Genomic DNA, 57671 nt, shown 5'->3' with positions numbered 1-57671 from the left:
GTCGGCACTGCACGACCAGATCGATCCCGAGCACACCGTCTTCGGTGCCGGGTCGAACCTCACTGCGCCCACCCCGCAGACGCTCACCGCACTCGCGGTCTTCCGCTGCCCGGCCGATCCGGGTTCTCCGGCCAACGCCAACTACGACGGCCACGCCACGGCCAGTTACCGAGGGATCGGGTGGGGCCGTCCTCAAACTGCACCCGGGCCGAAGGGACTCATGATTACGAACATCAACAACCCGAACGGGGTTCTGTACCGGAACAGCCGGACCCGGATCGCGGATGTAGCCGACGGGCTGTCGGGCACTCTGTTCGTCGCCGAGGTGTGCCTGGATCAAAGCCGGGACAAGTGGGGCGGGATCTGGGCCGGTGCGAACCGAAAGGACCAGGACGGGTTGTGGATCAGTGGGTGCTACTGGGCAATCGATGAGGGACCGTTGCGGCTCAACGGCCCGGACAAGTGGGGGTTCTGTAGCCCACATTCGGGCGGGGTCGAGGTGCTCTTGGGCGACGGCTCGGCCCGGCTGATCCGGGATGCCGTCGATCCCCGAGTTCCCGCTGATATGGCCAGCCGTGCTGGTGGTGAAGTGGCGATCGGAGAATGAGCATGGCCCGTCCACAGCACGCGGTTCGTGCGGACGTCACAGTTTCTTCAGAAGGGCCGCGACCTTCTCGTAAAAGATCTGCTCCCACTCGGGAGCGAGCCGGCAATCGCTGTCTTCCTGGGCACCACCGCGGTTCCGGAGCTGCTGGGCCGTGGGGGTGTAGTAGATGTACCCGTTCGTGTACCCGGCCACGAACGTCGATTTGTGCGGCGAAGTCTTCTTCACGTTCAGCCCAATCTCGACAGTTAGCTCGCCGGGGAACGTCACGAGTACGAAGTCGCCGATACGCAGACCCGCGAGTTCGGCTTCGAGCGGCCTGCGCCCGGCCGCCAAGTTCGCAGCCTGGTGCTTCTGAAGGAGCGCGAGGTTGGCTTGCACGCGCGTGATCTGCTCCATCGTTTCGATATTGCTGAGGTACGCACGCAGGTTCTTCCGGTTCGCGTCATCGAGCTTGAGCAGATCGGAGCGCCCCTGGGCCTGCTCGGTGAGGTAGAGGTGCGACGAGTACGACGGGAACTCTTTCGACAGGTTGTACTTCCCCGCCAATTCAAGGAACGTCTTGAAGTTCAGGCTCGTCCCCTGGAGCGACTTCACGAGGCGCGATTGTTCCGCAATCAGAGCCTCGATCCGCTCGGCGTGATCCGCGCGTGGGAGTCCGATCGTCTCGTTGAACACTTTTAAAGGTGCACCCGCGCTGCACTTGATCTTCCGAACCGCTTGAAGCGTACTGAGGCCGAGCATGTTGCCCAACGGCTCGGCGTGGCGCGGATTGTGTACGTCCTTGTACCGCACGGGGTTAATGTCCCCGCCGCACCCCTGGACGAACAGCGCAACCGCCCCGGCACTCAGATTGTCCTCGATCACCTTCGACGCGAACCCGGCAATGTCTGCGGTGTTCCCGTCGCCCAGCACGCCCATAATCGGGTGGCACGCGAAGGTGTACACCACCGCGAGCGTCTGTCCGTCTTTCTTGTCTAAACGCAAGACGCCGATTTGCGGATCGATGGGGCCGACGCCCGCGACTTCCTCATCGGGGGGAAGTGCATAGGCGTGGCGAACGTCGACCTCGCGGCCGTTCTTCAGTTTGAGGCGGCGGTTCTCGGAGACGCGGGACTCGTGCCCGACTCCGACACCGGCGCTCACCGGCACCATGTTCTCAGTCGCGGCTTTCACGGCCTCGAACGTTTTCTCGGCGACATCAGCGCACACGATGCCGTGGCAGTGGCTCGCGTTGATCGTAACGTTTTCGGGCGCAATCTTCAGTTCTTTCTGGGCCCGCCCGCGCACTTTGCCGAGGTAGTCGTTGCCGATGTGACCGATCTCGCCGATGGCGACGGCATCGACCGCGATGAGTACCGCGGTCGTCGCACCGTTCTTGAGAACCAGCGCTTTCACGAACAACGGATCGTTGAGCGGGAGGACGGTCTTGTTGGTGATCTCGACTTTTGCGACCCCGGCCAGAAGTTCTCCGGGTTGGGCCGGTTCCGGTCGCGCGGAAGGGGATGTATTGGGGGCCGGAGCGTTCGCCAGCGGCTTCAGTTCCCCGCACCCGAGCAAACCGAGAGCGCAGCCCAGGAGCAGAACCGGACGCACCATAACCGCCCCCATAATTGATAGCCCCACGTGAGTCGATGTGATCGACGCCCGATCCGAGCTTCTGTTCGTTAGTTTAATCCTTCAGCGGAAATTCGCTCGCACGCAAGATCGTTTCTTGAACGATCAAATCGTGCTCGGGAGAGAAATCGGCTCCCTTCTCGCCACGAATGATGCGAGCCATATCTGCGGCGTCGCCGACGTACCGCGTGTATTTCGGGAACGTGATGTCCTGCGTGCCCTTCTTGTACTCTCCGCGGGCCTTCGAGAGCGAAACGCGCGCGGCCGGGTTATCGAGCGGTTGAATGTGGAACGTGCCCTCGGTCCCGCACACCACGAGGTGCCGCCGGTCCCCGCCCTCGATCTCGATCGCACTCGATTTCACGCTCGCGGTCGCACGCGGGTAGCTCAGTACCGCGAGCGTGTTGTCCAGGAACATGTCGTCGAGCGCCGAAGAGTGGAGCGGGAATGCCGTGACGCCCTTCGGCTTCCCCAACACACCGATCACCAGATCGAGAACGTGGCACCCCAACTCGAACATGATCCCGCCGCGGTACTCGGCCAGCCGCTTCCGCTCCGGCGCCGCGACCACCTTACTCATCACGGTGTGAACCTCGAACACCTCACCGAGCCACCCCTTCTTGAGGAACTCGCGGAGCAGCACCACGGCCGGGTTGTAGCGGTACATGTAGCCCATTTGCACCAGCAGTTTCTTTTTCTCCGCCGCGGCGAGAATGCGCCGAAATTGCGGAAGCGATTCACCAGCGGGCTTGTCGATGTGGACGTGCAGCCCGGCGGACACACATGCCTCGGCGTTGTCGAGGAGGTCGCGCACGCGGGTCTCCACGAGTACAGCCTGAAGCCCCGGGGTCGCGAGGAGTTGCTCGCGCGTGAGCCACTTGACGTCGCGATACGTCGGCGAGTTCTCGGCCTGTTTGCGGAGTTCCGTATCCGGTTCGACGACGCCAACCACCTCGTAATCGGGCGAGGCCCGGTACACGGATAGTTTGCTGGCGTGCGCGTGCCCCACGCCGATCTGTCCGATCTTGATCCGCGGCGCGGCGGGCTTCGGATCGCCCGCGCGCGAATACGCCGATTCACCGAGAGTGATAGCGGCACCGAACTGTGCGAGCGCGTGGCGGCGCGTGGGTGTTGGCATGGACGTCTCACGTTACGCGGCACAGCGGGCGGGCCAGAAGCCCCTCACACAGCGCTTCGCGGGCAACAGGTGAACAAATTGTGGCGGGCTTGGTGGAAGGCCGATGCCGCCGTATTCGACCCGATTTGCGAGGCGAGTGCAACCGTTTACTCAGCACACAGCAGAGGTGAGCAACCTCACTCGAATTTGAGGTAACCCGAGTGGGGCTGAAAGCAACGCGGCGTTAGATGTGCCTGTTTGGTCGAGGATAAGAGCGCGCTACTATCCCATCTGACGGAATCATCAGCCGGGTCGATTACTTGTCGACCGACTTCATCATCGCTTCCGTGTACCGCTCGCCAACAATATCGCTCCTGGGCACCGCGGCTTCGATTTCCGCCACGTCAGCCGGCGTGAGCTTGATCTCCGCGGCCGCCGCGTTCTCTTCCAGGTACTTCCGCCGCTTCGTACCGGGGATCGGGACCACGTCCTCTCCCTTTGCCAGCACCCACGCCAGAGCGAGCTGACCGGCCGTCGCGCCCTTCTTGTCGGCAATGGCCCTCAGCCGGTCCACGAGCACGAGGTTCTTGTCGAACGCCCCGTCCGCGAATCGCGGGTACACGGTGGCACGCGAGTCGGTGCTGGCCAGTTCCTCGCGCTTGATGGTACCGGTGAAGAACCCGCGCCCGAGCGGGCTAAACGGTACGAACCCGATCCCGAGTTCCCGGAGCGTTGGCAGGATTTCCGCTTCGACGTCGCGGGTCCACAGCGAATACTCGGACTGCAGCGCGGTGATCGGGTGGACCTTGTGCGCCCGGCGGATCGTCCGCGGGGACGCCTCGGACAGTCCGAGATACCGGACCTTCCCGGCCTTTACTAATTCGGCCATTGCCCCGACCGTGTCCTCAATGGGCGTGTTCGGGTCCACCCGGTGCTGGTAGTACAGGTCGATGTGGTCCACGCCCAGGCGCTTGAGAGACGCATCGCAGGCTTGCCGAACGTATTCCGGCTTCCCGTTAATGCTCCACGACTTCGGGTTATCCCTCGCGCGAACGTTGGCGAACTTGGTGGCAAGGAACACTTCGTTTCGACGAGACCTGATGGCCTTCCCGACCAGTTCCTCGTTGTCACCGAACCCGTAGGTGTCGGCCGTGTCGAGGAACGTGACGCCGAGGTCGAGCGCCCGCAGGAGGGTAGCAACGGATTCGATGTCGTCCCGCTGGCCGTAGAACTCGCTCATCCCCATGCAGCCGAGCCCCATACGGGAAACGACCGCGCCCTGTGACCCGAGCTTGACCTTGTTCATGGGTGCGTCCTGGTGACGTGGGGGTGACACCAGGAGTATCCCCGTTGACGAGCGGTTCTTACAGGCAGTTGTGGCCGTGCAATCGATCAAACCGCCCGGGGACCAATTCCTCTCGGGGCGGCTTGATCGCACATCACGCTACGCCGTTCTTCTTGAACCACGCCTGCAGACGCTTCCACCCGTCCTCGGCCGGCTCCTTCCGGTAGCTCGGGCGGTAGTCGGCGTAGAATGCGTGCGGGGCTTCCGGGTAGAGGACGATCTCGCTCGGCTTGTCCGCCTTCTTCAGCGCCTCCCGCATCGCCTCGACGTCCTTGACCGGGATGCCCGTGTCCTTCTCCCCGTACAGCCCGAGCACCGGGGCCTTGAGGTCGCCCGCCAGGTCGATCGGGTACTTCGGCTGTAGTTCGGTCGACTTTCCGGCCCCGGACAAGCGCCCGTACCACGCGACCCCGGCCTTGAGATCCTTGTTGTGGGCCGCGTACAGCCACGTGATCCGCCCGCCCCAACAGAACCCGGTGATGCCCAGCTTCGCCGTGTCCCCGTTACCCGTCTTCTTGGCCCACGCGACCGCCGCGTCCAGGTCACTCATCACCTGACTATCCGGAACCTTCGAGACCACCTTGCTGAAGATCTCCTGAATGTCCGTGAGCTTCGACACATCGCCTTGGCGCGCGTACAGTTCGGGGGCGATGGCCAGGTACCCGAGTTTGGCGAGTCGGCGGCACACGTCCTTGATGTGCTCGTGAACCCCGAAGATCTCCTGCACCACCAGCACGACCGGGAACGGCCCGCCCTTCTCCGGCGCGGCCCGGTACGCCGGGATGTCGCCGTCCTTGACCGGGATCTTCACTTCCCCGGCGGTGAGCCCCTTGGTGTCAGTAGCGATCGTGTCGGCGGCAACAGGTTGAGTCGAAAGGGCGAACCCGGCGGCGAGTGTCGTCATCGCGAACTCGCGGCGGCTGATCGGCAATTCATCGCGCATAATGCAGCTCCTCGGCTGGCGGGGCGAGAAAGAAATTCTCTACGAACGAGTGCCGGAGGCAAGTGAAACCTGTGAGTACGGGTTCCGACCTTACCAATCACTAATACACGCGCGATCGCGTCATCTTTTACTTTGCGACCCGCCCCGTTGGAAACGGCTTGAAAACGCCGGGAACCGAACAAAATCCCATCAGGACGCGGGCGCGCTGTGTTTGCGACAGCGATCGGGTGGGCCGATTGGGAAGCATCTCCCAAACTCGGTTGAACGAGGTGCTGCCCGTGGTGGTGTGCGGAGCGCGCGATAGTTACCCAGCCGCGTCGACGTGTACGGATTGAGGCATTTACCCACCAAGGAGCCGGAGCACCCGCGTTTCGTCGGCCGAAAGGTGCCCGCGGGCACGTGTTGAGGGGAAACCGCTCTCGGTGAACTCTTCCAATACCCGCGGGTGAACGTAACTCTTGCGGCACACCGCGGGCGTGTTCCCCAACTCGCGCGCCACCTCGCGCACCACGCTGCACACCGCGCGTTCGGCCTCGGTCTTCGTTTCGGGTTTCGACAGCGCGGCCAACTTCGTCGCGGCCTTTACCGTACCGGCCCAGGTGCGAAAATCTTTGGCGGTAAACTCCGCGCCCGCGGCCCGGCGGATGTACGCATTCACGTCCGCCGAACCGATGGGCCGGGAATCGGAGCCGATGCGGTACTGGAACAGATCCTGACCGGGCAGGTCGCGGCACTGCCGAACCAGGCGCGCGAGTCTCGCGTCAGAAACGATGCGATCGTGCCGGACGCCACTCTTCCCGCGAAACCGGATTCGTACCGCACCGCGAGTAAACGTGACATGGCGGTCGAGCAGCGTACTGAGGCCGAACGATTGGTTCGCCCGCACGTACTCGGCGTTTCCGACGCGCAGGTGCGTTCGGTCGAGCAGCTTCACCACCACCGCGAGCACCTTGTCGCGCGAGAGCCCGCGGCGCCGGAGGTCGCACTCGACGCGCGTGCGGATGCGCGACAGCGCGCGCCCGAACGCGAGCAGGCGTGCGTACTTCGTCCTGTCCCGCTTCGCACGGAACGCCGGATGGTACCGATACTGTTTGCGCCCGCGGGCGTCGAACCCGATCGCCTGGAGGTGCCCGTTCGCGTCCGGGCAGATGAGCACGTTCGCCCACGCGGGCGGGATCGCAAGTGCCCTAATGCGTGCGAGTGTGACGACACACCGCACCACCAAACCGTCCGCATCGCGGTACCGGAACCCGCGCCCCGCGCGCTCGCGCTTGAGAGCCGGCTTGGTGTCGCACCAGAGGTGCAAGCGGGCTTTGGTGGGAAACACAAAGGACGGGCTCGTACTCTTCTTTCGCGCCGGTGTGCGGGTCGTGGTACCAGACATCTCGGATTACCCTCCGAGACGCACAACTGCAACGCGCGTGCCGGTTCATGCACCTGTCCACGTCGGGCACGAACGACCGATCGTGGCAACTACGAGGCGGTGAGTCCCTTCACGATCTTCTCCGCCTCGTCCTTGGTGAACTGACCGGAGATTTGTGCCTTGTCCGTGAGGGGCGCACGCAGAACGGGCGCGCACACCACTTTCCCGTCAATCACCACGGCGACCGGCTTCCCTTTGTGCTCGCCCGAGAGGGTTGCGATTTTCTTCGCGCCGTCCTTGGTGAATGTGACCTCAATCAGCACCTTCTTGTTGTCGTCCTCGAACACGCGGGCCGAGGCGATGTCCTTGTTGGTCGCGTCGGCCTCTTTGTGCAGATAGACCTTGGTCCGCGTGCCCTCCACTTTGGCCTCGACCAGCCCCTCCGCGTTCTTCGTCTCGGCGCGCCGGAACTCGACCTTCACTTTCTCGTCGGCCCGATCCGCGAGGACCGGAGCCCCGAACCCGAAAGATGACACCGCGAGCACGCTCGCCTGCAACAGCGCGATCATCACTCGTCCCCCACCGTGTGCGGGTCGTCCGCGTTCCCCGTGAACCCGGACTACTCGCAACAGACGACGGACGAACCGTTCCTCGCCGTGTGCCGCGTTATTCTTCGACGCGGTACGCGAGCGCGTGCGGCGCGCCGTTCTTGAGTGCGGTGAGCGCCCAGTCCTCGTTCGCGTGCATGAGGCAATCGAGGATCGCCCGCCCGCGGACCTCCTGGAGCCGGTGCCGGAACAGCTCCAGTGCCGTTTCCGTTTTGGGACTGACCGCGAGGAGCGCTCTTCCCGCCTCCTCGAATTGCGCCGGTCCCAGTTCCCGTACTTCGGCGTCGGTGAGCGCGAGGTAATCGCGACATAGCTTCTCGGTCGCGGCGCCGGGGCACTTTGCCAGTGCGGGAAACACAACCATTTTCACGCGGAAGTCGGTCCACGCCCGCGGGTTCTTCCAGCGCGGGTCAATTACCGGCTCAAGTGCCGGGTCGTCGCGCCAAAGAACGAACCGCGCCAGATCGACCGCGTTCGGCGCGCGAAGCAGGATGAGCGTGCGGAGCGACATGGCCCCGTCGAAGCCGTGAAACATCCAGTCCGGGTGTAGGCTCCGCTTGCGAACTCGCTCTTCGAGAACAGAGAGGGCCTCCTTCGATGACGCACCAACCGCGAGTAACCCTTCCGCTGCCCGAGCACGAGCGCGGATGTGTGCGCCGGAGATCATGCGACCCGCGAACGTTTCCGCCGGGGTGTTCCAGTCATCGGCCGCCCGGAGAGCGGCGAGTAGATCGCCTTCGGCCGGTGATTTCGAGTCTGTGCGCGGTTCAGTCTTGCGTGGCGCCACTGGCTCCTTTGAGAGTTTGCCGAGCTTACGACCGAGTGCGACTGCGACGCCACGCGGGTCGTCTACGATCACGTGATCTCCGGGTTTCTTCAGTACAGCCCCGATCGCGTCCGGTAACACTTCCCCGCGATCAAGGTAGAGCCCCGCCTTGTACCGTTGCGATTTGAATCGCGGGTCTTTGAGGATCACCCCGCCGGTGTCGCTGTTCGCGAACGCGACGTGGTCCCACATATCCATCTTCGTGAGCAGTTCGGCGATCGCGGTATCGAGCCCGGTGCGTTTGATATCGAGGTGCATCAGTCCCGCGTGGGTGCGGTGCAACGCGAACACTTCCGCGAGCGTGGGGATGCGGCACTGCGCACCGAATTTCCCCGGGGCGCGGAAGCGGAACCGCTGGAGTTCGGCCCAGGTGTAATCGCTCACGTCGCCGTAGGCTTCGAGGTGCCGGTCGAGCATGTCGTCGTGGAAGACGACGAGCACTCCGTCGCTCGTCATCCGAATATCGATCTCGCTGCCGTCGCCGCCGAGTTCAAAGGTGGCGCGGAACGCTTCGAGCGTGTTCTCCATCGCGTGCTCGGACGCCCCGCGGTGGCAGATGATCCCCGGCCCTTTCCGGCGCTCCCCGACGCGCTCGTGCCGCTTCCGGGCCGCGTCTGCCGACTCCACGGGAATTGGGACTTCGGCACGAAGGGAGTCACACAGCAGGAACGAACACAGCAGACAAACCGCGATCCGGGAGAGGGAACGGTTCATTGGTGTACCTTCGAGTGGGCGCCACGCGCGGTTCCGGCGCTGCGCCTGTTTCGCGATGAGTGCGTCTTTCGCCGTGCGGGTCAGCTTCTTGATCGCGAGTTCCCGGTGGGGCGCGTCGCCGTGCGTTTTCACCGTTGTGCGGTACGCCACCGCGACCGGCAGGCGCGCCCGCGTGTATTTGGACGCGGTCCCCGCATTGTGTTGACCGAGCCGGCGCGCCAAATCGGTGGTAATGCCGGTGTACAGCGTACCGTCCGCGCACCGCAGGATGTAGACCACCCAGCGCGGTTTCTTCGCTTGCGGCACGCTTGGCTCCGTGGGAACGGTGATTGCGAACGCTCTCGGTAGGAGTGTATCTTCGGCTCGCCCTCGCAGTCGTCTTAAAGCGTTTGCGGCGAGAGCCTTATGCGTCGCGCTCGGAATTTACGAACCCGGCGGGGCGAAGCCGTTTTGACCGGTCCCGTTCGCGGGCGGGCCGCGCTCACGCGACGCAAAGCCGGACGCAGGCGAGCAATCCGCCCTGGGTGGTGAGTTCGCCGACAGTGAAGAATTCGAGATGAAGGCGGGCCTTACTGTGGTAAACGGTAACAGCGCGTCGTCCAATGACGGACGCGCGCTCAACGATCCGCGATCCGCAGGCTTGCGCCCGGCGGCACCGGGCTCACGTGCCCCCTACTCTTCGACGCGCTCGTAGGTGTCCTTGTGCCCCTTCGAGTCTTTGGTGACCAACTCGTCGTCGTCCAGTTCCACGACGGTGAGCGTCTCCTTGTGTTCCTTGTCACCGCCCACCATCGTCATCACCAGTTTGTCCCCGGTCAGTTTGTAGGTGCCCTTGATTTGGACCTCCTTCTCGCCCTTCCCCGTGACGGTGACGGTCAACTTGCCGTCCTTGGCGAAGTCGATCACGACCTTGGCTCCCAGCTCCTTGTTTTCCGTAGACCACTTACCGACCAGCTTCTTGGAGTCAATCTTGTCGTCAGCGGACAAGCCGCCACACGTCACCAGCGCCACCACGACACTGCTCAACACGGCTCGCATGCGTTGCTCCCGTTTGTGCTCACGAACTGGTCAACTTGAGTCTCACTTGAGAGACCTTGGCACGCGATCGAGCGAACTGCAAGTGGATGCACATTAAAAGCTTATCGTGAGCGCAGTGGAGAACGGCCGCGCCCGACGGGCGGCGCATCGCACTCGGCCCCGTGGCCCGAAAATCAGAATTCGGCGAACCCGTTGTGACCGCCCGAACCGACCCGGTCCAGTTCGCGTGGGCGCCCGCTCTTCTGTGCCCGGGCCAACGCGGAGCGGGGTTTGGTGCGCGCCACTTTCTGGGCGGAACCCCCGCTCTCACTGAGTGTGAACCGGGCGACGAGGTCGCGGAGTTGGGCCGCCTGGTCCGTGAGGGTTTGGGCCGTCGCGGACATTTCTTCGGTCTGCGAAGCGTTGCGCTGGGTCACGGAGTCCATTTGCGAGACGGCCTTGTTGACCTGCTCGATGCCCACCGACTGCTCCTTACCCGCGGCCGCGATCTCGGTGATGATGTCCGTCACGCGCTTCACACTGGTCACGATCTCGCCGAGGGTCGAGCCGGATTGGTTCACCAGTTCGGTGCCCGCGTCCACCTTCTTCACCGAGTCCTCGATCAGTGACTTAATTTCCTTCGCGGACGTGGCCGAACGTTGAGCCAGGTTGCGAACTTCTGAGGCGACAACCGCGAACCCGCGTCCCTGTTCCCCGGCTCGAGCCGCTTCGACGGCGGCGTTGAGCGCGAGCAAGTTGGTCTGGAACGCGATCTCATCGATCGTCGTGATGATGTCCGCGATCTTCCTCGACGACTGATTGATCGCGCTCATCGCCTCGACCGCGTTACCCACCACCTGGCCCCCGCGCTCCGCGGTGTCCTTCGAGTTGCTCGCGAGCTGGCGGGCTTGCTGGGCGCTGTCGGAGTTCTGGCGCACGGTGGCGGTGATCTCTTCGAGGGTGCTCGCGGTTTCTTCGAGGCTCGAGGCCTGCTCCTGTGCGCCGGTGGAGATCTCTTCGCTGACCGCGGACAGTTGACTCGAGGCGTCGGCGAGTTGCTCGGACACCTCGCGCACGCCCTCCAGCGCCGTCCGGACCGACACGATCGCCTTGTTCAGCGAACCGGCCATCTGCCCGACCGAGTCGGTGCCCAGATCGGGCACGCTCTGGGTGAAGTCGCCCGCGGCCAGCGCGTTGACCGTGGCCACCACGGTGTTCATCTTCTGCTGCAACTCGATGGCCTGGACCCGCTCGTGCTCGGCCTGGGCACGGGTGGCCGCGGCCTCGCGCTCGGTGCGCTCGCGCTTTTCGGTGGCCTCGCGCTCGGCGCGCTGGCGGTCCTTCTCGACTTGCTGGCGCTCGGCTTCTTTGGCGGCCACCAGTGCGGTGATTGCCGCGTTCAGTGCGACGGCCATACGACCGACCTCGTCTTGCGAGTCCGCGTCGGCGCGCTTGGTGAGATCGCCCTTCGCCACACCTTCAAGGACCACGACGGTGCGCCCGAGGGGACCGGTGATCGATCGCGCGATCGTCACCCCGACGAGCATACTCAGGACCACCGTCGCCCCGGTCCCGCCCGCGAGGGTCATCTGGGCCGCGGCCGCGGCCGCGTTCCCGTCCTCGTTGACGTCCTTCGCCACGGCCGTAACGGTCTTGATGAGCTCCTCGAGCGCGGCCGTAACCGCGTCGAACTTCCCCCCGGCCGCGGCCAGAGCTTGGGCGGTCTTCTGTTTCCACTCGTCCCGCTCGCCGGGGGCGGTTGCGCCCAGGTGCGCCCGCAGCGCGTGGGCCGTTACACCGGCGGCCGCGATGTACTCTTTCACGGCGGTGCGGACCGTGTCCAGATCCTTGCGCTCGTCGCGCCCGCTCCGGGACACGCGCATTGACGTCCCCGCGTAGGTATCTAAGTTCGCCGTAATTTGATCACGAATGTCTTTCTGATCGCTGAAAATCCGGTCGATGGTCTGGAGGTCTTTCGCGTTCGCCGCGGCAACCATATTGTTCCGGTACCGGGCCAGGTGGATCGAGGTTTTGGCCAGGTCGGTCCCCGCGGTCGTGTAGTCCTCGTACAGAACCCGCATCCCCTCCCGTGAGCCGGACAGCCCGCGGTATCCGAGTACCCCGCACACCGCGGCGATGGCGCAAACCAGTGCGTACCCCAACAGCATCTTGGTCGTCACGGTCCGATTACGAAACCAGTTCATGAGGCACACGAGCTGAGAGGGCCGCGCGGCCGCGACGGGTACGAAATAACTCCACCGGCCCCGTCGGGTCGGTCGAGGCGCCGGCTCGGCGCTGCCGATGAACCGGTTAACGGGTGAGAGTGAAACGGGGCGCCCCGTGAGAGGAGGGCGAGAACCTCCGCGGCCCCACGTTACGCACGTCGGGCGGGCGCGCGGTCACGATCCGCGGCGCCCGGCCCGTCGTGAAACGCTAGTGCGCGTTCCAGGCGATCGATCCATTGAAGGGCAATTCAAATACAATCAATAGACAAAATAGCCCGCCGCGCGACGTCTAATCACGTTCGCCCCGGAACCGTGATACGTGGGACGCCACGCAATTGAGATTGGGGAACTAAAATCACGTTCGGCGAAACCGGCACCGACCAACGCGGAGTACCCCGTCGCAGGGGCGCTTAATGTGCGAAAGCGGGAGTGCCACCCGCGAGAGGCTCTTCCTGTTCGTCACTCGGGGCTCGGGTGAGTTGGTTGCGAGGGGCAAACGCAAGAAGCATTTTTGACAGAATTAACCGGATCAGGACCAAATGCAACATTGCCTTTGGAATCCTGTCGATCCTGTTAATCCTGTCAAAAATGCTTCTGTATTGGAGGCTATCACTGCACTCATGAGCTCGACCGGTCCACGTTCGCACGAGGCGGCCCTGCGCCGTGACCCACACAGAGGTTGCACCGATCGCTCGTCATTTACACCAGCTCGCCCCGCTCGCTCTTCTGCGCGCCCGCAACGCGAGCCGGGCGCAGTCGCGGTTCACATCCAACTGGGAGGGTGCTGTCGTAGAGCACACTGCCCGGCAGGTTGTGGTACACGCGCTCGTGTAGCCCGCCCACCACTTCGCGCAAGCGCTCCGGTGTGAACGCCGATTCCGGCGAATCGAGCGGCTTCACGAACAACTGGAGCGGCACCGGCGGGACGTCATCGTCTTCTTCGTCCGCCGCGAAGTTCGGCGAGAGGAAGTCCACGCCGTCCACCCACAACCCGCCCACGCGGTCGAACAGGCGCGTGCGGGCCGTCCAGTTCTCCCAGTCGGCCGCGGGCGCGAGCGGGTCCGGCCGGTGGCTCTCCCAGATCACGAACGGGAGCGGTTCGCCCAACTCCCCCGCGTCCACGCGGAGCACTTTGAAGAACTGCTCGTACAGGCGCCCCCCCGACGCCCATGCGCCGCGCCCAGTCCGCGACGCCGACGTAACACAGGTACCCGCCGTACCCCGGAAGCAGCGCGCCGTACACATACCCAGCCAGCGCGTCCGGGTCGTCTTGTCGGCCCTCGGGGGCCGCAAGGAGAAGGTGCCGGCTCCAGCCGCTCGGCCGCGGCTTACTCTTGGTGCGGTCCTGAACCGACTGCTCGATCCACATCCACGGAATCCGTTCGTCCGCCGCCAGCGTCTGTTCATAAAGTTGCGACGCCGCTTTGGTCATCGGGTCGGTCGCATCGAACGCTTCCCACACGACGACCTTCTGCGCCGGCGTCTTCACCGGCGCGGATTGCTGTAACTGCACAAATCACCTCTCCTTACGCTTATCCGCGGGCCGAACGAGGTTCGGGGCGAGCCAGATGGTGCGCCTGTGTCGCGGTTCACTTGGGGTTTGGCTCATAATCTTGCGTGCTTCCGAATTTCCCCCAGGAAGCACAGCCAATTGTACCAGGGGGCTCAAATTTCGCGCTGTTGGCAGGGGGCGGGAGAACGGCTAAGTTACTCAAGGTGGTGCGCGAATGTCGGCGCAACATCATGGCCGGGAGGGAGCTTGAAATGTCCACGAGCAGCGGTCAGAAGCACACTTACGAATACCCCCGACCGGCCTTGACTGTGGACGTGGCCATTGTGACCCGCGAGGCCCGACCGCGCGTCCTTTTGATCCAGCGCAAAAAAGACCCGTTCGCCGGAAGTTGGGCATTCCCAGGAGGTTTCGTCGACGAGAACGAGCGACTCGGGGACGCCGCTCGGCGCGAATTGGCGGAAGAGACGGGAATCACGATCGCTGATTTGGAACAACTGTACACAGCCGGCGATCCGGGACGCGATCCCCGGGGGTGGACGGTAAGTGTGGTGTATCTGGCGCAAGTCGACCCAGACGCATTGAAACCCGTCGCGGCCGACGACGCGAGCGCGGTGGGCTTGTTCCCGCTCGACGCCCCCCCCCAACTCGCGTTCGACCACGCCGTGCTGCTTGGTCGCGTGCGGGCACGGCTCGCCGACCGGAAGCCGGATTAGTTCCCACTCATCGCGCGCATGACATCCGCGACCGTGCAGTATCGGATGCCGAGCGCCAAGCCTTCTTCTTTGGCCTTCGACTGGAACAACCCCGCCGCAGGCACGTCGATGCCGGCGCTAGCGTCCTCCACGAGCCACACATCGAAACCCGCGCGCCGAAGGTCGCGTGCGGCGAAGAAGCAGCAGATGTTCGTCGCGATCCCACACACGACAACCGCTTTGATGCCGGACGCAGACAGGAACGCGCCCAACCCGGGGTGCTGCGCGGTGACCGCGTAGGCTTCAAAGTCGCGGTCGTAGCCCTTGCGCCAGATCGCGCTGAAGCGGTCCGTGTGCAGGCCGGGAAGGAACTCCGCGCCGGGCGTGTTCATGACGCAGTGTGGCGGGTAGATGTTGTCCGCTTGGCCGAGAAACGAGCGGTGGTCGGGCGGGTGCCAGTCCTGGGTCGCGTCGACGCGGGCGAACGGCAGTGCGAGCAGCGCGTTCACGTGCGGCACGATCGCGGAGCCACCGGGAACCGGCAGTTCCGCCGGGCAAAGATCGGTAAACCCCTGCTGCGCGTCCACGACGAGCAGCGCGGTTGTGGCGGGTGTGAGCATGTTAGGCAGTGTAGTTCCGCCCCGCGCGCCGGTCTCGCTCACTTCTTGATGTAGCTCCGGTGGATGACCGCGTTCTGGCGTGCGGGGTCGCGCGACTCGACCATCAGCGTCGACCGGTTCTCCGCGCGACTGCTACTCAACCGGTTCCCGTCGGCATTGAGAGGAGGTGCGGGCTGCAAGTTCGGTCGGTTCGTTTGTACCCTCCCCGAAGCGCGCTCGTTATCTGCGCCCCGGGGTTGCGCTGCACCGTCTGAATTCGGTTGGGCCGCAGAATCGAAGATGAGCCCCGTCACGGGAAGACCGTCCGTTTGCAGCACCTGCCCCTCAGTCTGAACGACCGGCAGGCGCCCTTCTGTTTGAAATGCCTGGAATATGGGCGCTTGTTCAGAGTCGCTCCGACTTCGGATCTCGAAACCATTATAAAACACGTTCGACGTATACCCGTACCTAATCGATACCGGTGTGTGCACCCTCGAAGCGTTCTCGTTCACCGAACTGCGGATGCCCACCGGCTCCGATTCCCCACCGCGAGCCAGGAAGTGCTCGATTGCGCGAGCGGTCGGCGGTTGCGTGGTCGCTTGACCCGCGTGCTCCGCCACGGCCTCGACTGCGGCCGCGCTCAAGAGTTTCGGCCACGCTTTCCGGAACAGCGTGTTCGATCCGTACACCTCGGCCCCGGTAATCTGCCCGTTCACCACGAACACCACCCCCACGATGTCTCCGCGTGCGCTTCCAGCAGCCTTGAGAGCTACTTCGTACTCGGCGACCTTCGATTTCACCGCCGGAGCTTCGAGCGTGAGTTGGAAGCTGGAGGGCGATGCGTTTTCCGTCACGTTCGCGGCGACATTCGCGCGCAACTTGCTCTGATTCTCACTCACCGTTTGCCACACCGCGGACTGCTGGCCGCTCGCGTTCGCGTACTTCAACTCCTTCCCCGCGGCGAACGCATTCGATTTCTGAAACACTCTCGCGCTCTCCCCTCCGCGCCCCGTCCACCGCCCCTGTTCGACGCAGTGCGCCGGGAGCGGCACGTTCCCCGATCCCGGCGGAACGAGCATATCCACCGCGGCCACGCGGTCCTGCCGTCCGCCCTTCACGATGTCGCCGGACTGAATGAATAGTTCGTAATCGGGCGACCGGTTCTCCACCGCGAGCGTGTTCACGGTACCCGTTTCGTGAACGACCGCCAGTTCGCGTTCGAGCGCTTCTTGGAGCGTCAGCACTTTTGCACCAGAGACGGCATCGGGGCCGTACACGAAATACACGCAGAGGTTCCCGTAAGCGAGCGGCGCGGCCACCAGTTCGGAGTTGCCATCAATGGAGAGCGTTCGCGCGCCCCCACCGGAGTACCACGCGCCGACAAAGAACAGCCCCACCAGGCCCAGAGCGCGAAAGGACTTGCTCATGGAACACCACTTCCTGCGAGGTGCGAAAGACGCGCGGCCCGTTCCCGAAGCGCGGGCGAGCCGCACCATCGAGTGTACCCGATCTCAAAGTGCTAACGCGAGGGTGATGATTTGCGTTGGCCGTACTCTTGAGCGTTTTCGCGCCTGTTGCGCTTTTGTCCGGCGCGCGAGTCGCCTACAATCGGAGCAGATGGCACCAGCGGAACTCATGCCATTCCGACAGGTGGAGGAGGGTAAGGAACGATGACCTGGACCACTTGGAAACCGGCACTCGCGCTCGGTGCGGTGCTGGCAGCAACCGGCGCCGCCGGCGCCGACGACCGCGACACGCGCCAACTGGCCGGTTCGACCGGCACAACGATGACGCTCGGGGGTAAGGGTACCGCCCAGCAAGCCGCCACCGAAGACACCGAGCTGGCCCGCGGGTACCGGTACTACGGCGGGCACGGGTATCACGGGCACTACGGCTACCGTGGTGGCTACGGGTACTACGGCGGGTACGGTTATCGCGGAGGCTACGGCGGATATTACGGGGGCTACCGCGGTTACTACGGTGGGTACTATGGCGGGTACCGCCCGGCCTACTACTACACGCCGCGGGTGTATTACTCCAACTATTACTATCCGACGTATTACCCGACCTACTACGGCGGCGGTTTCTACATCGGCATCAGCGGCAACTCGAACGATGCCACGGCGATAAATCTTGGTGGGATCGGCTCCCGGCCCGTTTCTCAGCCCGTTCCCGCTCCTACCGCGGGCGACGGCACGTTCCCGTATGACGGCGGTCCCGCAAACCCGGTTCCGCTGCCGAAGGCGGACCCGCAAATGAACCCGCCGGCCAATCCGTCCGCGGACTTGCCGGTCTCCTTCAAGCCGAAGCCCGCGACTTCGCCCTACAAGTACAAAGCTTACGGCGAGAAGTAAGACGCTTGTCGAAGAGAAGCACCACGAACCCCGCGGCACGCAGTGTCGCGGGGTTCGGCATTTTGGGACGTGTGATACGATCAACCCAAATTGCGACGGCGAGAAGCCGAGACCGAACGCACGGAGCCGTGCCGTATGAACCTGACGATCCTTCAACCCACCACGCCCCAAGAATTACAGACAGTCCGCGTGCTGTTTCAGGAGTACGTCGACGCGCTGGGGATCGATCTCGGGTTTCAGAACTTTGCCGAGGAACTGGCCGGGCTCCCCGGCAAATACGCGCCGCCGACGGGCTGCATCCTGTTGGCCGAAGTCGACGGCCAGCCCGCAGGAGTCGTGGCCTTGAGGCCGTTGGAAGGCGATACGGGTGAGATGAAGCGGCTCTATGTCCGCTCGCCGTTCCGAAAGGAAGGAGTGGGCCGCGCGCTCGCGGAACGAATCATCCAAGAAGCCAAGCGACTCGGCCAGCGTCGCATCCGACTGGACACCATTGCCCCGATCATGGGCAAAGCTGTTGCCCTCTACAGAGCGCTCGGCTTCGAGGAGATACCGCCCTACTGCGACAATCCCGTTCCGGGCGCGGTGTTCATGGAACTGCGATTAGCGCCGGATTCTGGCGACCTGCCGAGCGGCCTTCAATCAGCGTCCTCTTCGTCAACCTCCTCGTACCAGTCCGAGTGATCGCAGTCGTCCGCGTGGTCACAGTCATCGCAACGGCCGCACTGCTTGCAGACGCTCTCGGCACGCTTACCGCACTCGTGGCATTCGGGACAGGAACAGCACTCGTCGCAGCAACCGCAATCGTCGCAAGTCGCTGCTTGCTCTCCGCAGCGATGGCACATTGCGTCCTCTTCGAGCATGGTTTACCCCAAATGCACATCCGGCGAACTACGAAGGGATGCCTGGGTAATTGCCAGTCACCGATACACCAGCCGCCTTGCGCCACTCTTCAAAGCACTTCAGTAAGCGCCCGGCGAAATGCAGTCTTGCCGGGTGGCGATGAATTTCGCACGCGAGAGCCTGGTCCGCAACGGAAGCCGACTTGAGCTATGACGTGCGCTGGGCCTGTGCCCAGGCATCGGGGAGCAGTTCCGCGATGCGATCCGATGGGTGTGACGGGTGCCGCGTGAGGACATCCGAGAGGTAGGACCACGGGTCAATCCCGTGGCGCTTGCAGGTCGTGGTGAACGAGGTCAGGATCGCGGCCGTCGTACCTCCGACATCACTTCCCCAGAACAGCCAATTTTTTCGCCCCACGGCGACACCGCGCAAGGCGCGCTCGGCCGCGTTGTTGTCGATCGCCAGGTCGCCGTCGGTGACGTACACGTTCAGCGCCGCCCACTGGTTCCGCGCGTACGTGATCGCCTGCCCCAGCGGGCTCTTCGGTAGCACTTCGGCGCGCGTCGCGTCGAGCCACGTTCCCAGCGCGTGTAAGACCGGTACGGATTCGCGCTGACGCCGTGACCATCGGTTGTCACGGTCGAGTTCCTGGGCCGAACGCTCGGTGTCGTACAGGCGCCGGATGAACGCCAGGGCTTCGAGTGACCGCCGTGTGTCGCTCTCCTGCGCCTCGACGAACTTGCGACGCGCGTGCGCCCAACACGCGACCTCGGTGGCGCCCGTGGCATAGAGCCCGTCGTACCCGCCGAATGCGTCGGCCTGAACGTACCCCTTGTACCCCTTCAAGAACGTCTGCGGCCCGTCGCGGCTGCGGCTGGGTGTCGCGTCGTACACGATGTACGGGTTGCGTGCGTCACCGACGTACACCCAGATCCGACCCGTGCGGGTGCGGTTCCGTGTCCGGTCCAGAACGGGCACCGGGGTGTCGTCGGTGTGGATCACCTTCGCGCGTCGCACCCGCGCACACATCACGTCGTAGATCGGCTGCAGGACCGCGGCGCAACCGGCCAGCCAGTCGCACATCGTCGAGCGCGCCAACTCCACGCCGTGCCGAGCCAGAATGCCTTCGAGCCGGTAGAGCGGGAGGTGGTCGGCGAACTTGGCGGTGATGATCTGGGCCAACAGGCCGGGGGCGGCGACCGATTTGGGCAGCGCCTCGCGTGGCATCGGGGTGGCGACCAGTTGCGCGTGACAGTTACGACAGGCGTACTTCGGCCGCACGTGCTCGACGACGAACAGACTTGCGGGCCGGTAGTCGAGTCGCTCGCTGATCTCTTCGCCGATGCGTACGCGCGAGCGACGGCAGCACGGGCAGAGCTTCTCGGCTTCGGCCACGTCGTGTTCGATGCGTCGTCGCGGCAAGTCGCGTGGCAGGCGTCGGCGCCCGTGGCTTCGCTTAGGGCGTGTGTCGCCGCTCCCGGTGCGTGGCTCGGGTACGGGCGTCAATGACAATGCGTTGTCACGGGTCGCGCTCGTGTCGAGTGAAGTCGTGTCCGGAACCTTCTCGGACTTCGGTCCGTAAAGTCGGCGCAGGAGTTGATCGAGCCGGATGCGAAGGGCCGCGCTCTCCTGGCGCTCGGCGGCCAGCGCGTCGAGCAACTCCCGCACCATCGCCTGGAGCGTGCGCGGGTCGTCGGGGAGCGGGTCGTCGGGCCGGGGAAGCGTCATACCCTTCCGACGAGCGAAAGGCCGAAGAGTTGCGAACGGGGAGGACATCAACGTGGCGTGGGCCGCTGGTAGCGCTTGCGCCGCTCGACGGAGTTGAGCTCGATCCCGCCGAGGATCAGTGCCAACTCGGTGGCCTTCACCTCGACCGCGGCACCATCGGTGTCCGCCGCCGGGAATTGGAACGTGCCTTCTTCGAGCCGCTTGGCCCAGACCGCTAGGCCGTCCTCGTCCCAGTAGAGGAGCTTGAGTCGATCCCCGCGCTTATTGCGAAAAACGAACAGATCGCCGGCGAGTGGGTCTTGCTTGAGGTGCTCGCGTACGACGGCCGAGAGCCCGTCGAAGCTCTTGCGCATGTCGGTCGGCGTGGCGCACACGAACACGCGCCCGGGCAGCGCGAGGCTCAGCACGGTTGGGCCTCCAGGGCGGCGACCACGGCACGCAGGTGGGTCGCGTCGTAGCCCGGTGGGACACGCAGGACGTGACCCGAGCGGAGCACCAGTTCGAGTGGGGTGTCGGGTACGACGCGCAGAGCCACGAAACGCGGCGTTGTCGTCGAGCTACGGCGCGGCGCGGGCGTTGTGGGTCGTGGCCTCGGGGCCGGCGCGAAACGGCGCCGGGATACGGCGGTGGGCTGGGGAGTTACAGCGGGCTTGGGGACGGGAGCACCGTCGCGAGCGGCGATCTCACGACGCCACGCGTAGAAGGACGGCTCGGAGAGTCGGTGCTTGCGGCAGAAGTCTCGGATGTTCAGACCGGACGAGGTCCAGGTCGTGAGCTTCGCACGCCAGAACTGTTCGAGCTTGGGGTCACGCAGGTGGGGTCGAGGCATGAGGAGCACTCCCGAGGAAATGCTCCATCGTACCTCACCACGCAAGACCTGGACTTCACCGGACGGTTACGCACTTCATGCAGATTGGCGTTGCAAGAAGGTTGGCGGTTTCGTTGGAAAGCTCGGAAAACCACGGATCATCCATGCTGGCTGGCGAGGCCGGAAGATGATGCTTCGCGATGCACCCGGAACACAGCAGGGAGGCCCAAGCTGGCTTACCATCCAGTGTACATTCATACCAAACCACGTCGAGCGAAGGCCCGCTGCCGGCGACGGCAATCACTATGTCCCGGCAGGCGAAAGCCCAGTAACCCTGTTCGCCGTGCCGTGGACATCTAATTGGCATTGGATCGTCATAACCGTGCCTAGTACAAACAAACAATAAACATTTAAAAACATCAAGAAATAATAAATTTAAATTCTATGTCACAAGAGTTCGCCACCCTGCCCTTTGTAGTCGTGTCGTTGCAGCTTCTTAACCTCTATTGACACGGACCGGGTTGCCGCTACTCTCGCGCCCAAACGAGGATAGCGAAATGATCTCCCGAAAAACCCGGGTGGGTTTCGCCACCCTCTTGCTGCTCACTGGTTTCGGGTGTACGTCCACAAAGGGGGAGGTTGCGGGCAGGCGCAGCTGGCTGGGCTATCTGCAATACGGCTCGGACAACACCCCAGAAGAGAAAGAGGCGAATAGGAAGTATCGGGAATTCTGGTTCGGGGAAGCGTCCGCACTCCCCGAATCGCAAGGGCTGGGGAATCCACCTGCTGAGTCGACAACCACATTACGCCGCTAACGACACACATCTGAACGTTTACGTCACTTGGAGTCGCCCAGAAACCCACACGGGCTCGGGTTCATCGCGGCGCAAAGCACGAAAACGGGCCAATCACGGAAGCAGTTCGCTCACCAGAATGGACGCCCCCGGCGCCGCAAGCGGCGACACGCGGTCGGTAGAAGCCAGAGTCTGGCGCGTGCGGTACGCGGTCGCGCCCAATCCGGCCGGAAGCGGTTGCGGGTCGCGGAAGACGAGCAACTGACTGTGTTCGACGTCCAACACCCAGTAGTCCGGAATCCCCGCTTCGGCGTAGAGTTCCGCCTTCTCCGTGGTATCGCGCGACAGCGTCGCGTCGGCCACTTCCACCACGAGCAGCGCGGTTGTCGGGTGGTCGGTGTAGTCCTCGAACCGGCCGGCCACGACCATCACGTCCGGTTGCGGGTCGCTCTCGGCCAGCGCGAGCGGCTGCTCGTTACGCGACACCCAAGCGGCCCCTGCGAACACTCGCTCCAGTGCCAGCGCCGTCTTCCGACAGCCGACCACGTGCGGCCAGTTGATCGGACTCATTTCGATGATCTCTCCGCGAATCCGCTCGACGCGCGTGTCGGCGAAGAACCCGAGTTCCCCGAGCCGGTAATACTGCTCGCGCGTGAAGCGGAACGGGCGCGGCGCGGCGGGCGGTTTGGCGGTCATGGCACGTCTCCTCCACACCCAAACTAACCTCATTCCGTCCCCGGAACCAGATCGGTGACCCAACGCCCCCGCGTCGTGTGCGCCGTGAATACAGTAATTTCAGGCTGCTACGAGGTAGGGACGCCCTTCGGGGCGATCCCGACAGTTGCTAACGGACGAGTACCCGAAGAAGGGAGCGATTTGTTCGGCTCGTCGGCCGCCGGTGTCGTCTGTGGTCTTTGGCCGCTCACCACCGGACTGAGCAGGGGCCAACCGATCATGGGTACCAGCAGTTTTCTCGCCTGCACCCCGGCGCATTCTTTCTCGGGGGCCTTCTCCCATGCCGGCCGCGTTCGCCTTCAAAACACTGCTCGTAGCAATGGGTCGACCGAAGCCGCCGAGCAACGATATTTGTGCACGGGCCGATCGCAATTACGGAATATGTGACACGAATATGCCTCCGACATCGATTGATTCCTCACCGCGATTAATCGCATTCAGTCCAAAGGGGATCAGCCGTGGCCCAATCAACTCTTCAACCCGACGCTAAACCGGTCACCTTCAGCAATGTTGGCGGGAACGCACCTCCCGTTCGTTTCGTGCTGCGGTGCGAATGGTGCCGCCGGATCTTCCCCCTCGCGTATGGTGAATTGGCTCGCTACATGCGCGAGGGCTGGCCGGACTGCTGCTTTCTCCCGATGGTGTGCTCCACCCCCAGTGACGCGGACACTGAGGGGTAACAGCCCACTACGGCCACCACGAAAATTTTCGTGCGGGAGAACAGCAAGCGCTTTTCCGCTCTCATACGATCGGACCAGAAACGGGTGGTCTTCTCCAAGAAAAAGTGGACACGAAATTAACGGCGCGTCGGTTCACACGTCCGTTCAATCTCGGCCGCCCCCCCCGGATGAGCGGTCGCGGTTGTGGAACGCTTCCAGGCACTCGAGGGTCAGTGGTCGCGGGTGGCGAACATCCGGGCCGATTCGCTCTCGCGCTTCATCCGCTGAAGAATAGCCCTACAAACGAACCGATCCGCTCACGCCGCACGCAGTTCCCGTCGGCACCCGCTGGTAATGGTCGCTGGCGCCCTAGGCCTGCCCGATCCGAAGCACCACCCGAATCGAAAGCCATTGAGATCGTAGCCCCCGCGTCACCTCCAGTGCGTCGACTACCGGACGCTCGCCCATCGACCACCTACGATCATCCGGTTGAAAGAGTTCTTGACGGCCGCCGGGTACAATTACCGCTCGCGCGTCGGGATGCAGGCGCCCGCACGCTCCGACTCGTTCGGACCCGTTGGCTCGAAGTCGCCGTTACCCAGGCCGTACTGGACACCATCTTGGGTATCGTGATCGTGTTCGCGGGTATCACCGGCCCTACTTCGTTCGCCGCAGCCCACGCAGAGCGGCGAACGAAGTAGCCGCGAGGTCTTCCAAACCGTTCCTTGCCGGCGCACACGGTTCAAGGGAACGGAGCGCCTGCAACGCGCTTGTACTCCTCCAGGGCCTCCCGACATCCGCCATCCGGCACGCGCTGCATTTTCCCGTTAACCCGCCGCCCCCGTTTGCCGAAGTAGTAAATGCAGCCCGGATCTTACTCCTGTCAAAACCCTCGCGGGGTGAGGTGTGAGAGGAAAATCGGGGTGCGGTTTCTTCGGTCGGTTGGGGACTTTTCGAGGAGAGCGTGAACCGGTAGAATCCTTTATGCGTCACTCAACACGTGGGTGCGAGTGGTGATTCCCACAACGGTTGCAAACCTCAGTAGGAATTCGACGCGAGGAACGCGAAAAGCCTTGAAATTGTTGGTTGATGGCCTCGTCGCCAAGTGGTAAGGCAACGGTTTGCAAAACCGTCATCCCCGGTTCAAATCCGGGCGAGGCCTCTAAGTCCCGAAAGCCCGTGAATCTCAGCGAACCCCCGGAATTTCCTGGGGTTCGTGTCATTTATGGGTATGCCCTTTTCGACGGCCACTTAGTGTCCAGGTGTTCCACAGAGTTCCCAGAAATCCCCACGGCGAGTGCACCCAAAAAACTGCAACCGTGGCGGGCATGGACTTGAACATAAGGCACAACCTGAAAATGATTTGCTCCAATTCGTCGTGGTTGAGAGCCCCACAAGGGGCTCGAAGTGGGTGTTGAACCGAATCCGGCTGACGGCTTTCGCGAGTTTGGCGATCCGGGCGTGGGCGTGCAGATCGCGGGTGAGGCGCGGGCCCGAGTAACAGACCAGGGTCCGAAGCTCCTTCGCTCCGGTTCCGGTTGAGGCGAGAGCGGAAGCGAACGTGTACTGCCGGGAAAATGTCCACGTGCTCCTTTTCTGTTCGCTTTTTTCGATGTGTGAGGCACACCACCGCTTATTTGCCGTTCTTCACCTTCCAAAGTGCCGCTTCGAGCGCCAGGCGGTGCCGGATCGCGTGGTTGAGGATCATGGGTCGGATCGCACCTGCTTCCACGCGAAGGTGCGTGGATCGTTCCAATTTCTTGGTGAGTACGAGCAGTTCCTCGAGCCACGGAACGAGTTCTTTCGGCTCCTTTGCCCATAGTTCTGTTGCTGCCATTTGCATATCGGACAGGCAGTCGTATCTGAGAGGGACATCAGCTTCCACGCCCCCGACGACATCAAGTGCTTCCTGAAAACGTTGAAACTCTAATCTTCCCTGGTGCAATCGCGCTTTCAACAATTTTCGGTGCGTGTTATCTGTTGCTTCAATTTTCAGGACGATTTCCCCAGTTAGTCGCGGGCACAACTTCTTGAAAGCGGCTTTGCGCTCATCAAGGTCATTTGGATACGGTTCGGGTAAGGCGAGTTCGGGAAATGCCGTTGGGGGGATGGCCGGGGTACCGTTTATCTGGCCTACAATCCACTTCTCATCTGCGGGTTCGTCTTTCGTCGGTGCGGGGTTATTGGCTGCGATTGGAACGGGTGCGAGCGCGATGTCCGGAAGTGGCAGCACCTTACCGTTACCAGAGGCCAACGCGATTACGCTGCCCGCACCAAACAGACCAGCGATTCCGATGCTTGTGGTCCAGGTCCAATTCGTTGTCTTCAGCATCACAAGGGCTCCTTCGGTAAGAGACGCGACCGCGGGCGGTACCGCGCCCGTGGTCAGGGACAGAATGGTTGCGGTCAGGTGCGGAGGTGCGGTCAGTGTGGAGAGCAGAATCGCGACTGGTGTCAGCCCGCGGTGAGCCAGACGCTCGCGGAGCTTCGCTCGTGCGCGACTAAGGCGCCCGGACACGGTGCCGATCGGCCAGCCGAGTGCTTTGGCCGCGTCCGCGTGCGACAGACCTTCGAGGTCGCACAACACGACGGGCAGACGCTCGCGCTCGGGGAGTCGCGCGAGTTCCTCGTGAACGGCGATCGCACTTTCCGTATCGGTCGGGGACGCAGACGCGGCCTGTATCGAATCGAGTTGGTTCGGTTCGAGTGGGGAATTGCGGGCCGCACGCTCGCGCAGCTTGAGTGACGCATTCACGGCTACGCGGTGCAGCCATCCGCCGACACACGGGGCGTTAATCGTTTTGGCCTTGCGCACAAGTGCGAGAAACGTGGCCTGGAACGCATCTTCGGCGTCGGCCTCGGAACGGAGCGTGCGCCGACACGTGGCCCAGACCGCGTCCGCGTGCCGGCGCGCGACCAGCTCGAACGCGGCCGAGTCGTTCGACGCGACGAACCGGCGGAGCAGTTCCGCGTCCGCAACGTGATCGGTCGCGGTCGGCGTAGACGCGAGTAATCGGAGTAGCAAGCGACGCGACATAACGCGGATTCGTGGGGTATTGGGCTCTCGTCCCCATACTGATCCGCGAACTGGTCGAATTCATACACGGAAACGCCGGAATTTTGGTGGCGGTCTACTTGGCTCGCTTCTCGTGTGCGATGTCGCTGTTCGGGGCGCTGCACATGCGGGCGCTGGGTGGTTGATCTGGTACTCGGGAGAGAGTAATCTCAGAACCGGACCGAGCAACACTATCCATCCGAGGTTCCCATGAAGGCGATCCAGTATCTGGCGATCTTTTTCGCTCTGATCGGCACTGTAGCCGGGGTACGTGCTGCTGAACTGGTGACGCAGACCGAAACGGTCGAGCGCGTCAAAGATGGGCGGATCTTCACGGACTCCGCGAAGGTGTTCGAGCCGAACGATGAAACTAAGATCGTCAAAAAGACGGCGACCGGTGAGGCCGAAGCGAAGCTCGCGGACATCAAAGAGGGAGACACGATCGAGATTCAGACCGAGAAGGGGAGCGCGGACATCAAGAAGATCATCATCATCAAGAAAACGAAAAAGTAACGCCTCCCTCTCGCTCGCTGCCGCGCTAGACAACGGATGCGCGGTCCGGGCGCTGATCGCGCATTGGCGCGGGAGCAGCGAAAGAAAGCGCCTTCGATCTGCCATGACTTTTTCAGCGGGGGTGAAATAAAATCGCCCGTGCCTTCGTAATACTTTTCACACTCGCCGCCGTTGTTCGCCTGTCAACAGCACTCAAAATCGTAGGCACTGTCGATGATTAAGAAGCTTCACTTCATCTGGGTCGGGAGCTTCGTCCCGATGAGCAAGGACCGGCCCTATTTCCAGCGGATTCAGAAGTGGGCCACGGTGAACCGGGGGTGGCAAGTACACCTGTGGTACAGCAGCAAAACTCTGGACGGCTTGGGGCTCCACATGATGGGGCGCCTGAAGCGCGAGTTCCCCGGGATCACGTACATGGACTGCGGGCAGTCGTCGAAGAAGGTGCTCGTGGGCCTCGACGACATGTTCTCGGACGAACTGTACCTCCAGTACCCGAACTACGGGGCCGCCAGCGACATCCTGCGCGTGGCGATCCTGATTAAGCACGGCGGGCTGTACCTGGACACGGACGTCGATACGGGTAAGCCGCTCGGGAGCCTGCCCGCGCCGCACAAGTTCCTCGTCAACCAGCCCCTGGAGGGGGCCTACTCGAACGACGTCCTGTACGCGGGCAAGAAGGGGCACCCGTTCTTCATCAAGTACCGCAAGAAGATGATCGAAAGCTACAAGACTTATTCGTCTAAAGCGTGGGCCGCGGACCGCCGGACGAACAAGGACACGAAGAACGCCTGGACCCAGATGGCGACCGGTCCCGGCTGTTTGACGGACGTCATCAACGAGGGGTACAGTAACTTGGGGTCGTCGATCCTGTTCCCGAAGGATCGAGTCACACAGACCTCGTCGGACTGCTCGTGGCTGTAGTCTACTTTCGCTTTTCCGGGAGTGGGCTGCCGAACAAATTCGGCAACCCACTCGGTCCAGACCCGTCTCTACCAATCGTACCGATATCGACCGTGGGCTTTATTCGGTCTATGGTCCGATCAAGTTCAAAGCTCAATTCTTGGTGACCTTGAAGTCGGTGAACCGGACCCAGTGGTCCGCCTTGTCGGGCGCGCCGGTGGCGGTCAGGCAGAATCCGCGTTCCTTGGCTTCTTTTCGTAGTGCGGAGTGGAAGAAGTTCTTGTATTCGTCCTTCACGGACGGCCCGACCTGGAAGTACCCGTAGCTGCCGCGGACAATGATCCGCAACGCGCCGGCGTCGTTCGTCGCGTCGGTGTACTTCACCTCGTACTTCGCGACATCGCCTTCTTCACCCGGTTGACCTTTAAAGATGTAGTTGCCCGGCGCGAAGACCAGCTTGTCTTTCACGCGCTGTTTCTTGGCGGCGAATTCCGGGCTCCCGTCGGTTAGCAGGCAGACCCCGGCGAGCTCCTTGTCGGCCGTGAACTCGTCGAGCGGCGTCACTTTGACCGAGGCGACCACGGTGTCGGTCGCGTCGAACGGCAGGATCACCTTGAGCATCGGTGTGTTCTTCCCCAATCCCCCGTTCTGAACGCGCATTTCCAGCCCGCCGTCCTTGATTCGGTAGTCCTTCTTGTCGAGGCCGACAGGCTCCCATTTCTTGGACAGACCGTCCTTGAAGTTGTCCGCGAAGATCACGTCTTCCGCCGTACTGGGTGTCGAACCGATCAGCAGTACGAGCGCCGCGACACCACACGTTGTTGATGTGGGCATGTGTCACTCCGACGTGAGTTGATGACACGATTGGAACTCAAACGACGGTGCAACGCAAGCTTCTTACGACTTGTCGGGGTACGCGCGATTCACTGACTCCAACGTTACGCACCCACGAAACGCGATCGGTTCAGCCCCTGTTGGACTGAACCGATCGTAGCTTCTGGCGGGGCGGGTCACAACATGCTGTACGGGTCGATGTCCACCTGGAACTCGACGCCGCTGGGCGGCTTCGCGAGCGTCAGCACGTTGCGCAGGACTTCGTGCAGCACCGCGCTGCTGTCGGACTGGATCTGGAAGTGGAACCGGTAGAAGTTGTTTAACCGAAACACCGGGCACTCGGCCGGACCGAGTAGTCGCACCGGCGTGTGTCCCTGTGCGGTGGTGGCACGCTTCATCGCTTCCTTGAAGGTACCGGCCAGCGTGTCCGCGAACGTGGCCGCGGCCTCTTCTTTTTCGCTGCGAACGATGAGGCGCGCGAGGCGCTCGTAGGGCGGGTACTTGTGCTGCTTGCGGTGTACGAGTTCGAGTTTCGCGAACTCGCCGTAATTGTGGTGCGAAGCGAGCGTGATACACGGGTGGTCTGGAGTAAACGTTTGCACGAGCACCTGCCCGCCCTTCTCGCCGCGCCCGGCCCGGCCCGCGACCTGCGCGAGCAACTGGAACGTGCGTTCCGCGCTGCGGAAGTCCGGCAGGTGCAGCCCCACGTCCGCGTTCACCACGCCCACGAGCGTGACGTTGGGGAAGTCCAGCCCCTTCGCGATCATCTGCGTGCCGACGAGGATCTGGATCAGCCCGTCGCGGAACGCATCGAGTACGCGCTGGTGGCTCCCGGGCTTCGACATCGTGTCCGAGTCCATGCGCTGGCACACGTTGCCGGGGAACTTCTCTTCGATTTCGACCTGTAGTTTCTCGGTCCCCAACCCCTGGTAGCGCATCGCGAGTTGCGAGCACGCGGGGCACTTCTGGAACGGGGCCGTCTCGAACCCGCAGTAGTGGCACATCAGCGAGTTCTTCGTGCGGTGGAACGTCATCGCGAGATCGCAGTGGGCACACTGCGCCACGTGTCCGCACGCCTCGCAATGCACGTGCGTGCTGAACCCGCGGCGGTTCAGCAGCAGGATGATTTGCCCCTTCTCCTTGAGCGTTTTCCGCATCGCGGATTCGAGCGTCGGGCCGATCGCGTAGTGCTTGCCGGGCGTCTTCGGTTCGTGGCGCAGGTCCACTAACTTCACCGCGGGGAGCGGGCGACTCGCGACGCGGTTCGGCATGCTCAGCACGGTGTAGTTCCCGCGCTCCGCGTTCGCCCAGCTTTCGAGGCTCGGCGTCGCGGACCCCATCAGGATGGGAATGCCTTCGAGCCGGGCGCGCATGACTGCCACGTCGCGTGCGTGGTAGCGCGGGGTCGATTCTTGCTTGAAGCTGTTTTCGTGCTCCTCGTCGATCACGATGAGACCGAGCTTCCGCGTCGGCGCGAACACGGCACTGCGTGCGCCGACGACGACCTGAATGTGCCCGGTGGCCACGCGGCGCCAGTACCCGCCGCGCTCGGCGTCGGTGAGGTGGCTGTGTAGCACCGCGAGGTTCCCGCACCGACCCTTGAATCGCGAAATCGTTTGCGGCGTGAGCGAGATTTCGGGCACCAGAACGATGACTTCCTTGCCCTGTTTCACCACCTCTTCGATCGCACGCAGATACACTTCCGTTTTGCCGCTGCCAGTAACGCCGTGCAGCAGGAACGGGTGATAGCCACCGGTTTCGAGCGCGTTTTTGAGCGGTTCCCACACGCGGAGTTGGTCCGCGTTCAGCGCGATCTCGACGTGCGGCGCGCTGGTGCTTTGGTCTTCGGTTTCGGCGTCGGGCATTGCCGCGGGCGTTTCGATGCGCTCGCTGAACTTACGGACGAGTCCCTTCTTGATTAACCCGGCGACCACGCCCGTTGTGCATTTCGCGAGTCGGGCGAGTTGGAGCACTTCGAGCGGCCGGTTCTCCTTCTTGAGCTTGTCGAGCGCGGCCTTCTGTTGCGGTGTGACGGTCGGGAGCGGGTTCGGCAGCTTTTCTTTGGGTAGCGGTTCAACGAACGACGCGACGCGCGTGCCGGCGTTGTCGCGCACGCCCGCGGGCACGACCGCATGCAGCACCTGGCCCCACCCGCAGAGGTAGTAGTCCGCCATCCACCGCGTGAGCTTCATGAGGTGCTCGTCGACGATGGCGTCGTCGTCGAGAACGCGGGTGACAGTCTTAATCTCGTAGCCGGACGTGGGCTGCACGTCGGTCACGCGCACACAGAACCCCGCGGTCCCTTTGCCGCCCTTACCGAACGGTACTTCGACGCGCTTCCCGACGCCGATTTTCGCAGTAAGAGATTCGGGAACCGCGTAGGTGTAGGCGTGGTCGAGCGGCCGGTCGAACACGATGTCCGCGAACAGCGTCGCGGGGACAGAAACGGGTTTGGGAAGTTCGCGCTCGTTTTCGACTTCAAACAGCGTGTTGGGGGCCGTCATGGCCGGTCGCTCCGCGGTGTCGGGCGTCAAAGTGTGCATGCGCCCAGTTTAGCAGCGCGCAGCGCCGCCACCAAGGACGGTTGCCCAACCGGTACTATCGGCAAAATGGGTAGCCGAAGATTACTCGGCACAAACTGGAGCAGCGCAAACTCTATCGGGGTTGGGAGTTGCCGTTTCGCTAGCTGCGGGTTCGTTGTCGTGCTGCGTGTCGTCGGCGGGGGCGCGACTGTTGCGGTCGAGCGCCAGTTGTGCGATGCCCTCGGGACTGAGACCGTGAGTCACGTGTAGCCCGAACGACTGTTCGAGTAATGCTTCCACCGGCACCCACTGACCGTTCACCTCGAACCGCTTGGTGAGGAAACACATGCGCACGAGTCCGCCGGTTGTGGGGCGCTGGGCTGCGTCGCGCAACCGCGTGTTTTCGCCGCGGAGCAGGGTTTCCATGCCCCGAGCTTTGTTCGTCTCGGTTTGGGACCGGACGTATTCCAGTGCGAGAGCGGTCGAATCGGCCAGGGACTGGAGCCACCGAACTTCGGTCGGAGTCGGACACGCCGTTTGTGCCCAGTACACTCCGATCGCCCCGACCGGGCCGAGTGATCGAATCGGGACCACGGCCAAGCTCTTGACGAACGTAACGCGGTAGGCGTCGTGGGGAATGCGGTCGTCGAGGTAGATATCGGGGATGAGTGCGGGCTGGCGGTTCCGCATGACCCAACCGCTGATACAGGCATCCATCGGGAACCGCTTACCCTTCCAGAGCGGCGCGATAGCGTCCTCGTCCACGTAGTAGCACTTCTCGTCGTCGCGAAGAACGAAGCACGCCCCGTCCGCGCCGGTCACGCGCCGGGCCGCGACCTTGACGATGTTTGTGATTTCCGCGGTGGTGCGCGCGGAGGAGAGCCGCTGAACGGCGTCGATGAGTTGTTCGGTGGCCTCGGCCGGGGCCGGTTTGGTCGCTTCGCTCATCGCGGTACTCGGTCTGATGTTCGTGGGCGCAGGCGCATGTTGAGTATAGTCCAGGCAGAACCGAAACTGCAGCAGTGTATCGGCGAAGAAGCACAGTTCCCGCGAAAGTTATTGCGAGGGGCGGAAAAGTGCGCTGTTGAGAGAAAACTGTACTTTCCGCGATCTTGTAGGTTTTATATGGCGAGGTTGAGTAGTCGTTCGGCGAGTTCACGGAGTTCCGCGACGTCTTTTGCGATCACCACAACCGCATTAATTTCCTCGGCCAGCAATTCCCGCTGCCGCGCCCGGTGCTTGTCCGTGTGGCTGGAGCGGCGCTCCTGGTCATCCCACGGTGACGCGAGTCGGTGGGCCACCAGCGCATCACCGGATCGGTTCCACTCCCACGCCCCGGTCATCGTGAACGCCCACAGGCATAGGTGGGCGGACCGCCCAGACCGTCGGGCACAAGCAAGACCCGAACAAGGTCGAGCGGGCGCGTCGCACCTTCGACTCGTTGAAAAAAAGTTGAGGCGGGCCGGTAGGCTGTTCTACCTGGACGAGAGCGGGTTCAGCCAGCCGTTGCCGACCGGGCACTCGTGGTCCCTCCGAAGCAACGCAAGCGGGTCAAGTACGAGTACCCGCAGGGGCGGCGGGTGAACGCCCTGGCCACGTGCGAGCCACAGGCCCGGTGCCTGGACGCGGTGCCGTTCGAGCGGGCGCTGACGTCGGACGACCTGCTCGCGTACTTGCGGAACCGTTTGCCGACGGCAGACGTGCCGCGTGTGATGGTTCTGGACGACGCCGGTATCCACACGGGCAGGGTGGTTAAGGCCGCTCGGCCCGGGTTGGCGAAGCTCGGTATCTACCTGTACTACCTGCCGCCCTACAGCCCGGAGTTGAACCGCATCGAGCCAGTATTCAAGCAGGTCAAGCACCACGAGATGCCGACCCGCAGCTTTACCACCCGGGCCGCCCTCCGCAAAGCCGTCGAGGACGACTTCGAGACGTACCGGCGGCGACTCCAAGCCAATGGTGACAACGAACTACGGCTGGCTGCTTAGGGCGCCAGCGGTGGGGCCGACTACTCAAACAATACACAGCAATTAGCACAAACAATATTATTATTATAATAATTAATAAAATATCAAAACGATTGCATGCGAATCAAGTAAGACTGAAGACAACAAACTGGATCGTGAGTCCTTTTTTCAGCTAGGCCTGCTGAAGGGTCGTGCATTTCAGAACTGACACCCGAAACGGGTCCGACAAGGGGCAACTGGTGCCACTGAAAAATGCCAAAAGCCTGAAATATGTGCGTCTCGATGTGTATTCTTGCATTGGTGGCACAGGCCAGAGTCCTGTGCCACCAACAGAAACGCGCACCTCCAATACGGCAACTTGATCGCTTCAAATTGCCCGTTAAAGTGTTAGGCCCCCGCACGGAGGCGCGCGAATGCGGCGGCGATGTCGATTTCGGCGAGGGCGTTCGCCCGCGCGCACACGTCCATCAGGATTCGATCCTGTACGCGGCCGCGTTCGAGGGCGTCGCGGTACGGGGTGCGGTGGAACGAGACCATCCCGTACTTCGAGACGAACTGACCCGGGTAGCGCTCTTCGAGCTTGTGTTCGAGTTGCCGCTTCAACGCGAAGTGCGGATCGGCAGACGTGTCGCGCATCTCGATGAAGTTGTCCAGCGCCAGTTGCGCAATCGCGTCCGTGTTCGGCTTCCGCGACGCGAAGAACCGCGGGAACACCTCGTCCCAGTTCTCGCCGTGTTCGTCGAACAGGTCCGCCAGCACTTCGCAATCTTCAAACGCGCAGTTCATTCCCTGACCGAAGAACGGGACGATCGCGTGCGCCGCGTCGCCGAGCAGGAGCACACGGCCCTCGGAGTACCACTGCGAACAGCGCACGGTCACGAGTCCGCCGGTCGGGTTGCGGAAGAACTCGCCCGGGAGGTCGGCGATGAGCGGGACCGCGTCCGGGAACGTGCGCGTGAAGAACGACGTTACGGCGTCGGGCGTTGAGAACTGGTCGAACCCGGGTTCCCCGCGGTGCGGCAAGAACAGCGTGCAGGTGAACGAGCGATCGAGATTCGGCAGCGCGATCATCATGTACCCGCCGCGCGGCCAGATGTGCAGTGCGTTCGGCTCCATCCGGAACGTGCCGTCGGGCGCGGGCGGGATCGTCAGTTCCTTATAGCCGTGGTCCAAATACTCCTGGGCGTAATTCATGCGCGTGCTTTGCATCAGCGCGAGTCGTACCGCGGACGCCGCACCGTCGGTACCGATCACGACGGGAGCTTCGACCCCGAACTCGCGCCCGGAGGACTCGTCGCGGACGGTCGGTGTTTGCGTGCGGAGGTTGTAGTTGGTGCAGCGGTGTTGGAAGTGTACGGTGGCGTTCTTCTCGCGCGCGAGGGCATCGAGTAGTTGCACGTTCAGCCCGCGACGGCCGACGGAGTGAATGACTTCGTCGGCCGTGCGCCCGTAGGGGATGAGCGAACACGAGCCGGTTACGGGGTGGATGTACCGGCCGCGCATCGGGATCGCCCGCGCCAGCACCTCGGTGTCGAGCCCCACGCGGTTAAGGGCGTGAATCCCGCGTACCGAGAGCGCGAGGTTGATCGAGCGCCCCTCCTCGATCTGCTCGGCGCGCACGTCCGCGCGCCGCTCGTAGACGGTGACCTTCACCCCTCGCCGGGCCAACATCAGCGCGAGCAGCGCGCCGGACAACCCGCCGCCGACCAGAGTGACTTCACGCATGGGAGGTTCCGCTGTTGGGTGGCGTGAGCCACAAGAACCCGGGGTTGAAACCCCGGGCTATTCCCGGTGACCCCATTCGGGGTCCAAAAACTATAAACCGGGGAGTCTTCGCGGCCCCAACGGGGCCACCGGGAATAGCCCGGGGTTTCAACCCCGGGTGCCCTTATGGGGCATCCGAACCCGCGTGAATCGCGGACAGCACCTCCGCGCACCGCACGACATCCGCGAACCGGTTGTACAGCGGGACCGGCGCGAGGCGGATCACGTCCGGTTCGCGCCAGTCGCAGATCACGCCGTTCGCGCCGAGCGCGGCGAACGCCTTCTTCGCATCGCGCTTCACGCGCACGGAGAGCTGACACCCTCTGTGAGTGGGAGCGGCGGGCGTGATGATCTCGATCCATTCGGGGAACAGACTGCGGAGCGCGCGGTCGAGGAAGCCCGTGAGCGCCTCGCTCTTGGCGCGGAGGCGGTCCATTCCGGCGTCCGCGAACAGTTCGAGCGACGGTAGCAGCGCGGCGAGCGAGAACAGCGGCGGGTTGCTGAGCTGCCAGCCCTCTGCCCCTGGGATCGGCTCGAACTCCGGCCCCATTTGAAAGCGGCTGTGCTTGTCGTGCCCCCACCAACCCGCCATGCGCGGCAGTGGGTCGCGTGCGAAACCGTGGCGCTCGTGAACGAAGCACCCGGCCACGCACCCGGGACCGCCGTTGAGGTACTTGTAGTGGCACCACACGGCGAAATCGGCGTCCCAGTCGTGGAGCGCGAGCGGCACGTTGCCGGCCGCGTGCGCGAGGTCGAACCCCGCGGTGATCCCGTACCGGTGCGCGACTTCCGTGATTGCGGTGATGTCGACGCGCTCGCCGGTGTAGTAGTTCACGCCGTCCATGAGCACGAGTGCCAGTTCGCTCGCGTGCTGCTCGATGAGTGCGACGACGTCTTGGGTGTGCAGCGTGTGCTCGCCCGCACGCGGTGCAGCAGTGACGAAAGCATTGGCTGGGGCAAACCCGCGCAGGGCGATCTGCGACGCCAGCGCGTAGCGGTCCGAGGGGAACGCCGCGTGCCCGACGAGGACTTTGTAGCGCGCCGGCTCCGGGCGGTAGAAGCTCGTGAGCATCAGGTGAAGGTTCACCGTCAGCGTGTTCATCGCGACCACTTCGTGCGGGGCCGCGCCCACGATCTTCGCGAGGTGCCGGGCGAACAACTCGTGGAACGACACCCAGGGGCGCTCGGGCTTGAAGTGCCCCTCGACGCCGAGCGCTTCCCACGCGAGCAATTCCTGTTCGACGGACGCGCGGGCGCCCCTCGGCGCGAGGCCGAGCGAGTTACCGCACAGGTACGTTGTTTCTGATCCGTCCGTGTGGCGCGGAACGCAGAATTGCGCGCGGAAGGGCGCGAGCGCGTCGATCCGGTCGAGTTCGTCGGCTTGTGCGCGCAGTTCGGCGATCGTCATACCGCGCCATCCAGATCGAAGAGGAGTGGGCGAGACGGAGCCGCGTCCGAAACCAGCGGCGGCACCTGGAGCACGAGCGCGTAACGACCGTCCGGCACCCGATCGGGCACGAAGATCATCTCGGTGACCGTGCGCTGACGCGCACGCGCATCGGGTAATTCTTTTGAACCGGTCGACATGCTCCAGAATATCCGGTGCGCGGTCAGGTGGCCCCCATCTATCAACGGATCGAGCGACGGTAGGTCGACGAGCAGGTGCTGCACACCGTGCGCGCGGATCGCGGCCATTGCGTCGGGTCCGAAGTATGGAGTGGTCCCGTCCTCCCACTTGCGCGTAATTTTGTTCGGATCGTTCGGGAGCGTGCGAACGACGAGCGCGTTTCGGAACTCGGTCGGAGCCCTTCCTATCGCGCGCTCGATCGCATCGGCGCGGATCTCGCGCCCCTCGGGGGGCACCGAAATCAGCGCGCACGGCAGAAACAACGGCAGCGTAACCTTCGAGAGCGGGAAGCGTTCCGTCGTGAGGTGCCCGACGCTCTCGGTGTGCGTGCCGTTGCAGTGCGGTGTCAGTTCGATTACGTCGCAGTTACACGATCCGCCCCGTCGCGTATCGAGTACGAAGCCGTCGCCGGAGTACGGACGCGCGGTTGCAGGTGGGACTCCATAAGCGTTCGGTTGCGCGCCGTGCGGATCGAGCGGAATGGAGATGTCGACCCACTTGGTGAGGGGGTAGACGCGCTCTCCGATGGTGACCTGCGCGAACGGCATGAGGGCACCTCATGACTCAATTTACTCGAACTGCTCCGGCTTCACTCCCAACCATGCGCACGCGGTGCGAAACAGCAGATTCTCTTCGATGTCGCGCGGGAGCTTCATGGAGCGGATGAGCGATCCCGGCTCCGTTTCGCCCAGCGGGAACGGGTAGTCTGTGCCGAGCGCGACGCGCTCCGAACCCATGACGTCGATCAGGTATTGCAGGCAGCGTGTGTCGTGTACGAGCGCATCAACCACGATGCGGCTCAGGTACTCGCGCGGGTTGACCGGGTTGTGAATCGCGCACAGGTCCGGGCGGCAGCGGAACCCCTGTTCGATGCGCCCGATGGTTGTGGGGAACGACCCGCCGCCGTGTGCGAACGCGATCCGCAGCTTCGGGAGCCGTTCCAGGACGCCACCGAAGATCAGTGACACGATCGCCCGCGTCGTTTCGGCCGGCATCCCCACCAACCACGGCATCCAGTATTGGTTCAACTCGTTCTTGCCGAACATCTCCCAGGGGTGAACGAACACCGCGGCCCCGAGTTCTTCCGCGCGCTGGAAGATGAGAAAGAGTTCGGCCGCGTTCAGGTTCGTCTGGTTGACGTTCGAGCCGATCTGTACCCCGCGGAAGCCGAGTTCGTGGACGCAGCGGTCCAACTCGCGCACCGCAAGGTCCGGGGCTTGAAGTGGTAGGGTACCCAGGCCGATGAAGCGCTTCGGGTACTTCCGCACCGTCTCTGCGACGTCGTCGTTGAGGAACCGCGCGACCTCGTACCCGTGTTCGGGTTTGGCCCAGTAGCCGAACATGACGGGCACGGTGGAGAGCACCTGCACGCGGACGCCGCACGCCTCGCACTCTTCGATGCGCTTCTCCGCGCTCCAGCAGTTCATCTCGATTTCGCGGAAGAACTTGCCGTCGACCATCATGTGCGCGCAGCCGGGGCCCTGGTGCGCGAGTTCCACGAACCCGCCGTAGCCGAATCGGTCGGCCCAGCGCGGCAAGTGTTGCGGCAAAATGTGCGTGTGGATATCGACGGTGAGCATCACGCGCCGGCCTTCTTCGGGTCCGTGAACCGTTCTCCGCAGACCTTGCAGACGCGCCTAGCTTCGTCGCCGTAGAACCGGGCGAAGATCGGCGGGAGCTGCGTGACGATGTTCGTGATGTGGGTGAACTCCTCGTGCAACTTGGCGCCGCACCCCTCGCAGTACCACTGGAAGCCGTCCATCTGGTCCGCTTCGCGCTTCTTCTCGATCACGAGGCCGATCGTGCCATCGGGCCGGCGCGGGGAGTGTGGCACGCGCGCCGGTAGCAGGAAGATGTCCCCCTCGCGGATCGGGATGTCCACGATCTTTCCCTCATCCTGCACCTTCAGAACGATGTCGCCCTCGACCTGGTAGAAGAACTCTTCGCCCTCGTTGACGTGGAAATCCTTTCGCGTGTTCGACCCGACCACCATGACGATGGAGTCCGCGTCTTCCCACACCATCTTGTTGCCGACCGGCGGTTTAAAGAGGTGGCGGTGCTCGTCGATCCAGGCTTTGAAGTTGAGCGGCGTGCGGAGCATGTCACACTCTCCCGCGAATTAGCCGATGGTGGCGATGACCTTGAGTTCGACGTGAATGGGCGTCGGTAACCGGTTGACCTCGACCGTCGTGCGGCACGGCTCGATGCTGCCGAAGTGCTCACGATAGATTTCGTTGAATCGCTTGAAGTCGCGTTCAATCGATGTGAGGAACACCGTCACGTCGACGATGTTCTCCCACGCACTCCCGGCGTCTTCGAGGATGAACCGGATGTTGCGGAACACCGACTGCGCTTCCTCGACGATGTCGTAGTCGAGTACGGCGCCCGCTTCGTCCATCTTAACACCGGGAATCGCCGTGCTCCCGCGCTTCCGCGGCCCGATCCCGGACAGGAACAGCAGGTTGCCGACTTGCCGCGCGTGCGGGTACGCGCCGACCGGCTCCGCCGCGCGCTCCGAAACGATCTTGCGCTGAGTGGGGTTCATGATTGGGTGACACCGGATCGTGTGAAGCGTCTGTTTTCTGTGGCTACGCTCGGGTTATGCTCCCCACAACGGCACTGTGTTGATCGCATTTTCTGTTCGTGGTACAGGCCTCTGGCCTGTATGGGTGATTCCACAGGCCAGAGGCCTGTACCACCAAACCAAAAAACAAATCCGTCCCCGATCAGTCGCAAGGGAAGGCGGAAATGAACCGACCCGGCACCTCGCATGTTGCACGTTTGCAATCTGCTGCGTGGAGCCGGGTACGGTATGAGGGGTGCTTGCTGTGTTGGAAGCTTGCTTTATTGTTTGTGGCACAGGCCTCTGGCCTGTGTGAGCGATTCCACAGGCCAGAGGCCTGTGCCACAAACAATAAGCAACGCATTGATTCAACACAGCAATCGGTTCGTCTGACCGCGCCCCGGGGTTAGCTGATCTTCCACCCGCCGCGGCGCTCGCGTGCGATCATCTTGTTGGCGTCTTCGTCGCCGAAGGTGTTCGTCTTCGGGTTCCACGTCAGCGGCTTGCTCTTGCCCAGCCGCAGCGCGATTGTCCCGAGGTGGCAGACGATCACCGAGCCGGCGCCGACTTCCACGCCGCAAATCGGGGTTTCCCGCGAGCGCACGCAGTCGAGGAAGTTGCCCATGTGGTTCGTCGGGGTCGAGCTGTAGAGCTTCGGCTTCTCGGAGTCTTTGAGCGGCGCGAAGACGTCCTTGTCGCTCGCGAGCAGGTGCTCGCGGCTGACGAACAGCGTCCCTTTGTCGCCCTTGACCAACAGCCCGTTTTGGCCGCCGTTCACCCCGTCCTGTTCCTTGCCGGCTCGGTCCTTCCACTTCGCGCCCTTGGCGTCCACGAGCCCCTTGGCGACCGACCCGGCGCCGTGGCTCACTTCTACTGTTGCGCCGTTCGTGTAGGTGTGCGTCACCTTGAACGTTTCGTGGCAGTTGTACCCGTCGCCCTTCGAGTACGACTTGGCGCACTCGTTCATTTGCACCGAGGCCGGCCCGCTGCCGTCCATGTCGAGCATCCACTGGGCGATGTCGATGTGGTGCGCGCCCCAGTCGGTCATCTTCCCGCCGCTGTACTCGTACCACCAGCGGAACTGGTAGTGGCAGTTGGTGAAGTCCTCGCCGCGCTTCTCGGTGTTCTCGGCCCACCGGTACGGCACCTTCGGCGCCGGCCCGAGCCACATGTCCCAGTCCAGTTCCTTCGGCGCCTCGACTTCTTTGATCGCCCCGCTCCGCGGGTTACTCCCGACCCGGCACTCGATGCCCTCGACCTTCCCGATGCGCCCGGCGCGGACCAGTTCGGTCGCGAGGCGGAACCGGCCCTGCATCTCGCACCGCTGCTGGCTCCCGGTCTGGAGCACGCGCTTCGTTTCGGCCGTCGCCTTCTTCATCGCGAGGGCTTCTTCGATCGTGAGCGTGAGCGGCTTCTCGCAGTACACGTCCTTGCCGGCCTTCATCGCGGCGATGGCGATGATCGCGTGCCAGTGGTCCGGCGTGGCGACGATGACCGCGTCCACGTTCTTGTTGTTTATGAGGTCGCGGAAGTCGGTGAACCCGTGGACGTCGAACCCGTCGCGCTTGTACTGCGTGACCGCGTGCCCGACGTGGCGCCCATCGACGTCGCACACGGCGGTGAAGTTCACCCGGTCCCTGAACTTCTTGGCTTCGCTGTACAGGCCGTTGGACCGGCGCGGGTTCGGGCCGACCCCGATGACGCCGATGTTCAGTTTGCCGTTGGCGCCGGTCGGCTTGACGTCCTCGGCGGCTCGGGCGGCAGCCCCGAACCGGTCGCGGGCGTACCACTCGGGCAGCCCGGCGAGCATCAGGGCCGCGACCGAGCGGTTCATGAACCCCCGGCGGGAGAGATTTCCGCGGTCCAACATGACCGTTCCTTTCACGAAACGAGCGAGTGCGTGGGTGGGGAGCGGGAGACGTGTATGATACTACGGCGGGGCCGCGGCCACGCAATCAGAAACCGGAGTGATGTGCGCGATGGCTGACGATTTGTTGGACCGGTTCTTCGGAAAAGGGGTACCGCGGATCGGCGGACCGGCGGTCGCGAACCCGCGTTTGACCGATCCCGTCGGGTTGCAGTGCCTCTTCGATATCCCGCTCGATCTGCCCGCGGACAAACTGGCGGTCACCGTGCGCGAGTACCACCCGGACCTCGCGGACGCCACGGTCGAGATCTACCAGGTTCCACCGGCCGCGAAACCGACCCCGCTCGAACCGGTACTCATGGGGCTGGTCGCGTGGGGGGCACACGTGATTAAGTTGGTCGGGTTCGCGAACCCGATGCCCGAGGATATCGTGAGGGGGTGCGTGCAACCCGCCCACTTCGACCCGCAGTACAAGGAGATCGCGTACCGCAACCAAGCGCACGTGATGCTGTACTACAACGGGTACGATCAGAACCCGCTCGAACAGTACGTCGCGCTGGCCGCCGTTGCGGGCTCGCTCACGATGCACGGCGCGGTGTTCACGTTGAACGAAACCGCCCGGACCGCGATCCCCGCACCCGTGCTGACCCCGCACGAAGAGGACGGCGGGAACATGCTCGCGGCCCTGCGCGGGCTGCCGCTACTGCTCATTTATTGCGGGTTCGTGAAGCTCGAAGTGGACGGGCAACCGGGGGTCTGGATGCGCACCTACGGGTGCCACCGGTTCGGGCTGCCGGACCTCGCGCTGCGCGCGGACAACCACGAGATGGCGCGCTTCATATTCGACCTGTTCAACAACGCGCTCGCGTACCTGCGCTCGTCCGGTAAGTCGTTCGCGCCGGGTCACTCGATGCAAGTGGGTGACGACATGTTCCTGCGTCTCCGCGCGCGGGCCACGGAGGAGTGGTACCTGGACAGCGAGGGCGAGATGCTCGTCGCCGACCGCGTCGCGGGGAGCGAACTGTCGGTTTTGTAGGGCGCGGAACTGGCGGTCCGATGATTTGTGGTTTGGTGGCACAGGCCTCCGGCCTGTGGAGGCGCTCGCACAGGCCAGAGGCCTGTGCCACGAGCAAAACGCCGACTCCTTAACAACACAAATCGTTACGAGAATTGCTCCCATAGTTCTGCAAAGAAAAAACGGCCGCAATATGCGGGCCGGTTCGCCGAATAGCACCTCACTCGACTCCCGTCTGCGGCCCCACTCGAGTTACGGGCCGGAGGCGGGAGACCGGCTTTTGTCTACAATCGCCCCGTCGTCGTTCCTCAACTCTGGAGAAACGCATGTTCCGCTTCGCATTCTTTGCGGGAGTGTTCGCCATGACGCCCCTAGTCGCCTCGGCCGAGGCGCCGCCGCTCATCCCGCGCGACGTGTTGTTCGGCAACCCGGACAAGGCCGGTCCGCAAATCTCCCCGGACGGGAAGCACATCGCGTACCTCGCCCCGGACGAGAAGAACGTGCTCCAGGTGTGGGTGCGCACCACTGCACTGCCGGCCGGCAAAGCGAACGACAAGAAGGTGACCAGCGACGAGAAGCGCGGCATCCGCCAGTACTTCTGGGCGCACGACGGCAAACACCTGCTGTACCTCCAGGACGCGGGCGGGGACGAGAACTTCCACCTGTTCGCGGCGGAATTCGACACCGGGAAGACGCGCGACCTCACGCCGTTTACGGGCGTCCGCGTGCAGGGCGTCGAACTCGACGAGAAGCACCCGGACACGCTCCTCGTGGGCATGAACAAGCGGAACAAGGCCGCGTTCGACATGCACCGCGTCACCATTTCGACCGGCGAAGAGAAGATCGACACCGAGAACCCCGGCCTCGTGGTGGGCTGGACCACGGACAAGGACTTCGTCATTCGTGCCGCGACTGCCGTCAACTCGGAGACCGGTGGCTACGACCTGATGGTGCGCGAGAAGCCCGGCGCGGAGTGGAAGACGATCAAGAAGTGGACGAACGAGGAGCAGGGGCAGGCGGCCGGGTTCGGCGCGGACGCGAACACGCTCTACGTCATCGGTAACGACAGCACGGACACGCTCCGGCTCACCAAGTTCGACCTCGCAACCAGCAAGGAAGAGGTGATCGCGGAAGACAAAGAGTACGACATCGGCGGCGCGATGATTGACGACAAGAAGCGCATCCCGCTCGCGGTGTCGTTCGCGAAGGCTCGGACCGAGTGGAAGGTGCTCGACGACAGCGTGAAGGACGATTTCGCCGCGCTCGCGAAGGTCCGGCGCGGCGACTTCAGCGTGACGAGTAAGACCACGGACGACACGCTGTGGGTCGTCGCCTACGTCACCGACGACGGCCCGGTGTCGTACTACCTCTACCACCGCGACACGAAGAAGGCCGACTTCCTGTTCTTCAACAACTCGAAACTGGAGAACACGAAACTCGCGCAGATGGAGCCGATCCAGTACAAGGCGAAGGACGGGCTGGTCGTTCACGGCTACCTGACGAAGCCGCTCGGCGTCGAAGCGAAGGATCTGCCGACGGTGCTCCTCGTTCACGGCGGCCCGTGGGCACGCGACTCGTGGGGCTTCAGCCCGCTGACGCAGTTCCTCGCGAACCGCGGCTACGCGGTCCTTCAGGTGAACTTCCGCGGGAGCACCGGCTACGGTAAGAAGTTCCTGAACGCCGGCAACCGGGAATGGGCCGGGAAGATGCACCAGGACTTGATCGACGCGAAGGAGTGGATCGTCAAGCAGGGCGTCGCGGACCCGAAGAAGGTCGCGATCATGGGCGGCAGCTACGGCGGCTACGCGACGCTCGTCGGCCTCACGTTCACGCCCGACGAGTTCGCGTGCGGGGTGGACATCGTCGGCCCCAGCAACATCGTCACGCTGCTGAAGACGGTCCCACCGTACTGGGCACCGGCGAAGGCTCTGTTCGCCAAGCGCGTCGGTGACTTGGAGAAGGAAGAAGCGTTCCTGAAGGAGCGCTCGCCGCTCGCGAAGGTGAACTACATCACCAAACCGCTTCTGATCGGCCAGGGGAAGAACGACCCGCGTGTGAAGGTGGCCGAGAGCGATCAGATCGTCGACGCGATGCGGAAGAACGGTAAGCCGGTGGAATACGTGTTGTACCCGGACGAGGGCCACGGGTTCCAGCGCCCGGAGAACCGGCTGCACTTCTTCGCAATCACGGAGCAGTTCCTCGCCAAACACCTCGGCGGCCGTGCCGAAGCTGTCGGCGAGATCAAGGGGCACTCCGGCGAGATCAAGTAGGAGCGTGATGTAAAAGAGCCGCGGATCACGCAGATAATGCGGATCAGACAGAAGGCAGATGCGTTTCAGCCCCGTGAGGGGCGAAGGCGTGTAGCCAGGGGTGGAGCGCGGCGCAACCCCTGGCGAACTTGCCGTGCCAAAAGGCAAACTCACCGGGATTGGACGGAGCCTGCCAGGGGTTGCACTCCGCTCCACCCCTGGCTACGCGCCTTCACCGGGATTGGAGGGAGTCCGCCAGGGGTTGCACTCCGCTCCACCCCTGGCTACACGCCCACGCCCCTCACGGGGCTATAAACCTCTCGCGCGTTTTTGTCTTCTGTCCTCTATCCTCTGATCCGTGTTTTCTGTGTTCATCCGTGGCTTGGCTTGAGGTCTTCTTTTTGCGCCCTTCGCGCCCGTATCATGCCTCTATGCTCGCACACCTCCGCACACTTCGGCTCTCCGCGTGGCTCGGCTGGCAGCTCGAAACGAACTGGACCAGCCCGCTGCTGTTCGCGGTCTACATGTTCGTGAAGCCCGTGTGCGGGTCGCTCATGCTCGTGGGCATGTTCTTCGCCGCGGACCAAGCCGCCGTCGGCATCGGGCGTGCCCGCATTTCGCCGCAGTTCTTGCCGTACATGTACGTTTCCAATGCGTGTTACGGCTTGGTCGGTACGGTGATGTTCGGACTGAGTTACGCCGTGGTGCGCGACCGTGAACACTACCGCATGCTGAAGTACGTCTACATCAGCCCGGCGCAGTTCCAGACGTACTTCCTCGGGCGCGGGGCGTCGCGTGCGCTGGAAGGCATCGTGGGCGGTATGCTGAGCCTCACCACGGGGCTGATCCTGTTCGCGCAGGTGCGAGATTCGGTCACCGTCGACGTGCCGTGGTTGCTCGTGTACCTGGTCATCGGTGCGATGATGCTCTGGGCGTGCGGGATGCTGCTCGCCGCAGCGTGTCTGAATATGTCGCGGAACGGAATGTTCCTGAGCGAAGGGATCGCGGGGCTGGTGTACCTGCTGAGCGGCGTGGTGTTCCCGCTCTCGGTGTTCCAGGGAAGTATGGCGTGGGTCCAGTGGGTGAGCCTGAGCTTACCGACGACGTACTGGCTCGAAGGGATGCGCCGTGCCCTGATGGGCGAAGTGCCCGAGAAGCTCCGCGGGCCGCTCTCAAATTGGTCGAATGCGGAACTCGCGCTCACACTCCTCGCGACGACGGTCGCTCTGATGGTCGCGGCTCAACTCTTCTGGCGCTGGAGCGAGCGCCGCGCCTGGCGCTTGGGTAAGCTCGAAGAAAACGCGGGCGTGTGACGGGTGGCTCTTATAGACTCGTGCGAGTGTGCTCCCACGGTTCGCTGCGAATTCGTCCGCTCGGGAGGGGTTCCTGCGCGAGGCCCGGGCTGCCGCGCAGGTCAATCACGACAATGTGGTTACTGTGTACGAGGCGAACGAGCGCGAGAGTGTGCCACGCATTGCCGTGCAACTCTTTCAGGGGTAGCCGTTCGATAAGTACCTCGCGCGAAGGGGTTACCGGGTACCTCACACGTCATCCGAATCGCCCGAGAAACGGCAGCAGCACTGGGCCACTCTAGCAGAGTTTCGAGTTTCTAAAATTGATTTACTAAAAATACTTTACAAAAGTCGGCGCACCATTTAGTCTGTTGGCTCACGCCACCCACGATGGGATGCTTGATCGCCGGTCGGGAAACCGAACCGGGGTATCACGAGCGTCCGTCACTCTCCCGGTGCCGACCTCATGCGGCTGCTCGCCATTATCTCGTCTGCCCTCCTCGTTCCCGCCACGAGTTCTGCCGCCGCGCCCGACTTCGATAAAGATGTGGTCGCGGTTCTGGGCGCGCGGTGCCTCGATTGCCACTCCGGTGCTGATCCGAAGGGCGGCTTGGACCTCACTCGTAAAGACGCAGTGCTCGGTAAGAGCGGGTCCATCACCCCGGGCAAGCCGGACGAGAGCGAGTTGTGGAAGCGGGTCGCGTCCGACGAGATGCCGCCCAAGAAACCACTCTCCGCGCGCGAAAAAGCCGTGCTGAAGGAGTGGATCGCGAGCGGCGCGAAGTGGGGGACGGACCCCATCGACCCGTTCGCCGCGACCACAGCAACTCGCGCCGGACGCGACTGGTGGAGCCTTCAACCCGTCACGCGCCCGAAGGTTCCCGATGTCGCGGACGCCCCCAACCCCATCGACCGCTTCGTCCGCACGAAACTCCGTGACAACGGGATGTCACTTGCCCCGCCCGCGGATCGGCGCGCGCTCGTGCGCCGCGTGTATTTCGACCTGCTCGGACTTCCGCCGACTTACGAAGAGGTCGAGGCGTTCGCCAACGACAAATCGCCGAACGCATACGAGAAACTGATCGACAAGTTGCTCGCGAGCGAACACTACGGCGAGCGCTGGGGCCGGTACTGGCTCGACGTCGCGCGCTTTGCGGAGACCTGTGGGTATGAACGCGACCAGGTGAAGCCGGACGTGTGGAAGTACCGCGACTGGGTTATCAAGGCGTTCAATTCCGACGTGCCTTACGACCGTTTCGTACTGGAACAACTCGCGGGGGACGAGTTGCCGGGCGCGAACGCGAGCACCACTGTCGCGACCGGCTTCATCCGGCTCGGCACGTGGAACGACGAGCCGAACGACCCGAACGAGTACAAGTACGACCGGCTCGAGGACATGGTGGGCGCGACAAGCACCGCGTTCCTCGGGATGACGGTGAAATGTGCCCGGTGCCACGACCACAAGTTCGATGCGATCCGCCAGACCGACTATTACCGCATGGCGGGTGCATTTTGGGCGGGGTTCATTGAGCCGGGACCGCGCGAGCACCTCGGCGGACCGGACGCCAAAGCCCTCGGGCACGCCGGCGTGTTCGGCTGGACCGACCGCGGTAAAGAGGTTCCGCCGATCAAGCTCCTGAAGAAGGGCGACCCGAACCGCCCCGGCGCGGTTGTCGAACCGGGACACCTGTCGATGATTTCTGCACTCGACAAGCCGTTTGCCACTCCCCCCGCAAGCGCGAAGACAACAACCCGTCGGCTCCAACTCGCACAGTGGATCACCGACCCCCAAAACCCGCTCACCGCGCGCGTCTGGGTGAACCGCGTGTGGCAGTACCACTTCGGGCAGGGGCTGGTGCGCACGCCGGACAACTTCGGCTTCACCGGTGACAAGCCGACGCACCCCGAACTGCTCGATTGGCTCGCGAGCGAACTGGTGAACCCATCAGTTCTTCCTTCGGGGGAACGGTTAAATTCGGCTAGTGGTCCGGTCTTGACCCCCTCCCCAACCCCTCCCCTAAACGGAGAGGGGCTTAAAACCAGTGATGGTTCTGCCCCCCCTTCCTTCGGCGCCGGTCCGCGAGAAGCTCCGCTGACAGGACCGGCGAGCACGGCGACGAAGGGGGACGGGGGGTTAGGTTCTTGGTCCCTCAAGCGCCTCCACCGGCTCATTCTGCTCTCGGAAACTTACCGCCAGTCCTCGGTTCACCCGAAGCAGGACGAGTACGCGCGCCGCGACGCGGGTAACAAATTCTGGTGGCACGCGGAGCGCCGACGGCTCGATGCGGAAGCTCTCCGCGACACGCTGCTCTGCGCGGGCGGCAACCTGAAGTTGGACAAGATCGGCGGGCCGAGCTTCGCGCCCGAAATTCCTCCGGACGCGCTCGAAGGGCTATCCATGAAAGACAACGCATGGAAGGCTTCGCCCGCGGTGGAACAAGGACGGCGCAGCGTGTACATCTTCGCCAAGCGCGGATTGCTCCCACCACTCCTCACCACGTTCGACCTCCCGGACACCACGCTCCCGAGCTGTCAGCGCGACGTGACGACCGTGCCCACGCAGTCGCTCGCGCTGCTCAACAACCCGTTCGTTCACGAACAAAGTGTCGCGCTCGCGAAACGGATCGGCACCAAGAAGGAGCGCAAGGAGCAGGTCGTTCACGCCTGGCGCAGCGCCCTCGGGCGCGATCCACGTGACGCGGAGGTCGCCGCCGCGCTCGCGCACTTAGAGAAGCAGACGAAGACGTTCGCGAACCGTCCAACGCCGGATCTCGACGCGCTCGCCTCACTGTGCCACGTGTTGCTGAATACCAACGAGTTTATGTACGTTGATTGATTCGCGCTGCGAAGCTCGGGCGCCCACCGGCAGCCCGCGTTGAAGCGTAACGAAATATCTTGCGACACACACGAATGAGCTTGTGCGGGTGTCTCACTCGCCCCTGGAGACAGATATGTCCAACCTCTTCCCCTGTGGTCTGACCCGGCGCGAACTCATTTGGGAAATGGGCGGCGGGTTCGCCGGAGTCGCGCTCGCGGGGATGCTCGCGTCCGAGTCGCGTGCGTCGGATGCGCCGGCCAGCGCCGGTTCGCCCCTCGCGCCAAAGAAGCCGCACTTCCCCACGAAGGTGAAGAGCTGCATCTTCCTCATGATGAATGGCGGACCGTCGCAGGTCGATACCTTCGACCCGAAGCCGGAACTGGAGAAGTACGCGGGCAAGGAGATCCCGAAGGACAAGAAATTCATCAACTCCGGCGGGCGGAAGATCGGGTACCTGACGCCCGCGTTCCGCAAGTTCCGGCCGGGCGGCAAGAGCGGGCTGCCCGTCTCGGATTACTTCCCCAAAGTGCGCGAGCACGCGGACAAGCTCGCGGTGATCCGGTCGTGCCACACGGACAGCCACGCGCACGGCTCGGCGCTGGTGATGATGAACACGGGTAAGACGTTCATCGGTCGCCCATCGCTCGGGAGCTGGGCGGTGTACGGGCTCGGCACCGCGAACCAGGACTTACCCGGCTACGTGGTGCTGATGGACAAGCGCGGCGGGCCGATTAGCGGCCAGCCGAACTGGTCGAGCGGGTTCATTTCGGCCGCGTACTCGGGCACGCTGTTCCGGCCCTCGGGTGATCCCATTCTCGACCTGCGCGGCCCCGCCCATCTCACGAAGGACGTGCAGAAAGAGCAACTCGACCTGCTCGCACAACTGAACCAGCAGCACATGGACGCGCGCCCGGGCGGGCGCGAACTGGCCGCCCGCGCCGCGAGCTACGAGTTGGCCTTCCGGATGCAGTCCGCGGCCCCGGACGCGGTCGATCTCACGAAGGAATCGGCGAAAACGCTGGAGATGTACGGTGTGGGTCAGAAGCCCACCGACGAGTTCGGGCGGAACTGCCTCATTGCGCGGCGCTTGGTGGAGCGCGGCGTCCGGTTCGTGCAACTCTACAGCGGCGGCGGGCACCTCGAAGACACCTGGGACGCGCACGCGGGCATCGAGTCGAACCACGGCAAGCACGCGGCCGAGGTCGACCAACCGATCGCGGCGCTACTGGCGGACCTCCAGGCGCGCGGCATGCTCGATCAAACGCTGATCGTGTGGGGCGGCGAATTCGGGCGGATGCCGTTCAGCGAGGGGAAGAACGAGCCGGGGCGCAACCACAACCCCTACGGGTTCTCGATGTGGCTCGCGGGCGGTGGCGTGAAAGGCGGCACGGCTTACGGCGCGACCGATGATCTCGGCTTCGAGGCGGTCGAGAAGAAGGTCCACATCCACGACCTGCACGCGACCATCTTGCACCTGATGGGCCTCGACCACGAGCAACTGACCTACTTCCACCAGGGCCGCCACGAGCGCCTGACGGACGTGTACGGCAACGTGGTGAAGGACATCATTGCGTAGGTTCTGCGAGCGCGGGTACGGATTATTCCTCTTCGAGAAAATTACGGACAATGTAAGCGAGGTAGGCAACAAGAGATGAATCCGGATCTGACGCTAATTTCCGGAAATAACTGGACAGTTCCTCTGAAGACTTGATGTGCTGCTCCGCCGTCTGCTCAGGACTAGCATGTCGGGCGATCGGATAGCCGGCTCCAGTTACCGTGAAGCTCGTCAGTTTTCGGAATTGCTGCCCCACTGTAACAACACAGAGGTCGTACCCTGTCGCGGTGTCATCTTTCGCAATTGGAAACAGCCGCAAAGTCGCCTTTCCTCCTGTCACCGCTTCGACCGCCTTAGCTGCTTCGACTACGGTGGCATGCAAATCGCTGTTGGCCTGATCGAACTTTACATTCGCGCCTTTCAAGGAAGCGCGCAGGAGTTCTTCAAGCGTCGGCATAATTCAGCCACTTGGTTGTATGCGTGCCGGGTGCGATCATTACCGCAACTGAGGCATTAGTCGGCGCGAGGTTAGTCAAGGCCCACAACCTTATCCAACCCGAGCGCAGCTACTAACTCTCCTGACAGCGGGACCATTTGCCCTGCGGTGAGATCAAAGGAGGCGCGCCCACCTCCGAGCCACCACCTACCCTTGAGCGGAACGGCGTCGGCCTCAAACCAATGTACCCACCATGTCCCGTCCGTTTTCCGCGTTACAATCCCGTACCGCGTGCCCGGTTGCCAGCGGACATACGCATCCCAGTTTACATTCGGATTATTGGGCCGTTGGTAACTCCAGGTACACGTCGCGGGGTGCATTGTGAAGGGGATCGAGAGTTCGTTGGCCGGTGACCAGTCCATATTGAGGACGGCCCCACCAGATTCCGCAGCCACGCTGAGGAACGCGGTGCCGGGGGGGATATGAGTCACGTCCACTTGCACACGCCAAGGCGGTGAGAAAAAGTGGCAGACCCCGATCGCAGCACCAGCAACGACTGTGAGCAGAAGTGCCCATAGGACCGCCCGCTTGCGGGGAAAGCGGGTCGGGCCGTGCAGATTCGCTAGCATGATTTTTTGCTAATGATAATGCTAGTTAGTTAGTAAGGAGTTGTCGGTGGTACGGCGCAGGATGCAATTGCATTCATTGCGCTTCCCGCAGACGATTCGTAATCGGGGAACAACCGACATCACCAGCGCGGCTCGTGTCGAAGTGCGCGAAGTTATGCACGTTCCACCACACGAATCGAACCGAGGGCAGAACGGCAGACGACATGGGCACCGACTGAGCCGAGTAATGAGCGCAACGCGAATGAAGATACCACATCAAAATTGGAATACCAGTCGCTAAACTGCGTAAAAACAACTGGGCGTCAGTCGCGTTGCGCTCGCTATCCATCGTGCTTTCGCCACTCACGCGGGCGCTTGAAGCGCCGCGATGACCGCACCGAGTCCCCCGGTGCCCGTGAGTTCGAGGACGGGTAGCATTCCGAGGTACTGCTTGCGCGCCTCGTTCACGACCTCCAGCTCGTTCGCCGCGCGCCCGGTGAGCCGCGCGAGCGCGTGGGCCATGACCGCGGACCGCAGCGTGTTGGCCTGAACGCGCATCGTGTGCCGCGCCCACCGGCCGGGGTGCAGGTGCAAATAGCGCCCGTCGGCCGGGCCGAGTCGGATCGTCCACGTCGAGCGGTCGGGGAGTTCGGTGAGCGCGTAAGCTCCCTGTTCCGCCAGCCACTTCGCGAGCGGATCGAACTCGAACAAGCCGCGCGCATTCAGGTCGGTGATAACGGCTTCGGCAATCGTCGCCGGTTTCAGCATTCCGACGTACAGGTCCATGAGGCGCGAACCGACCACCGCCATCTCCGCGGGCAGCGCCGCAACTCCTGCACTCCCGCTCCGCACCGCGGCGGCGATCCGCTCGCGAATCCAACCCGCGTGGTGCTTCCAGGTGTTCAACAACACCGGATGGGGAACGTCTTGTTCGGTTTGTAAGTTGGCAGGGTCCGGCGGCGCAACGGGCATGGTAACGCACCTCGAAGGTACAGTGAGAGAAACGAGCCTCGGGGCGAACGAAGAATCGGGTGCTGTGATTTACTTCGTTGCCCGCGTCGGCAAATTGGGTTGCCCCCCAGAGATGAGACACAGACCGGAGAAAAGTTCGCGCCGATACCCGCGGCGCCTCGCCTGAAACGGGCGCACGTCCGAGTACAAGGTGTGCGAAATCCGCAACCACGTCACGAGATGCGGACTAAACCTAACGTCGTCTCGCGAACTTGAACCGGAGCACTTATGAAGGCGTTTCTCATTGCCGTGCTACTCTGCGTGTTCGACAACGCGCTCGCATCGGGTCAGTGGCAACAACAGGTCATCAAATCGGACGCGGACTTCCGGGGGCTGTACGCGGTCGATTCAAAAGTGGCGTGGGTCAGTGGCACGAAGGGAACGTTCGGTCGCACGACCGACGGCGGTAAGACGTGGACCGCCGGCTCGGTGCCCGATGCGGACAAACTCGACTTCCGCGACGTCGAGGCGTTCGGGGAAGACACGGCGTATTTGCTGAGTGCCGGCCCCGGTGAAGCGTCCCGGATTTACAAGACGACGGACGGCGGTAAGACCTGGGCGCTCCAGTTCAAAAGCGCCGAACCCAAGGCGTTCTTCGACGCGATCGCCTTCTGGAACGAGAAGCACGGGATCGCGTTCGGCGACCCGGTGGACGGTCGGTTCCATCTGCTCGTTACCGACGACGGCGGCGCGAAGTGGACTCTGTTACCAGAGAAGAGCCGACCTGCGGCCCTGCCGAAGGAAGGCGCGTTCGCGGCCAGCGGCACCTGTCTCGTCACCCGCGGTGAGAACGACGTCTGGTTTTGCACCGGTGGGGCTAAGGTCGCGCGAGTGCTTCATTCGAGCGATCGAGGGAAAACCTGGAGCGCCAGCGAAACGCCACTCCTGGCCGGGATCGAATCGGCCGGGGTGTTCTCGATCGCGTTTCGGGACCGCGACCACGGTGTGATCGTCGGGGGCGATTACCGCAAACCGGACGGCACGGAAGCAACGGGAGCGGTTACCGCCGACGGCGGAAAAACGTGGAAGCCCGTTGAGAAACCGCTGCCGTTCCGGTCCGGCGTCGCCTGGGCGAAGGACCGGTGGGTGACCGTCGGCACATCGGGCTCCGACGCTTCGGCAGACGACGGTGCGACCTGGAAGTCGCTAGACCGGGAGAAGTACAACAGCGTCGCTTTTACCGCGTCGGGCGACGGCTGGGCCGCCGGTCCCAAGGGCCGGATCGCGAAGTACGTGAAAGCAGACAAGTAGTCGGCGCGGCCGGCCGTGTCCCCCCGGCGCGGTGAACTCATTCGCACGGGGCGGGTGCTTGCTTCTTCGCTGGTTCACGCGACTCGATCGGAATAACGTGAACTCGCGTTCGTCGAAATGGCTTGTCACCGGCAAAATCATTCGATTGCAGTTGTTCCGCCTGTGACTACGATAGTTGCACCTCTCGAACGCCACACCTGCATTAGCACCACCAGTCCACCGACCAGCCCGGATACGTAGCTGGCCACGTGCGCCCAAAGAACCGCGAGGAACGGCACGTGTCGATCAGCGGGTAGCTCGTCGGCAATGGGGCCGATGAGAAACACGACCCCGGATCGGGCCAACAGCCACCCCGTAGTTCCGGCGACCGTCGCGCACAGTGCCATCACGGTAAGGAGCCGCGCGATTGGTCGCACCAGCGATGCGGCCGACCGTTTGGGGCGCGACCCGGCGCGAGCGCCCACCGCCAATGGGACACCGAGAAGCAAGCCGACCCACCACGTAGCGATGATGCCCCACCCGATGCCGAGTAGCGTCGGGTCGTCGGTTCCGAACACCGGCGGGTGGCCGATCGTGAAATACTCGACGCAGATGCGAGCCGTCACCTGATCGTGGGCGACACCGTAGAGCACGGCCGCGGCTACAGACATCAGTATGATTCTTAACAACTGCACGCGGTCGTGCCCTCGTTCTGTTACCAGTGTAGGTCGGTGATTTCACTCCCCCGCCGCTCACAACGTTTACACTTCCACTTTCTTCCACTTCCCGCTGGCGAACCGGATCGCGAAGAACGTTCCGCGCGCCCACAAGTCGGAGCACATCGCGACCCAGGCCCCTAACAGCCCGAGGTCGTACCCGGGGATCGTCCCGAGGGAACCCAAGTTAACTTGCGGGGCGGTGAGGAGATGTGCGAGGGGAATCCGCACGCACAGGAACCCGAACCAACTGAACAGCACCGGAACTCGCGAATCACCAGCTCCACGCAGAGCCGCCGTGAAGATGATCTGCGACGCCAGTGCCGGCATCGCGCACGCGATCAATCGCAGTGCTGGTACGCCCGCATCAACAATAGGCTGCAAACTCGGGTCGGGGCAGAATAGGCGAAACATGTGTTCCGCGAGCAGCACGAACAGCAGGCCCATAAAAGACATCACACCGCCGCCGAGGGCGTAGGCGGTCCACCCGCTCCGGGCGGCGCGGTCCGGGGTTCGCGCGCCGAGGTTCTGGCCCACGAGGGCCATCGCCGCGGTTCCGAATGCCGCCCCGGACAAAAAACCGAGCGCTTCCCATTTCAGTGCGATGCCGTGTGCGGACGCGGCCGTATCACCCAGGCTGTTTACCAGACTGAGGAACCACAACTGACAGAACGCGGCCGACAGGCTGTCGATCGCGGCCGGCACGCTCACGCGCAGTAACCGGCGGATCAGCCGGGGTGCTGGTAAGAGATTCGCAAGGCGCAGTTTCAGACCCGATTTCCCGCGCGAGAGGATCACGAGCAGCAGGACGCACCCGATGACGTGGCTGATCCCTGTACCGAGTGCGATCCCGACGAAGCCGATCCCCCGGATCGGACCGACACCGAAACACAGCCCCCACGCGAGCGGCACGTTGAGGACGGCGACCAGGCCGAGTACCTTGAGGCCGGTGCGCGTGTCCCCCGCTCCCGCCAAGCACGCGGCGCACGCCGATTCCGTGATCTGGAACGCGAGCAGCACCGCCAGCGGTGTGAGGAACTCGACGCACAGATGGGCCGCATCGCCGGTGAGTTTCAGCGCTTCGATGAGACTCGGTAGCCCCAGGAGCGCGGCCACGGTGCCGAGCAACCCGAACACGACCGCGAGCACCACCGACTGACCGGTCGCGTGCTGGGCCAGTGCCCAATCTTTGGCCCCGACGAACCGCGCAACGAGCGCGGTGCTCCCCACGCTCACTAGAACGGTGTAGCTCGATACGAACCAGTAGAGGTAGCCGGCGGTGTTCAGCGCGGAGAGGTAACCGATGCGCTGGTTCGGGTCGGGCAGCTCGAACCGCCCCGCGAGGAACTGGTCCGAGAGCTGGACCACGAGGTGGAGGTACTGCTGTGCGAGTGCGGGGAGAGCGAGTGCCAGTACCTGTCGCCAGAGCGGGCGCGACAGTGTGTCCGGGGGTGCTGTGGGACTGAGCATTCCCACATCATAGGGAGGCGGGCTTCGGGACGCCGTTGCGAGGACGGCGCTGGGGCGCGTTCATTATTTCTTCGCGGTCTTCCGGCGGGTCTTGGTGTTGATCGACACCGGCGGGGCTTCCGGCTTGGCCCGCATCACCACGCGGAAGCTCCCGAGCGTCAGGACGCCGAGCACGTCCGGGGTCGTGCCGGGGATGAACACGTCCGGGCGCAGCCGGTAGATCACCTGGCGCCCGTCCTTCTCGTCTTCCAGCACCCCGGCCTGGCGCATCACGCCGAGGTGGTGCGACATGTTCACCATCTTGATGTCGACGAGGTCCGCAAGTTTGCCCACGTGCTGGGGGCCTTTGGCCAACTGCCACAGGACGCGCAAGCGGGTCGGCTCGGCCACGGCCGCGAGCAACGCGGCCACTTTGCGAGCTTCTGCAAACTCGGTCATATTGGCACCAGGTAGACGCCGGCACTTGCGGCGAAAGAGGGCGGGCAATTTTCGGAGTTGAAATCCTACAGACCTAAACGCCGCCGTGCCACTGCGGGAACGGGAATGTAAACGAAACGATCCCGCGCGGAGGGCGCGTAACGCGCACCGCCGCAACGGGTTCGATAATCGACACGGATCGAGAGCCGGCGGCGGGATTCGCACCCGCATGAACCGAGGTACGAGCTCGGTGCCTTTCTGGGTCGCGCCACACCGGCAGAAGACTGGAAAAACAAGCACTTCAGCGCGTCAAACCCAAATTGTGAAGTGCCGCGAAATCGCGAATGATTCTGAACCTTGGACCCGTAACAGAAAGTTAACAGAGGGCGGCGCGGGGGGAGTCGAACCCCATCACCTCAGCCTTCACAGGGCCGCGTGCTACCGCTACACCACATGCCGCACGGAGCCGAGATGCGCATTATCGTCTGAAAAAACGCAACTCGGAGTGATCCTGGGTGGAATCGAACCACCGTTCTCCTCCGTGTCAGGGAGGCGCCTTGAACCGCTAGACCACAGGACCAGATGAATGTTCAGTAGCTTTTCCTTCAGCGCTCAGTTTTGGAAACATCCGCAGTGCGAACTGTGCAGTACACATCTGACGGAACGCTCTCATAAAGTACCCCGGCCAGGATTTGAACCCGGAACGCCGCGTTCGAAGCGCGGAATGATCTCCGTTTCACCACCAGGGTAAGTACCAGCGGAGGGGGTGGGATTTGAACCCACACGCCCGTGAGGGCGAACGCTTTAGCAAAGCGTCCCGGCCAACCGTATCCGGCTCCCGTCCGTAAGTGACCAGTTTGTGTTCAGCAACCGCGGGGCGCGGAACGAACCCCAGTCGGCCGGACGTTGATTAGTCCGCCCCACGCGGCTGTTGAACGCAAACCGATCGAGTGGAACCGCGGGGAGTCGAACCCCGTCGTCGTGCTTGCAAGGCACAACTCTCGCCCGCGAGCGATCCCGTCAACGCACAGTGACCCCGGTGGGGATCGAACCCACACGCCTTACGGCAGCCGGCTCTCAACCGACTCTGGCTCCCAATTACAGCACGAGGTCATTTTCCGTCAGTGGCCCAGGAGGGAGTTGAACCCTCACGCCCGTTACGGCACCGGCTTCTGAGACCGGCGTGGCTCCCGTTACACCACCGGGCCATGCGCGCCCCGCCGAGCGGAGCGCGAGTCGCGAAGCCTGGGACTCGAACCCAGCGGCCGGGCTTATGAGACCCAGCAGAGCACCTGCCCGCCCGCGATAGACTTCGGCGCCATAACGCGCCGAGGGAGTTGCGGACCTGGGAGTTGAACCCAGCATCCAGGCTTATGAGACCCGGTCGGGCGCCGGCCCGTCCGCAATGTTTGAGAGTGGTGACGGTGGGATTTGAACCCACACTGTCCACGTTCTGAGCGTGGCGACTCCTTCCAGTTGGTCTACATCACCGTTTGGGAACCGCTTGATATCAATAAATCGGTGAACTAACACCGTGCTTATTCTTCAAACCGTTCCGAGTGACCCGTGGGGGAATCGAACCCCCGTTATCAGGTTGAGAACCTGGCGTCCTAAACCGCTAGACGAACGGGCCGTATTTTGGGAGCGCGAAACTTGGAACGCGGAGTGCGGAACGAAAACCAAAACCAAAACCAAGCTCCGATTTTCCTCGTATTCGTTCCGCGTTCCACGCTCCGCATTCCGCACTTTTCCGAGTGCCCCGGGTGGGAATCGAACCCACATTGCCCACAAGGGGCGACTGCTTTACAGGCAGTCTGGCGGCCCACCGCGCGTCCGGAGGCGTAACCGACATCAATCGAGTAGCACGGGAGGGATTTGAACCCACACACACCAAGGTTTGAGCTTGGTCGCACTGCCAGTTGGCGTACCGTGCCGTCAATTAAGTTCCAAGTTCCAAGTTCCAAGTTCCAAGTTCCAAGTTGATAATTCGCAGTCATGTATTTGACTTGGAACTAAGAACTTGTGGAACTTGAAGCTCTATCAAGCCCCCGGCGGGAGTTGAACCCGCGCGTCCGCCATACCAAGACGGCAAGCTACCGTTACATCACAGGGGCGATCGGCCTCCGGTTCTACAATCAAGA

45 protein-coding genes, 14 tRNA genes and 1 pseudogene (2 of these 60 cut by a window edge) are annotated in these 57671 nt (G+C 63.3%); 14 read left to right on the top strand and 46 right to left on the bottom strand.

Annotated features, from left to right (window positions below; all coding sequences use genetic code 11):
• Positions 1-607: the 3' portion of a DUF1559 domain-containing protein gene (locus VT84_RS05905; protein WP_082838842.1), read on the top strand. Its footprint begins 305 nt before the window's first position; the window shows 607 of its 912 coding nt (coding positions 306-912); its start codon lies off the left edge, out of view; the stop codon is at positions 605-607.
• A gap of 36 nt (positions 608-643) precedes the next feature.
• Here the strand turns inward: VT84_RS05905 and VT84_RS05900 are convergent, their stop codons facing one another.
• The 10 genes from VT84_RS05900 to VT84_RS05855 form a co-directional block, all read right to left on the bottom strand.
• A complete protein-coding gene (locus tag VT84_RS05900) occupies positions 644-2203 on the bottom strand; it encodes a hypothetical protein (RefSeq protein ID WP_204249718.1) in 1560 nt (519 codons plus the stop codon).
• A gap of 73 nt (positions 2204-2276) precedes the next feature.
• Positions 2277-3359, bottom strand: coding sequence for a Gfo/Idh/MocA family protein (locus VT84_RS05895; protein ID WP_082838841.1), 1083 nt, complete (start codon positions 3357-3359; stop codon positions 2277-2279).
• A gap of 295 nt (positions 3360-3654) precedes the next feature.
• Positions 3655-4644 carry an aldo/keto reductase gene (locus VT84_RS05890; protein WP_082838840.1) on the bottom strand — a complete coding sequence of 330 codons (990 nt, stop codon included), beginning with the start codon at positions 4642-4644 and terminating at the stop codon, positions 3655-3657.
• Between the two features lie 133 nt (positions 4645-4777).
• Entirely contained in the window at positions 4778-5626 is an 849-nt protein-coding gene (locus tag VT84_RS05885) for a dienelactone hydrolase family protein (protein WP_082838839.1), read from the bottom strand.
• A 340-nt stretch (positions 5627-5966) separates the two neighbouring features.
• Positions 5967-6953: a DNA topoisomerase IB gene (locus tag VT84_RS05880; protein ID WP_239465706.1), complete on the bottom strand. Its 987-nt coding sequence runs from the start codon at positions 6951-6953 to the stop codon at positions 5967-5969.
• Between the two features lie 146 nt (positions 6954-7099).
• Positions 7100-7558, bottom strand: coding sequence for a SecDF P1 head subdomain-containing protein (locus VT84_RS05875; RefSeq protein ID WP_082838837.1), 459 nt, complete (start codon positions 7556-7558; stop codon positions 7100-7102).
• 97 nt (positions 7559-7655) lie between these two features.
• Positions 7656-9443 (bottom strand): glycerophosphodiester phosphodiesterase family protein, encoded by a 1788-nt coding sequence (locus tag VT84_RS39950; RefSeq protein WP_082838836.1) that lies wholly within the window; start codon positions 9441-9443, stop codon positions 7656-7658.
• Positions 9444-9809: 366 nt separating this feature from the next.
• On the bottom strand, positions 9810-10175 hold the full coding sequence (locus VT84_RS05865) for a TIGR03066 family protein (RefSeq protein WP_052560718.1): 366 nt from the start codon (positions 10173-10175) through the stop codon (positions 9810-9812).
• A gap of 173 nt (positions 10176-10348) precedes the next feature.
• Positions 10349-12358: a methyl-accepting chemotaxis protein gene (locus tag VT84_RS05860; protein ID WP_082838835.1), complete on the bottom strand. Its 2010-nt coding sequence runs from the start codon at positions 12356-12358 to the stop codon at positions 10349-10351.
• Positions 12359-13078: 720 nt separating this feature from the next.
• Positions 13079-13624, bottom strand: coding sequence for a hypothetical protein (locus VT84_RS05855; protein WP_082838834.1), 546 nt, complete (start codon positions 13622-13624; stop codon positions 13079-13081).
• Between the two features lie 519 nt (positions 13625-14143).
• Between VT84_RS05855 and VT84_RS05850 the strand changes: the two genes are divergently transcribed.
• Positions 14144-14605: an NUDIX domain-containing protein gene (locus VT84_RS05850; RefSeq protein ID WP_082838833.1), complete on the top strand. Its 462-nt coding sequence runs from the start codon at positions 14144-14146 to the stop codon at positions 14603-14605.
• On the opposite strand, the gene VT84_RS05845 is transcribed toward VT84_RS05850, so the two are convergent.
• On the bottom strand, positions 14602-15246 hold the full coding sequence (locus VT84_RS05845; protein ID WP_239465704.1) for an isochorismatase family protein: 645 nt from the start codon (positions 15244-15246) through the stop codon (positions 14602-14604). The two genes, VT84_RS05850 and VT84_RS05845, sit on opposite strands and share 4 nt — an antisense overlap.
• Positions 15243-16610 carry an ARPP-1 family domain-containing protein gene (locus VT84_RS05840; protein ID WP_082838831.1) on the bottom strand — a complete coding sequence of 456 codons (1368 nt, stop codon included), beginning with the start codon at positions 16608-16610 and terminating at the stop codon, positions 15243-15245. The genes VT84_RS05845 and VT84_RS05840 overlap by 4 nt, the downstream gene beginning before the upstream one ends.
• Positions 16611-16853: 243 nt before the next feature.
• Here VT84_RS05840 and VT84_RS05835 point away from each other — a divergent pair, with 243 nt between their 5' ends.
• Entirely contained in the window at positions 16854-17537 is a 684-nt protein-coding gene (locus VT84_RS05835) for a hypothetical protein (protein ID WP_082838830.1), read from the top strand.
• Positions 17538-17672: 135 nt separating this feature from the next.
• Entirely contained in the window at positions 17673-18218 is a 546-nt protein-coding gene (locus VT84_RS05830) for a GNAT family N-acetyltransferase (protein WP_052560711.1), read from the top strand.
• Between the two features lie 366 nt (positions 18219-18584).
• On the opposite strand, the gene tnpC is transcribed toward VT84_RS05830, so the two are convergent.
• The 4 genes from tnpC to VT84_RS05805 form a co-directional block, all read right to left on the bottom strand.
• On the bottom strand, positions 18585-20105 hold the full coding sequence (gene tnpC, locus VT84_RS05825; protein WP_162271604.1) for an IS66 family transposase: 1521 nt from the start codon (positions 20103-20105) through the stop codon (positions 18585-18587).
• A 47-nt stretch (positions 20106-20152) separates the two neighbouring features.
• Entirely contained in the window at positions 20153-20512 is a 360-nt protein-coding gene (tnpB, locus tag VT84_RS05820; protein WP_082838828.1) for an IS66 family insertion sequence element accessory protein TnpB, read from the bottom strand.
• Positions 20506-20934: an IS66 family insertion sequence element accessory protein TnpA gene (gene tnpA / locus VT84_RS05815; RefSeq protein WP_082838827.1), complete on the bottom strand. Its 429-nt coding sequence runs from the start codon at positions 20932-20934 to the stop codon at positions 20506-20508. Before tnpA ends, tnpB begins: the two co-directional genes overlap by 7 nt.
• Positions 20935-21821: 887 nt before the next feature.
• Positions 21822-22403 (bottom strand): Uma2 family endonuclease, encoded by a 582-nt coding sequence (locus tag VT84_RS05805; protein ID WP_052560709.1) that lies wholly within the window; start codon positions 22401-22403, stop codon positions 21822-21824.
• A gap of 1789 nt (positions 22404-24192) precedes the next feature.
• Between VT84_RS05805 and VT84_RS05800 the strand changes: the two genes are divergently transcribed.
• A tRNA-Cys gene (locus VT84_RS05800) sits at positions 24193-24263 on the top strand.
• 471 nt (positions 24264-24734) lie between these two features.
• On the opposite strand, the gene VT84_RS05795 is transcribed toward VT84_RS05800, so the two are convergent.
• Positions 24735-26138 (bottom strand): RNA polymerase sigma factor, encoded by a 1404-nt coding sequence (locus tag VT84_RS05795; RefSeq protein WP_082838826.1) that lies wholly within the window; start codon positions 26136-26138, stop codon positions 24735-24737.
• 228 nt (positions 26139-26366) lie between these two features.
• On the opposite strand from VT84_RS05795, the gene VT84_RS05790 reads away from it, so the two are divergent.
• Both VT84_RS05790 and VT84_RS05785 read left to right on the top strand, forming a co-directional pair.
• Entirely contained in the window at positions 26367-26669 is a 303-nt protein-coding gene (locus VT84_RS05790; protein ID WP_082838825.1) for a hypothetical protein, read from the top strand.
• Between the two features lie 213 nt (positions 26670-26882).
• Positions 26883-27590 carry a glycosyltransferase gene (locus tag VT84_RS05785; RefSeq protein ID WP_082838824.1) on the top strand — a complete coding sequence of 236 codons (708 nt, stop codon included), beginning with the start codon at positions 26883-26885 and terminating at the stop codon, positions 27588-27590.
• Between the two features lie 132 nt (positions 27591-27722).
• Here the strand turns inward: VT84_RS05785 and VT84_RS05780 are convergent, their stop codons facing one another.
• From VT84_RS05780 to VT84_RS05765, 4 genes are all read right to left on the bottom strand, one after another.
• Positions 27723-28403: a hypothetical protein gene (locus VT84_RS05780; RefSeq protein ID WP_082838823.1), complete on the bottom strand. Its 681-nt coding sequence runs from the start codon at positions 28401-28403 to the stop codon at positions 27723-27725.
• Between the two features lie 176 nt (positions 28404-28579).
• On the bottom strand, positions 28580-30907 hold the full coding sequence (gene priA / locus VT84_RS05775; protein ID WP_239465702.1) for a primosomal protein N': 2328 nt from the start codon (positions 30905-30907) through the stop codon (positions 28580-28582).
• Between the two features lie 120 nt (positions 30908-31027).
• Positions 31028-31873, bottom strand: a complete 846-nt coding sequence (locus VT84_RS05770) for a GAF domain-containing protein (protein ID WP_082838821.1) — start codon at positions 31871-31873, stop codon at positions 31028-31030.
• A gap of 173 nt (positions 31874-32046) precedes the next feature.
• On the bottom strand, positions 32047-32268 hold the full coding sequence (locus tag VT84_RS05765) for a hypothetical protein (RefSeq protein WP_082838820.1): 222 nt from the start codon (positions 32266-32268) through the stop codon (positions 32047-32049).
• Positions 32269-32433: 165 nt separating this feature from the next.
• Here VT84_RS05765 and VT84_RS05760 point away from each other — a divergent pair.
• A pseudogene (locus tag VT84_RS05760) lies at positions 32434-32913 on the top strand (transposase); the annotation flags it as partial.
• Between the two features lie 366 nt (positions 32914-33279).
• Here the strand turns inward: VT84_RS05760 and VT84_RS05755 are convergent.
• The 7 genes from VT84_RS05755 to VT84_RS05725 form a co-directional block, all read right to left on the bottom strand.
• On the bottom strand, positions 33280-34617 hold the full coding sequence (locus VT84_RS05755) for an FAD-dependent oxidoreductase (protein ID WP_082838818.1): 1338 nt from the start codon (positions 34615-34617) through the stop codon (positions 33280-33282).
• Between the two features lie 163 nt (positions 34618-34780).
• On the bottom strand, positions 34781-36064 hold the full coding sequence (gene kynU, locus VT84_RS05750) for a kynureninase (RefSeq protein WP_082838817.1): 1284 nt from the start codon (positions 36062-36064) through the stop codon (positions 34781-34783).
• Positions 36061-36831, bottom strand: coding sequence for a cyclase family protein (locus VT84_RS05745; protein WP_052560698.1), 771 nt, complete (start codon positions 36829-36831; stop codon positions 36061-36063). Before VT84_RS05745 ends, kynU begins: the two co-directional genes overlap by 4 nt.
• Positions 36832-36852: 21 nt before the next feature.
• Positions 36853-37863 (bottom strand): amidohydrolase family protein, encoded by a 1011-nt coding sequence (locus VT84_RS05740; protein ID WP_082838816.1) that lies wholly within the window; start codon positions 37861-37863, stop codon positions 36853-36855.
• Positions 37863-38384: a 3-hydroxyanthranilate 3,4-dioxygenase gene (locus VT84_RS05735; RefSeq protein ID WP_082838815.1), complete on the bottom strand. Its 522-nt coding sequence runs from the start codon at positions 38382-38384 to the stop codon at positions 37863-37865. Before VT84_RS05735 ends, VT84_RS05740 begins: the two co-directional genes overlap by 1 nt.
• Before the next feature lie 18 nt (positions 38385-38402).
• On the bottom strand, positions 38403-38828 hold the full coding sequence (locus VT84_RS05730) for a RidA family protein (protein ID WP_082838814.1): 426 nt from the start codon (positions 38826-38828) through the stop codon (positions 38403-38405).
• 424 nt (positions 38829-39252) lie between these two features.
• The gene (locus VT84_RS05725; protein WP_239465701.1) at positions 39253-40680 is read right to left on the bottom strand and encodes a Gfo/Idh/MocA family protein; all 1428 of its coding nucleotides are present in this window, start codon (positions 40678-40680) and stop codon (positions 39253-39255) included.
• Positions 40681-40825: 145 nt separating this feature from the next.
• Here VT84_RS05725 and VT84_RS05720 point away from each other — a divergent pair, with 145 nt between their 5' ends.
• The 5 genes from VT84_RS05720 (at position 40826) to VT84_RS05700 (ending at position 49663) form a co-directional block, all read left to right on the top strand.
• Positions 40826-41749: a DUF4261 domain-containing protein gene (locus VT84_RS05720; protein ID WP_162271603.1), complete on the top strand. Its 924-nt coding sequence runs from the start codon at positions 40826-40828 to the stop codon at positions 41747-41749.
• A gap of 305 nt (positions 41750-42054) precedes the next feature.
• A complete protein-coding gene (locus tag VT84_RS05715; RefSeq protein ID WP_082838811.1) occupies positions 42055-43998 on the top strand; it encodes an alpha/beta hydrolase family protein in 1944 nt (647 codons plus the stop codon).
• 410 nt (positions 43999-44408) lie between these two features.
• Positions 44409-45290: an ABC transporter permease gene (locus VT84_RS05710; protein ID WP_082838810.1), complete on the top strand. Its 882-nt coding sequence runs from the start codon at positions 44409-44411 to the stop codon at positions 45288-45290.
• A 445-nt stretch (positions 45291-45735) separates the two neighbouring features.
• A complete protein-coding gene (locus VT84_RS40535) occupies positions 45736-48105 on the top strand; it encodes a PSD1 and planctomycete cytochrome C domain-containing protein (protein WP_082838809.1) in 2370 nt (789 codons plus the stop codon).
• Positions 48106-48220: 115 nt separating this feature from the next.
• Positions 48221-49663, top strand: coding sequence for a DUF1501 domain-containing protein (locus tag VT84_RS05700; protein WP_082838808.1), 1443 nt, complete (start codon positions 48221-48223; stop codon positions 49661-49663).
• 22 nt (positions 49664-49685) lie between these two features.
• Here VT84_RS05700 and VT84_RS05695 read toward each other — a convergent pair whose 3' ends face one another.
• Entirely contained in the window at positions 49686-50099 is a 414-nt protein-coding gene (locus VT84_RS05695) for a hypothetical protein (protein ID WP_052560688.1), read from the bottom strand.
• A 950-nt stretch (positions 50100-51049) separates the two neighbouring features.
• Complete coding sequence (locus VT84_RS05690; protein WP_082838807.1) at positions 51050-51658, bottom strand: hypothetical protein; 609 nt, start codon at positions 51656-51658, stop codon at positions 51050-51052.
• 267 nt (positions 51659-51925) lie between these two features.
• Here VT84_RS05690 and VT84_RS05685 point away from each other — a divergent pair, with 267 nt between their 5' ends.
• The gene (locus tag VT84_RS05685) at positions 51926-52948 is read left to right on the top strand and encodes a WD40/YVTN/BNR-like repeat-containing protein (RefSeq protein WP_082838806.1); all 1023 of its coding nucleotides are present in this window, start codon (positions 51926-51928) and stop codon (positions 52946-52948) included.
• Positions 52949-53085: 137 nt separating this feature from the next.
• On the opposite strand, the gene VT84_RS05680 is transcribed toward VT84_RS05685, so the two are convergent.
• The 16 genes from VT84_RS05680 to VT84_RS05620 all read right to left on the bottom strand — a co-directional run.
• Positions 53086-53598: a hypothetical protein gene (locus VT84_RS05680; protein WP_204249716.1), complete on the bottom strand. Its 513-nt coding sequence runs from the start codon at positions 53596-53598 to the stop codon at positions 53086-53088.
• A 90-nt stretch (positions 53599-53688) separates the two neighbouring features.
• Positions 53689-55113, bottom strand: coding sequence for an MATE family efflux transporter (locus VT84_RS05675; RefSeq protein ID WP_052560684.1), 1425 nt, complete (start codon positions 55111-55113; stop codon positions 53689-53691).
• Positions 55114-55176: 63 nt separating this feature from the next.
• Positions 55177-55551, bottom strand: a complete 375-nt coding sequence (locus VT84_RS39445) for an ArsR/SmtB family transcription factor (protein ID WP_052560683.1) — start codon at positions 55549-55551, stop codon at positions 55177-55179.
• Between the two features lie 183 nt (positions 55552-55734).
• Positions 55735-55808 (bottom strand) — tRNA-Thr (locus VT84_RS05665).
• A 107-nt stretch (positions 55809-55915) separates the two neighbouring features.
• A tRNA-His gene (locus tag VT84_RS05660) sits at positions 55916-55990 on the bottom strand.
• Between the two features lie 46 nt (positions 55991-56036).
• Positions 56037-56110, bottom strand: a tRNA-Val gene (locus VT84_RS05655).
• A gap of 97 nt (positions 56111-56207) precedes the next feature.
• A tRNA-Arg gene (locus VT84_RS05650) sits at positions 56208-56279 on the bottom strand.
• 9 nt (positions 56280-56288) lie between these two features.
• Positions 56289-56374, bottom strand: a tRNA-Ser gene (locus VT84_RS38135).
• A gap of 187 nt (positions 56375-56561) precedes the next feature.
• Positions 56562-56643 (bottom strand) — tRNA-Leu (locus VT84_RS38130).
• A gap of 12 nt (positions 56644-56655) precedes the next feature.
• Positions 56656-56738 (bottom strand) — tRNA-Leu (locus tag VT84_RS05645).
• Positions 56739-56946: 208 nt separating this feature from the next.
• Positions 56947-57021: transfer RNA gene (locus VT84_RS05640), tRNA-Leu, on the bottom strand.
• Between the two features lie 69 nt (positions 57022-57090).
• Positions 57091-57163, bottom strand: a tRNA-Glu gene (locus VT84_RS05635).
• A gap of 122 nt (positions 57164-57285) precedes the next feature.
• Positions 57286-57371 (bottom strand) — tRNA-Tyr (locus VT84_RS38125).
• 19 nt (positions 57372-57390) lie between these two features.
• Positions 57391-57464: transfer RNA gene (locus VT84_RS05630), tRNA-Leu, on the bottom strand.
• Positions 57465-57573: 109 nt separating this feature from the next.
• Positions 57574-57644: transfer RNA gene (locus tag VT84_RS05625), tRNA-Thr, on the bottom strand.
• Positions 57645-57670: 26 nt separating this feature from the next.
• Position 57671: transfer RNA gene (locus tag VT84_RS05620), tRNA-Gly, on the bottom strand; it runs 70 nt beyond the window's last position.

Source organism: Gemmata sp. SH-PL17 (assembly GCF_001610855.1).
Lineage (GTDB): Bacteria > Planctomycetota > Planctomycetia > Gemmatales > Gemmataceae > Gemmata > Gemmata massiliana.
The sequence above is the reverse complement of the archived record's forward strand: the minus strand, read 5'-3'. Positions and strand labels throughout refer to the sequence as shown.

Coding starts and splice junctions, on each gene's coding strand:
- VT84_RS05900 (WP_204249718.1), bottom strand. CDS start 2,203: ATGGTGCGTCCGGTTCTGCTCCTGGGCTGCGCTCTCGGTTTGCTCGGG.
- VT84_RS05895 (WP_082838841.1), bottom strand. CDS start 3,359: ATGCCAACACCCACGCGCCGCCACGCGCTCGCACAGTTCGGTGCCGCT.
- VT84_RS05890 (WP_082838840.1), bottom strand. CDS start 4,644: ATGAACAAGGTCAAGCTCGGGTCACAGGGCGCGGTCGTTTCCCGTATG.
- VT84_RS05885 (WP_082838839.1), bottom strand. CDS start 5,626: ATGCGCGATGAATTGCCGATCAGCCGCCGCGAGTTCGCGATGACGACA.
- VT84_RS05875 (WP_082838837.1), bottom strand. CDS start 7,558: ATGATCGCGCTGTTGCAGGCGAGCGTGCTCGCGGTGTCATCTTTCGGG.
- VT84_RS05865 (WP_052560718.1), bottom strand. CDS start 10,175: ATGCGAGCCGTGTTGAGCAGTGTCGTGGTGGCGCTGGTGACGTGTGGC.
- VT84_RS05860 (WP_082838835.1), bottom strand. CDS start 12,358: ATGAACTGGTTTCGTAATCGGACCGTGACGACCAAGATGCTGTTGGGG.
- VT84_RS05855 (WP_082838834.1), bottom strand. CDS start 13,624: ATGTGTACGGCGCGCTGCTTCCGGGGTACGGCGGGTACCTGTGTTACG.
- VT84_RS05850 (WP_082838833.1), top strand. CDS start 14,144: ATGTCCACGAGCAGCGGTCAGAAGCACACTTACGAATACCCCCGACCG.
- VT84_RS05840 (WP_082838831.1), bottom strand. CDS start 16,610: ATGAGCAAGTCCTTTCGCGCTCTGGGCCTGGTGGGGCTGTTCTTTGTC.
- VT84_RS05835 (WP_082838830.1), top strand. CDS start 16,854: ATGACCTGGACCACTTGGAAACCGGCACTCGCGCTCGGTGCGGTGCTG.
- VT84_RS05830 (WP_052560711.1), top strand. CDS start 17,673: ATGAACCTGACGATCCTTCAACCCACCACGCCCCAAGAATTACAGACA.
- tnpC (WP_162271604.1), bottom strand. CDS start 20,105: ATGACGCTTCCCCGGCCCGACGACCCGCTCCCCGACGACCCGCGCACG.
- tnpA (WP_082838827.1), bottom strand. CDS start 20,934: ATGCCTCGACCCCACCTGCGTGACCCCAAGCTCGAACAGTTCTGGCGT.
- VT84_RS05805 (WP_052560709.1), bottom strand. CDS start 22,403: ATGACCGCCAAACCGCCCGCCGCGCCGCGCCCGTTCCGCTTCACGCGC.
- VT84_RS05795 (WP_082838826.1), bottom strand. CDS start 26,138: ATGTCGCGTCGCTTGCTACTCCGATTACTCGCGTCTACGCCGACCGCG.
- VT84_RS05790 (WP_082838825.1), top strand. CDS start 26,367: ATGAAGGCGATCCAGTATCTGGCGATCTTTTTCGCTCTGATCGGCACT.
- VT84_RS05785 (WP_082838824.1), top strand. CDS start 26,883: ATGATTAAGAAGCTTCACTTCATCTGGGTCGGGAGCTTCGTCCCGATG.
- VT84_RS05780 (WP_082838823.1), bottom strand. CDS start 28,403: ATGCCCACATCAACAACGTGTGGTGTCGCGGCGCTCGTACTGCTGATC.
- priA (WP_239465702.1), bottom strand. CDS start 30,907: ATGACGGCCCCCAACACGCTGTTTGAAGTCGAAAACGAGCGCGAACTT.
- VT84_RS05770 (WP_082838821.1), bottom strand. CDS start 31,873: ATGAGCGAAGCGACCAAACCGGCCCCGGCCGAGGCCACCGAACAACTC.
- VT84_RS05765 (WP_082838820.1), bottom strand. CDS start 32,268: ATGACCGGGGCGTGGGAGTGGAACCGATCCGGTGATGCGCTGGTGGCC.
- VT84_RS05755 (WP_082838818.1), bottom strand. CDS start 34,617: ATGCGTGAAGTCACTCTGGTCGGCGGCGGGTTGTCCGGCGCGCTGCTC.
- kynU (WP_082838817.1), bottom strand. CDS start 36,064: ATGACGATCGCCGAACTGCGCGCACAAGCCGACGAACTCGACCGGATC.
- VT84_RS05745 (WP_052560698.1), bottom strand. CDS start 36,831: ATGCCGTTCGCGCAGGTCACCATCGGAGAGCGCGTCTACCCCCTCACC.
- VT84_RS05740 (WP_082838816.1), bottom strand. CDS start 37,863: ATGCTCACCGTCGATATCCACACGCACATTTTGCCGCAACACTTGCCG.
- VT84_RS05735 (WP_082838815.1), bottom strand. CDS start 38,384: ATGCTCCGCACGCCGCTCAACTTCAAAGCCTGGATCGACGAGCACCGC.
- VT84_RS05730 (WP_082838814.1), bottom strand. CDS start 38,828: ATGAACCCCACTCAGCGCAAGATCGTTTCGGAGCGCGCGGCGGAGCCG.
- VT84_RS05725 (WP_239465701.1), bottom strand. CDS start 40,680: ATGAACCGCTCGGTCGCGGCCCTGATGCTCGCCGGGCTGCCCGAGTGG.
- VT84_RS05720 (WP_162271603.1), top strand. CDS start 40,826: ATGGCTGACGATTTGTTGGACCGGTTCTTCGGAAAAGGGGTACCGCGG.
- VT84_RS05715 (WP_082838811.1), top strand. CDS start 42,055: ATGTTCCGCTTCGCATTCTTTGCGGGAGTGTTCGCCATGACGCCCCTA.
- VT84_RS05710 (WP_082838810.1), top strand. CDS start 44,409: ATGCTCGCACACCTCCGCACACTTCGGCTCTCCGCGTGGCTCGGCTGG.
- VT84_RS40535 (WP_082838809.1), top strand. CDS start 45,736: ATGCGGCTGCTCGCCATTATCTCGTCTGCCCTCCTCGTTCCCGCCACG.
- VT84_RS05700 (WP_082838808.1), top strand. CDS start 48,221: ATGTCCAACCTCTTCCCCTGTGGTCTGACCCGGCGCGAACTCATTTGG.
- VT84_RS05695 (WP_052560688.1), bottom strand. CDS start 50,099: ATGCCGACGCTTGAAGAACTCCTGCGCGCTTCCTTGAAAGGCGCGAAT.
- VT84_RS05690 (WP_082838807.1), bottom strand. CDS start 51,658: ATGCCCGTTGCGCCGCCGGACCCTGCCAACTTACAAACCGAACAAGAC.
- VT84_RS05685 (WP_082838806.1), top strand. CDS start 51,926: ATGAAGGCGTTTCTCATTGCCGTGCTACTCTGCGTGTTCGACAACGCG.
- VT84_RS05680 (WP_204249716.1), bottom strand. CDS start 53,598: ATGTCTGTAGCCGCGGCCGTGCTCTACGGTGTCGCCCACGATCAGGTG.
- VT84_RS05675 (WP_052560684.1), bottom strand. CDS start 55,113: ATGCTCAGTCCCACAGCACCCCCGGACACACTGTCGCGCCCGCTCTGG.
- VT84_RS39445 (WP_052560683.1), bottom strand. CDS start 55,551: ATGACCGAGTTTGCAGAAGCTCGCAAAGTGGCCGCGTTGCTCGCGGCC.